The sequence below is a fragment of the Pseudomonas sp. S3_E10 genome, from assembly GCF_054667615.1.
Genome location: NZ_CP162743.1, coordinates 173,015 through 230,685, shown reverse-complemented (window position 1 = coordinate 230,685; position 57,671 = coordinate 173,015). Strand labels below are relative to the sequence as shown.

At 61.3% G+C, this 57,671-nt stretch carries 46 protein-coding genes (2 of these 46 running past the window's edge); 30 read left to right on the top strand and 16 right to left on the bottom strand.

Annotated elements, in window-relative coordinates; all coding sequences use genetic code 11:
• The 10 genes from AB4N98_RS00935 to AB4N98_RS00890 all read right to left on the bottom strand — a co-directional run.
• Positions 1–1,169, bottom strand: partial view of an acetoacetate--CoA ligase gene (locus tag AB4N98_RS00935; protein WP_267864463.1) — the 5' portion only. Its footprint begins 784 nt before the window's first position; 1,169 of the gene's 1,953 nt are visible here — the first part of the coding sequence; it begins with the start codon at positions 1,167–1,169; its stop codon lies beyond the left edge, outside the window.
• Between the two features lie 72 nt (positions 1,170–1,241).
• Positions 1,242–2,015 carry a 3-hydroxybutyrate dehydrogenase gene (locus AB4N98_RS00930; protein ID WP_068934770.1) on the bottom strand — a complete coding sequence of 258 codons (774 nt, stop codon included), beginning with the start codon at positions 2,013–2,015 and terminating at the stop codon, positions 1,242–1,244.
• A gap of 7 nt (positions 2,016–2,022) precedes the next feature.
• Complete coding sequence (locus AB4N98_RS00925; RefSeq protein ID WP_017527984.1) at positions 2,023–3,414, bottom strand: GntP family permease; 1,392 nt, start codon at positions 3,412–3,414, stop codon at positions 2,023–2,025.
• A gap of 287 nt (positions 3,415–3,701) precedes the next feature.
• On the bottom strand, positions 3,702–5,105 hold the full coding sequence (locus tag AB4N98_RS00920; RefSeq protein WP_065878360.1) for a sigma-54 interaction domain-containing protein: 1,404 nt from the start codon (positions 5,103–5,105) through the stop codon (positions 3,702–3,704).
• Positions 5,102–6,676 carry an ABC transporter ATP-binding protein gene (locus AB4N98_RS00915; protein WP_065878363.1) on the bottom strand — a complete coding sequence of 525 codons (1,575 nt, stop codon included), beginning with the start codon at positions 6,674–6,676 and terminating at the stop codon, positions 5,102–5,104. Before AB4N98_RS00915 ends, AB4N98_RS00920 begins: the two co-directional genes overlap by 4 nt.
• A 10-nt stretch (positions 6,677–6,686) precedes the next feature.
• Positions 6,687–7,709 carry an ABC transporter permease gene (locus tag AB4N98_RS00910; protein ID WP_017527981.1) on the bottom strand — a complete coding sequence of 341 codons (1,023 nt, stop codon included), beginning with the start codon at positions 7,707–7,709 and terminating at the stop codon, positions 6,687–6,689.
• Positions 7,709–8,770, bottom strand: coding sequence for a microcin C ABC transporter permease YejB (locus AB4N98_RS00905; RefSeq protein WP_017527980.1), 1,062 nt, complete (start codon positions 8,768–8,770; stop codon positions 7,709–7,711). Before AB4N98_RS00905 ends, AB4N98_RS00910 begins: the two co-directional genes overlap by 1 nt.
• A complete protein-coding gene (locus AB4N98_RS00900; protein WP_017527979.1) occupies positions 8,770–10,629 on the bottom strand; it encodes an extracellular solute-binding protein in 1,860 nt (619 codons plus the stop codon). The genes AB4N98_RS00905 and AB4N98_RS00900 overlap by 1 nt, the downstream gene beginning before the upstream one ends.
• Positions 10,630–10,755: 126 nt before the next feature.
• Positions 10,756–11,037, bottom strand: coding sequence for a peptidylprolyl isomerase (locus AB4N98_RS00895; RefSeq protein WP_010210937.1), 282 nt, complete (start codon positions 11,035–11,037; stop codon positions 10,756–10,758).
• Between the two features lie 100 nt (positions 11,038–11,137).
• Positions 11,138–11,632, bottom strand: coding sequence for a DUF1543 domain-containing protein (locus AB4N98_RS00890; protein WP_017527978.1), 495 nt, complete (start codon positions 11,630–11,632; stop codon positions 11,138–11,140).
• Positions 11,633–11,738: 106 nt separating this feature from the next.
• Between AB4N98_RS00890 and AB4N98_RS00885 the strand changes: the two genes are divergently transcribed.
• A complete protein-coding gene (locus AB4N98_RS00885) occupies positions 11,739–12,560 on the top strand; it encodes an aldo/keto reductase (RefSeq protein ID WP_017527977.1) in 822 nt (273 codons plus the stop codon).
• A 53-nt stretch (positions 12,561–12,613) separates the two neighbouring features.
• Here the strand turns inward: AB4N98_RS00885 and AB4N98_RS00880 are convergent, their stop codons facing one another.
• Positions 12,614–13,129: an Hcp family type VI secretion system effector gene (locus tag AB4N98_RS00880; RefSeq protein WP_017527976.1), complete on the bottom strand. Its 516-nt coding sequence runs from the start codon at positions 13,127–13,129 to the stop codon at positions 12,614–12,616.
• A gap of 480 nt (positions 13,130–13,609) precedes the next feature.
• Between AB4N98_RS00880 and tssA the strand changes: the two genes are divergently transcribed.
• The 16 genes from tssA (at position 13,610) to AB4N98_RS00800 (ending at position 33,373) form a co-directional block, all read left to right on the top strand.
• The gene (tssA, locus tag AB4N98_RS00875; protein WP_017527975.1) at positions 13,610–15,157 is read left to right on the top strand and encodes a type VI secretion system protein TssA; all 1,548 of its coding nucleotides are present in this window, start codon (positions 13,610–13,612) and stop codon (positions 15,155–15,157) included.
• A gap of 30 nt (positions 15,158–15,187) precedes the next feature.
• Complete coding sequence (tssB, locus tag AB4N98_RS00870; RefSeq protein ID WP_017527974.1) at positions 15,188–15,685, top strand: type VI secretion system contractile sheath small subunit; 498 nt, start codon at positions 15,188–15,190, stop codon at positions 15,683–15,685.
• 28 nt (positions 15,686–15,713) lie between these two features.
• Positions 15,714–17,189, top strand: a complete 1,476-nt coding sequence (gene tssC / locus AB4N98_RS00865; protein ID WP_017527973.1) for a type VI secretion system contractile sheath large subunit — start codon at positions 15,714–15,716, stop codon at positions 17,187–17,189.
• Complete coding sequence (gene tssE, locus AB4N98_RS00860; protein WP_065878371.1) at positions 17,186–17,605, top strand: type VI secretion system baseplate subunit TssE; 420 nt, start codon at positions 17,186–17,188, stop codon at positions 17,603–17,605. Before tssC ends, tssE begins: the two co-directional genes overlap by 4 nt.
• On the top strand, positions 17,595–19,382 hold the full coding sequence (tssF, locus tag AB4N98_RS00855) for a type VI secretion system baseplate subunit TssF (RefSeq protein ID WP_068934775.1): 1,788 nt from the start codon (positions 17,595–17,597) through the stop codon (positions 19,380–19,382). The genes tssE and tssF overlap by 11 nt, the downstream gene beginning before the upstream one ends.
• On the top strand, positions 19,346–20,353 hold the full coding sequence (tssG, locus tag AB4N98_RS00850) for a type VI secretion system baseplate subunit TssG (protein WP_068934777.1): 1,008 nt from the start codon (positions 19,346–19,348) through the stop codon (positions 20,351–20,353). Before tssF ends, tssG begins: the two co-directional genes overlap by 37 nt.
• A gap of 12 nt (positions 20,354–20,365) precedes the next feature.
• A complete protein-coding gene (locus AB4N98_RS00845) occupies positions 20,366–22,801 on the top strand; it encodes an AAA family ATPase (protein ID WP_267864462.1) in 2,436 nt (811 codons plus the stop codon).
• Positions 22,798–24,330 (top strand): sigma-54 interaction domain-containing protein, encoded by a 1,533-nt coding sequence (locus tag AB4N98_RS00840; RefSeq protein WP_068934781.1) that lies wholly within the window; start codon positions 22,798–22,800, stop codon positions 24,328–24,330. Before AB4N98_RS00845 ends, AB4N98_RS00840 begins: the two co-directional genes overlap by 4 nt.
• Before the next feature lie 135 nt (positions 24,331–24,465).
• Positions 24,466–24,807, top strand: a complete 342-nt coding sequence (locus AB4N98_RS00835) for an FHA domain-containing protein (RefSeq protein WP_460149165.1) — start codon at positions 24,466–24,468, stop codon at positions 24,805–24,807.
• A complete protein-coding gene (tagH, locus tag AB4N98_RS00830; RefSeq protein WP_460149164.1) occupies positions 24,737–25,723 on the top strand; it encodes a type VI secretion system-associated FHA domain protein TagH in 987 nt (328 codons plus the stop codon). Before AB4N98_RS00835 ends, tagH begins: the two co-directional genes overlap by 71 nt.
• Before the next feature lie 5 nt (positions 25,724–25,728).
• The gene (gene tssJ / locus AB4N98_RS00825; RefSeq protein WP_083221651.1) at positions 25,729–26,214 is read left to right on the top strand and encodes a type VI secretion system lipoprotein TssJ; all 486 of its coding nucleotides are present in this window, start codon (positions 25,729–25,731) and stop codon (positions 26,212–26,214) included.
• 1 nt (position 26,215) lies between these two features.
• On the top strand, positions 26,216–27,544 hold the full coding sequence (gene tssK, locus AB4N98_RS00820) for a type VI secretion system baseplate subunit TssK (protein ID WP_068934783.1): 1,329 nt from the start codon (positions 26,216–26,218) through the stop codon (positions 27,542–27,544).
• 5 nt (positions 27,545–27,549) lie between these two features.
• On the top strand, positions 27,550–28,413 hold the full coding sequence (gene icmH, locus AB4N98_RS00815; RefSeq protein ID WP_068934785.1) for a type IVB secretion system protein IcmH/DotU: 864 nt from the start codon (positions 27,550–27,552) through the stop codon (positions 28,411–28,413).
• Positions 28,414–28,428: 15 nt separating this feature from the next.
• Positions 28,429–31,812 carry a type VI secretion system membrane subunit TssM gene (gene tssM / locus AB4N98_RS00810; protein ID WP_135196541.1) on the top strand — a complete coding sequence of 1,128 codons (3,384 nt, stop codon included), beginning with the start codon at positions 28,429–28,431 and terminating at the stop codon, positions 31,810–31,812.
• Positions 31,813–31,817: 5 nt separating this feature from the next.
• On the top strand, positions 31,818–32,531 hold the full coding sequence (locus AB4N98_RS00805; protein ID WP_065878511.1) for a PP2C family protein-serine/threonine phosphatase: 714 nt from the start codon (positions 31,818–31,820) through the stop codon (positions 32,529–32,531).
• On the top strand, positions 32,528–33,373 hold the full coding sequence (locus AB4N98_RS00800; protein ID WP_017527961.1) for a serine/threonine-protein kinase: 846 nt from the start codon (positions 32,528–32,530) through the stop codon (positions 33,371–33,373). Before AB4N98_RS00805 ends, AB4N98_RS00800 begins: the two co-directional genes overlap by 4 nt.
• On the opposite strand, the gene AB4N98_RS00795 is transcribed toward AB4N98_RS00800, so the two are convergent.
• Entirely contained in the window at positions 33,370–33,699 is a 330-nt protein-coding gene (locus tag AB4N98_RS00795; protein WP_017527960.1) for a DUF6388 family protein, read from the bottom strand. The genes AB4N98_RS00800 and AB4N98_RS00795 overlap by 4 nt on opposite strands.
• Positions 33,700–34,003: 304 nt before the next feature.
• On the opposite strand from AB4N98_RS00795, the gene AB4N98_RS00790 reads away from it, so the two are divergent.
• A complete protein-coding gene (locus AB4N98_RS00790; RefSeq protein WP_460149163.1) occupies positions 34,004–36,079 on the top strand; it encodes a PTS sugar transporter subunit IIC/EAL domain-containing protein in 2,076 nt (691 codons plus the stop codon).
• Here the strand turns inward: AB4N98_RS00790 and AB4N98_RS00785 are convergent.
• The 3 genes from AB4N98_RS00785 to AB4N98_RS00775 are packed head-to-tail and all read right to left on the bottom strand — an operon-like array spanning position 36,076 to position 39,359.
• Entirely contained in the window at positions 36,076–36,918 is an 843-nt protein-coding gene (locus AB4N98_RS00785) for a metal-dependent hydrolase (RefSeq protein WP_017527958.1), read from the bottom strand. The genes AB4N98_RS00790 and AB4N98_RS00785 overlap by 4 nt on opposite strands.
• A 15-nt stretch (positions 36,919–36,933) precedes the next feature.
• On the bottom strand, positions 36,934–37,824 hold the full coding sequence (locus tag AB4N98_RS00780; protein ID WP_017527957.1) for an SDR family NAD(P)-dependent oxidoreductase: 891 nt from the start codon (positions 37,822–37,824) through the stop codon (positions 36,934–36,936).
• Complete coding sequence (locus AB4N98_RS00775) at positions 37,821–39,359, bottom strand: flavin-containing monooxygenase (RefSeq protein ID WP_068934789.1); 1,539 nt, start codon at positions 39,357–39,359, stop codon at positions 37,821–37,823. The genes AB4N98_RS00780 and AB4N98_RS00775 overlap by 4 nt, the downstream gene beginning before the upstream one ends.
• A 276-nt stretch (positions 39,360–39,635) precedes the next feature.
• Here AB4N98_RS00775 and AB4N98_RS00770 point away from each other — a divergent pair, with 276 nt between their 5' ends.
• From AB4N98_RS00770 to AB4N98_RS00725, 10 genes are all read left to right on the top strand, one after another.
• Positions 39,636–40,625: an alpha/beta fold hydrolase gene (locus AB4N98_RS00770; protein ID WP_225913334.1), complete on the top strand. Its 990-nt coding sequence runs from the start codon at positions 39,636–39,638 to the stop codon at positions 40,623–40,625.
• Between the two features lie 300 nt (positions 40,626–40,925).
• On the top strand, positions 40,926–42,206 hold the full coding sequence (locus AB4N98_RS00765) for an alkane 1-monooxygenase (RefSeq protein WP_065878386.1): 1,281 nt from the start codon (positions 40,926–40,928) through the stop codon (positions 42,204–42,206).
• Positions 42,207–42,317: 111 nt separating this feature from the next.
• Entirely contained in the window at positions 42,318–42,812 is a 495-nt protein-coding gene (gene praA, locus AB4N98_RS00760; RefSeq protein ID WP_017527953.1) for an alkane oxidation protein activator PraA, read from the top strand.
• A 133-nt stretch (positions 42,813–42,945) separates the two neighbouring features.
• Positions 42,946–43,473 carry an alkane oxidation protein activator PraB gene (gene praB / locus AB4N98_RS00755; RefSeq protein ID WP_017527952.1) on the top strand — a complete coding sequence of 176 codons (528 nt, stop codon included), beginning with the start codon at positions 42,946–42,948 and terminating at the stop codon, positions 43,471–43,473.
• A 126-nt stretch (positions 43,474–43,599) separates the two neighbouring features.
• Positions 43,600–45,039, top strand: a complete 1,440-nt coding sequence (locus tag AB4N98_RS00750; RefSeq protein WP_017527951.1) for an outer membrane protein transport protein — start codon at positions 43,600–43,602, stop codon at positions 45,037–45,039.
• Positions 45,040–45,320: 281 nt separating this feature from the next.
• On the top strand, positions 45,321–47,846 hold the full coding sequence (locus AB4N98_RS00745) for an acyl-CoA dehydrogenase (RefSeq protein WP_065878391.1): 2,526 nt from the start codon (positions 45,321–45,323) through the stop codon (positions 47,844–47,846).
• A gap of 139 nt (positions 47,847–47,985) precedes the next feature.
• Positions 47,986–49,329 (top strand): 3-oxoacyl-ACP reductase, encoded by a 1,344-nt coding sequence (locus AB4N98_RS00740; RefSeq protein ID WP_116079568.1) that lies wholly within the window; start codon positions 47,986–47,988, stop codon positions 49,327–49,329.
• 4 nt (positions 49,330–49,333) lie between these two features.
• The gene (locus tag AB4N98_RS00735) at positions 49,334–50,224 is read left to right on the top strand and encodes a MaoC/PaaZ C-terminal domain-containing protein (RefSeq protein WP_460149162.1); all 891 of its coding nucleotides are present in this window, start codon (positions 49,334–49,336) and stop codon (positions 50,222–50,224) included.
• Positions 50,221–51,519, top strand: a complete 1,299-nt coding sequence (locus AB4N98_RS00730; protein WP_460149161.1) for an acetyl-CoA C-acetyltransferase — start codon at positions 50,221–50,223, stop codon at positions 51,517–51,519. Before AB4N98_RS00735 ends, AB4N98_RS00730 begins: the two co-directional genes overlap by 4 nt.
• Positions 51,520–51,552: 33 nt before the next feature.
• Positions 51,553–53,256 carry an AMP-binding protein gene (locus tag AB4N98_RS00725; RefSeq protein WP_065878398.1) on the top strand — a complete coding sequence of 568 codons (1,704 nt, stop codon included), beginning with the start codon at positions 51,553–51,555 and terminating at the stop codon, positions 53,254–53,256.
• A 133-nt stretch (positions 53,257–53,389) separates the two neighbouring features.
• On the opposite strand, the gene AB4N98_RS00720 is transcribed toward AB4N98_RS00725, so the two are convergent.
• Positions 53,390–54,505, bottom strand: a complete 1,116-nt coding sequence (locus tag AB4N98_RS00720; RefSeq protein ID WP_065878400.1) for a Gfo/Idh/MocA family protein — start codon at positions 54,503–54,505, stop codon at positions 53,390–53,392.
• A gap of 317 nt (positions 54,506–54,822) precedes the next feature.
• Here AB4N98_RS00720 and AB4N98_RS00715 point away from each other — a divergent pair, with 317 nt between their 5' ends.
• A complete protein-coding gene (locus AB4N98_RS00715) occupies positions 54,823–55,863 on the top strand; it encodes a WD40/YVTN/BNR-like repeat-containing protein (RefSeq protein ID WP_017527944.1) in 1,041 nt (346 codons plus the stop codon).
• Between the two features lie 15 nt (positions 55,864–55,878).
• A protein-coding gene (locus AB4N98_RS00710; RefSeq protein ID WP_017527943.1) for an efflux RND transporter permease subunit crosses the window boundary here: on the top strand, positions 55,879–57,671 show its 5' portion. Its footprint extends 583 nt past the window's final position; 1,793 of the gene's 2,376 nt are visible here — the first part of the coding sequence; the start codon lies at positions 55,879–55,881; its stop codon lies beyond the right edge, outside the window.

The following is a 57,671-nucleotide window of genomic DNA, read 5'->3' as shown; positions in this document are numbered from 1 at the left end:
ATCAGCGTCTTCAGGCTGCTCAAGTCATGGCTGCGGCGCGGTTGCAGCCCGGCTTTTTCCAGGGTGGCGAGGAACTTGGGGCTGGTGCCGAACACGCTGATCCTTTCGGCATCGATCAGGTCGATCAAGCGCTCGGGGCCTGGGTGAAACGGCGAGCCGTCATACAGCACCGCCGTGGCGCCGATCGCCAGCACCGACACCAGCCAGTTCCACATCATCCAGCCGCAGGTGGTGTAGTAGAACAGGCAGTCCTCCCTCGACAAATCGGCATGCAGGCCGTGTTCCTTCAGGTGCGTGAGCAGCACGCCGCCGGTGCCGTGGATGATGCATTTGGGCACGCCGGTGGTGCCGCTGGAGTAGAGGATGTACAGCGGATGGTCGAACGGTACCGCGACGAATTCGGGCTCGCCGCCGGCTTGGTAAAAATCAGCCCACAGCGCCACGTTCGCCTGGGTGTGGTAGTCCTCGACCCGCGCCTGGGGCCGCGCATACGGCAGCACAATCAATTGCTCCAGGGACGGCAGCCGGTCGAGGATCTCATTGAGTTTGCGGCTTTGGTCGATGGTTTTACCGGCATAGCGGTAACCGGCACAGGTGATCAGCACCTTGGGCTCGATTTGACCGAAACGGTCGATGACACCCTGGGTGCCGAAGTCCGGCGAGGAACACGACCAGATCGCGCCCAAACCGGTGGTGGCGAGCATGCCGACCAGGGTTTGCCAAGTGTTGGGCATGCACGCCGCCACGCGGTCGCCCAGGGTGACACCGGCTGCGCGCAGGCTGCGCTGTAAACCGGCGACGTGCTGGGCCAGTTCGGCGTAGGTGAGTTGTTCGCGCTGGCCGTCTTCGCTGATCGCAACCACGGCCGCATGCTCATCGCGCCGACGCAGCAGGTGTTCGGCAAAGTTCAGGGTCGCGCCGGGAAACCACTGCGCGCTGGGCATCTCAAGGTCTTCGACCAGCACTGCGCTGGGCGGGCTGCGAAACTGTACGTCGAAGAACGCTACGATGGCGCGCCAGAAGTCGGGACGCTGGTCGATGCTCCACTGGTGCAGGGCGGGGTAGTCATTGAGCTGCACGTTGTGGCGGTTGTTGATGAAGCGCCGGAACTGGTCCATTCGGCTGTTGGCAATGCGTTCCTGGGAGGGTTGCCAGAGGATGTCGGACATAAGCGAAGTCTCTTTTCTTGTGCAGGTCTTCCAAGCACTGGAATTCTTATGTGGGAGGGGTGGTGTTTGGTCTTATTGGGCCAGCCAACCACCATCGATATTCCACGCGGCCCCACGCACCTGGGCGCCGGCCTCACTGCACAAAAACAACACCAACTCACCCAATTGCGGCGGCGTCACGAACTCCAGCGACGGCTGCTTTTCGGCCAGCAAATCATGCTGCGCCTGTTGCGGGGCCACGCCCGTGGCGATGCGGTCATCGATCTGCTTCTGCACCAGCGGCGTCAGCACCCAGCCCGGGCAAATAGCATTACAGGTCACATTGCTGGTGGCCGTCTCCAGGCCTACCACTTTGGTCAGGCCGATCACGCCATGCTTGGCCGCCACATAGGCGGCCTTGCCCACGGAGCCGACCTGGCCGTGCACCGAGGCAATATTGACGATACGCCCCCAGCCCTTGGCCTTCATGCCCGGCAGGCTCAAGCGTGTGCTGTGGAACACCGAAGAAAGGTTGATGGCAATGATCGAGTCCCAACGTTCGGCCGGGAAGTCTTCCACGGCGGCCACGTGCTGGATCCCCGCATTGTTGACCAGGATGTCCACGCCGCCGAATTCGCGCTCGGCGTAGGCGAGCATGTCGGCGATTTGCGCCGGGTCACTGACATCCGCCGGGTGATGCCCGACCTTGCCGCCAAACGCCTGCACTTGGGCGATCACCGCACTGGCATCGCCGAAGCCGTTGAGAATCAGGTTGGCGCCGGCCTTGGCCAGGCTGAGGGCGATCCCCAGGCCGATGCCGCTGGTGGAACCGGTGACCAGCGCGGTCTTGCCGTTCAATGTCGTCATACAAACCTCACACAATGCCGGTGGCATAGAAAGTAGCGATCACCACGAACACCGCAAGCGTCTTGATGATCGTGATGCCAAAAATATCCTTGTAGGCTTCGCGGTGGGTCAGCCCGGTGACCGCGAGCAAGGTGATCACCGCGCCGTTGTGGGGCAGGGTGTCCATGCCGCCGCTGGCCATGGCCGCGACCCGGTGCAGCACTTCAAGAGGAATATTGGCCGCGTGGGCCGCCGAAATAAAACTCTCGGACATGGCCGCCAAGGCGATGCTCATGCCGCCCGAGGCGGAACCGGTGATGCCCGCCAACAGGGTCACGGTAATCGCTTCGTTGACCAGCGGGTTGGGGATGCCCTTGAGCCAGTCCGCCAGCACCAGAAAGCCCGGCAGCGAGGCAATCACCGCGCCAAAGCCGTACTCCGAAGCGGTGTTCATCGCCGCCAGCAGCGCACCGCTGACCGCACTTTTACTGCCCTCGGCCAGCTTGCTCTTGATCGCCGAAAAGCCGAACACCAGCACCACGATAATCCCCACCAGCAACGCCGCCTGCACCGCCCAGATCGCGGTGAGCTTGGCGATATCTGTGGTCACCGGGGTGCTCATGCCCGGCAGGCTGAGGCTATGGGTCTTGCCGTACCACAGCGGGATCCAGCGGGTGAACAACAGGTTCATCACGCCGACCAGGATCAGTGGCGACAGCGCGACCCATGGGTTGGGCAGGCTCAGGTTTTCGGCGGTTTCCGGTTCGTTGCGCAGTTCGGTGCCATAGCCCTCGCCGGCGCGCTGCGCCTTGTTGCGTTGGCGTGCCAGGTAGAGCATGCCGGCGCAGAACACGAAAACCGTACCGATCAAGCCCAGCCAAGGCGCAGCCCAGGCGGTGGTGTTGAAGAAGGTGCTGGGGATGATGTTCTGGATCTGCGGCGTGCCGGGCAGGGCGTCCATGGTGAACGAAAACGCACCGAGGGCGATGGTCGCCGGGATCAGGCGCTTGGGGATATTGCTCTGGCGGAACATCTCCGCCGCGAACGGGTACACCGCAAACACCACCACAAACAGCGACACGCCGCCGTAGGTGAGCAGGGCGCAGACCAGCACGATCACCAGCATCGCCTGGCGCGTGCCGAGCAAGCGGATCGCGGCCGCGACAATCGAGCGCGAAAAGCCCGACAGCTCGATCAGCTTGCCGAACACCGCACCGAGCAGGAACACCGGGAAATACAGTTTGATGAACCCGACCATTTTCTCCATGAATACCCCCGTAAAGGCCGGGGCAACGGCGGACGGGTCGGTGAGCAGCACGGCGCCGAGGGCGGCGATGGGGGCGAACAGGATAACGCTATAGCCACGGTAGGCAGCCAGCATCAGCAGCGCCAGGGCTGCCAGGGCAATGATCACACTCATGGTGTGTCTCCAGATTGGATTGTTATTTTTGTGGGATGGTGCTTTGGGGAGGGCTATAGCGAGATTTGTGCCAGTTAGTTAACGTATTGATATTAAAAGGTATTTTTCGGTACTTCGAAGCGATCTCGAAAGAATATCTCATTTTAGAGACATGCATGAATCAACTGTGGGAGGGGGCTTGCTCCCAATTGCGGTGGGTCAGCTAGCTAATACAGTGACTTTCATACCGCTATCGGGAGCAAGCGTCCTCCCACAGGGTTTGTCTTTATATGGAGAATTTAGTCTCTTTACTGAGAATCGTTGATGCCCAGTGCGACCATTTTCTTGTACAGGGTCGACCGCCCCAGCCCCAACCGGTTGGCAGCCTCCACCACATTCCCCTCACAAGCCTTGAGCGCCGCCGCGATCACTTGCCGGTCGAAGCGCTCCCGCGCCGCCATAAACGTTTCGCCCTCAACCGGCGCCACGCCAGTGCCGCGTTCCACCGGGCTGAACGTGCCAATCGCCGCGCGAATCTCTCCCGCATTCAACACCAGGTCATCACTTAACAATGCGGCACGCTCCAACACGTTGCGCAACTCGCGGATATTCCCCGGCCACGCATGTTGCGCGAGCAGGGCCAGCGCTTCGCGATCCAGTTCATGCTGGCTGCGCAACTCTTCCAGGATCGCCTCGCTCAACGCAGGAATATCCTCCAAGCGCTCACGCAACGGCGGCACCTGGATCGGCAGCACATTCAGGCGGTAATACAAGTCCGCGCGGAACTCGCCACGTTTGATCGCCGCTTCCAGGTCCATCGACGTGGCAGCAATCACCCGCACATCGCTGTGCAGCATTTCGTTGGAGCCGACCGGCTCGAACTCCTTCTCCTGCAATACCCGCAGCAGCTTGCTTTGCAGCGGCAAGGGCATGTCGCCGATTTCATCGAGAAACAGCGTGCCGCCCTGGGCGATCTGAAACTTGCCGGGACGCCCTTTGCGGTCGGCGCCGGTAAACGCACCGGGCGCAGTGCCGAAAAATTCGGCCTCCAACAGATCATGGGGAATGGCGGCACTGTTGATGCTGACGAAAGCTTTGTGGGCGCGGGGCGATGCACCATGAATGGCCTGGGCGAGCAGTTCTTTACCGGTGCCGGTTTCCCCCAGCAGCAGCACCGGCGACTCGGCGCTCGCGCTGCGCCGGGCGCGGCGCTTGACTTCGAGGCTGGCGGCGCTGGTGCCGATAAAGTGCGCGAAATTGTATTTGCTCTGGCGTGCGCGCAGCAGCGAGCGGGTAGAGGCCAGCTCCTGCTGCATGCTCAGGTAGCGCTCGATCAATGGCGACAGGTTGCGCAGTTCGTCGAACAGCGCAAAACCAATCGCCCCGATCACCTCGCCGGCATCGTCGTGGATCGGCAGGCGCATTACCACCAGCGGGCCTTTGGGCGTGTCCTGGATATCCAGCAAAATCGGCCGGTCGGTGCGCACGACCTGGCGCAACAGGCTGTTGGAGATCACCTGTTCGCACGCTTGGCCGATGGCTTCTTCGGCGCTTTTGAGGCCGAAGCGCTTGGCGTAGCGCTCGTTCATCCAGACGATATTCGCGTCACGGTCGACAATCACCGTGCCTTCGCTGGACTGCTCGATGATCTCGAACAGCGACTGGATGGCCAGCCCGCGAACGTGTTGGTAGTCCGTCAGGCGGCTGTTCATGTCGACAGCCCACACGCGGCGGCCAGCAGCTCCTGGGTGTAGGGATGCTGTGGCGATTCAAATACGGCATGGCTCGCGCCGTGCTCCACCACCTTGCCATCCTTGATCACGATCATGTCATGGGCCATGGCGCGCACCACCGCCAGGTCATGGCTGATGAACAAGTAGGTCAGGCCGTATTTTTCCTGAAGCTCACGCAACAGCGCGACCACCTGTTTTTGTACCGTGCGGTCCAGCGCGGAGGTCGGCTCATCCAACAGCATCAGCGCCGGCTTGAGTACCAAAGCGCGGGCGATGGCGATGCGCTGGCGCTGGCCTCCGGAAAACTCATGGGGGTAGCGGTGGCGGCTGGCCGGGTCGAGGCCCACATCCTTGAGCACCTGGATCACTTGGGCGTCGCGCTCGGCCAGGCTGCACGGCGCATGCACTTGCAGGCCTTCGCTGATGATCTGCTGCACCGACATGCGCGGGCTGAGGCTGCCGTAAGGGTCCTGGAACACCACCTGCATCTGCTTGCGCCACGGGCGCATCTGTTGGTGGTTGAGCGGGTCAAGGGCATGGCCCTGGAAGCGGATGCTGCCGGTGGAGTCGAGTAAACGCAGGATCGCCTGGCCCAGGGTGGACTTGCCCGAGCCGGACTCGCCGACAATCCCCAGGGTCTTGCCGCGCTGCACGCTGAGGCTGATGCCATTCACCGCGTGCAAATAGGTCTTGCGCCGAAACAGCCCGCCGCCGAGGGGGAAGTGCACGTTCAGGTCGTTGACTTCCAGCACGGTTTCGCGCGGGTCGGCACACAACACGTCGCCGGAAGGCTCGGCGTCCAGCAACAGACGGCTGTAGGGGTGTTGCGGTGCGGTGAACAAGGTCTCGCATGCGGCCTGCTCGACGATTTCGCCGGCGCGCATCACGCACACGCGTTGGGCAATGCTGCGCACCAGGTTGAGGTCATGGCTGATCAGCAACAGCGACATGCCCAGGCGTTGTTGCAGCGACTTGAGCAGCAACAGGATCTTGCGTTGCACGGTCACGTCCAGCGCGGTGGTGGGCTCGTCGGCGATCAGCAGTTCCGGCTCGCAGGCCAGGGCCATGGCGATCATCACCCGCTGGCGTTGGCCGCCGGACAACTGGTGCGGGTAGGCCTTGAGGCGTTCCTGGGGTTTCTGGATACCCACCAGTTCAAGCAGTTCGAGGATGCGCGCCTGCGCCGCCTTACCGCCCAGGCCCTTGTGCAGCAGCAGGGTTTCGCCGATTTGCTTTTCGATGCTGTGCAGCGGGTTTAGCGACGTCATCGGCTCCTGGAAAATCATTGCAATGCGGTTGCCGCGCAGTTTTTGCAGCGTGGCGGTGGATGCGCCGATCAACTCCTGTTCGCGATACTTGATGGAACCGGTGGTGTGGGTGCCGGCCTCGGGCAGCAGTTGCAGGATCGAATGGGCGGTGACTGACTTGCCCGAGCCGGACTCGCCCACCAGCGCCAAGCATTCGCCGGGGCGCACGTCCAGGCACAGGTTGCGCACCACGGTCTGGCCGCTGAAGGCGACGTTGAGGTCGCGTATTTCGATCAGGTTCATAGGGGCTCACTCATGAACGTGGGTCGAAGGCGTCACGCAACGCCTCGCCGATAAAGACCAGCAGCGACAGGATCAGCGCCAGGGTGAAAAACGCCGTCAAACCCAGCCAGGGCGCTTGCAGGTTCTGCTTGCCCTGGGCGATCAGCTCGCCCAGCGAGGCGCTGCCGGCGGGCATGCCGAACCCGAGGAAATCCAAGGCACTGAGGGTGGAAATCGCCCCGGTCAGGATAAACGGCAGGTAGCTCAACGTGGCGGTCATCGCATTGGGCAGGATGTGCCGACGGATGATCTTGCCATCGCCCAGGCCCAACGCGCGTGCCGCCTTGACGTACTCCAGGTTGCGCCCGCGCAGGAATTCGGCGCGCACCACGTCCACCAGCGCCAGCCAGGAAAACAGCGCCATGATCCCCAGTAACCACCAGAAGTTCGGCTCGACGAACCCTGACAGGATAATCAGCAGGTACAGCACCGGCAGGCCCGACCACACCTCCAGAACGCGCTGGCCGAGCAAGTCGACCCAGCCGCCGTAGTAGCCCTGCAAGGCCCCGGCGGCAATGCCGATGGCCGCGCTGATCGCGGTGAGCGCCAAGGCGAACAGGATCGATACGCGCGCGCCGAAGATCACCCGTGCGAGCACATCGCGGGACTGATCATCGGTGCCCAGCCAGTTTACCGCCGAGGGCGGGCTGGGGGCAGGGCGGGTCAGTTCGTAGTTGGGCGTGTCGTCGCTGAACGGGATGGGTGGGAACAGCATCCAGCCACCGTCCTGCTTGATCAGCTTTTGCACGTAATCGCTGCGGTAATCCGCCTGAAAGGGCAACTGGCCGCCAAACTGCTGCTCGGTGTAGCGCTTGAATGCCGGGAAATACAGCGCGTTCTGGTAGCTGAGCACCAACGGTTTGTCGTTGGCGATCAACTCGCCGCCGAGGGTCAGGATAAACAGGCCGATAAACAGCCACAGCGACCACCAGCCCCGGCGGTTCTTCTTGAAACGCTCAAAACGCCGACGGGCCACGGGAGATAAATTGAGCATCAGGCGTTCCTCGCGGCGAAGTCGATACGCGGGTCCACCAGGGTGTAGCACAGATCACCGATCAGTTTTATCAAGAGGCCGAACAGGGTGAAGATAAACAGCGAACCAAACACCACCGGGTAATCCCGCGAAACGGCGGCTTCATAGCTCATGCGGCCCAGGCCATCGAGGGAGAAGATCACTTCAATCAACAGCGAGCCGGCGAAGAACACGCTGATGAACGCCTGGGGAATTCCGGAGATCACCAACAGCATGGCGTTACGGAACACATGACCGTACAGCACGCGCCGCTCGCTCAAGCCCTTGGCCCGCGCGGTGACCACGTACTGGCGGGTGATCTCATTGAGAAACGAGTTCTTGGTAAGGATGGTCAGCGTGGCGAACCCGCCGATCACCAGGGACGTCACCGGCAGCACCAGGTGCCAGAAGTAGTCGGCAATCTTGCCCACGGTGCTCAGCTCTTCGAAATTTTCCGAGACCAGGCCACGCACCGGGAACCAGTTCAGCGAGGTGCCACCGGCGAACACCACGATCAGGAACATCGCGAACAGGAACGCGGGCATCGCATAGCCGATCACGATCGCGGTGCTGCTCCACACGTCAAAGCTGCTGCCATGGCGCACCGCTTTGCGAATGCCCAGGGGGATCGACACCAGATAGGTGATCAGCGTGGCCCACAGGCCCAGGGAGATAGTGACGGGCATTTTTTCCAGGATCAGATCGATCACCGTCTTGCCACGGAAAAAACTGTTGCCGAAGTCCAGTTGAGCGTAGCTCTTGAGCATCAGCCACAGGCGTTCCGGCGCGGGCTTGTCGAAACCGTACTGTTTTTCGATGTCCTTGATCAGCTTTGGGTCCAGGCCACGGCTGGCGCGTGAACCACTGCTCACACCTTCGCCGGAAGAGCCGCCGACACCACCGCCGCCAATCCCTTGCAGGTGGGCGATGGCCTGTTCCACCGGGCCACCGGGGGCGGCCTGCACGATCACGAAATTCACCAGCAGGATGATCACCAGGGTCGGGATGATCAGCAGCAGGCGGCGCACGATATACGCAAACATCAGCGTGCCCCTCCGCGTTTTTTCAGCTCGGCGTTCATTTGCTCATGGGTCAGTGGCGTGGGGCTGATTTCCCACCAGGTTTCCAGGGCTTCGTCGTTCTTGGCCTCGATGGCCGGGCGACCGAAGCGGTTCCACCACGCGGCGGAGGTGCCGGGCGGGTAGTAATTGGGGATCCACAGGTAATTCCATTGCAGCACCCGGTCCAGGGCATGGGCGTAGGTGAGCATCTGCGCCTGGGTGTCCGCTTTGACCAGGCCCTTGATCAACGTGTCGACGGCGGGGTCCTTGAGCACCATGTAGTTGTTGGCGCCCGGATCGAAGGCTGCGCTTGAACCGAAATAGTTGTACAGCTCCATGCCTGGCGAGGTGGTGACCGGAAAACCGGTGACGATCATGTCGTAGTCCCGCGCCATCAAACGGTTGACGTACTGGGAGGAATCGATGCGACGGATGTTCAGGGTAATGCCGATCTGCGCCAGGTTGCGCTTGTAGGGCAGCAACAGGCGCTCAAGGCCCGCCTGGGCGTTGAGAAAGGTAAATTCCAACGGCTCACCTTCGGCATTTACCAACCGGTCACCGTCCGGTTTCCAGCCGGCCTCTTCCAGCAGCGCCAGTGCTTGCAATTGCTTGTCGCGGATCATGCCGCTGCCATCGGTGACCGGCGCCTTGAACACCTGGGTAAAGACTTCCTCGGGCACTTGCCCGCGCAACGGCTCGAGAATCGCCAGTTCTTCCTTCGTGGGCAACTGGCTGGCGGCCAACGGACTGTTGGAGAAAAAGCTCTGCTGGCGGATGTACATATTGCGCATCATCTGCCGGTTGGCCCATTCGAAGTCCCACAACATTGCCAGTGCCTGGCGTACGCGGCGGTCCTTGAACATCGGCTTCTGCACGTTGAACACATAGCCCTGGGCCGGTTGTGGCATTTCCTTGGCCAAATGCGCGCGTTGCAAGCGGCCATCGTCAAGGGCCGGCCCGTTGTAGCCGATGGAATAGCCGGTGGCGGAGAACTCACGGTTGAAATCGTAGGCGCCGCCGCGCAGTACCTGGCGAGCCACCTCGGTATCGCCGAAATACTCCAGGCTCAGGTGATCGAAGTTGTAAAGGCCGCGACTCACCGGCAGGTCCTTGCCCCACCAGTCCGGGTCGCGGGTAAACGTGATGGTGTTGCCGGCGTCGACTTTACTGACCTTGTACGGGCCGCTGCCCAGCGGCGCTTCGTAGCCGCCGCCATTGGCAAAATCGCGGGTTTTCCACCAGTGCTCGGGGAACACCGGCAGCGTGGCGATATCCAGGGGCAGGGTGCGGTTTTCATTGCTGGAAAAGTCGAAGCGCACTTGGCGCTCGCTTTCCACTTCAACGTGCTTTACGTCGGCGAACAACGTGCGAAAGCGCAGGCTGCCTTGGGTCATCAACACATCAAAGCTGTAGCGCACGTCTTCGGCGGTGATGGGCTTGCCGTCGGCAAAGCGCGCCTTGGGGTTCAGGTAGAAGCGCAGCGACAGGCCGTCATCGGCGCGATCCATCTTTTCGGCGACCAGGCCGTAGACCGTATAGGGTTCGTCCAGGGAGCGCAGGGCCAGGGGCGCATACAGCCAGCCATCGACCTGCGACACGCCGATACCTTTGTCTATATAGGGCAGCACATGGTCAAAACGCCCGATCTCAATCGCCGAGCGCCGCAGGCTGCCGCCCTTGGGGGCATTGGGGTTGGCATAGTCGAAATGGGTGAAACCGGCAGGGTACTTGGCCGCTTCGCCATACACCGTAAGGTACGGTTGTGGCGCCGCGATCACGGCGGCACTGGCCAGCAGCAGGGCGAGGGTGGAGCTCAATAGGGTCGAAAAGGCCAATCGCATTATCAGTCTTGAACGCCGGGTGAAGAAGAATAAGGATTTGTACGCTAACGGCATCAGCGTCGCCAGTCATCACATGCACAACGGCCCACCAAAAGGCGGGCCGTTGTTTCAAGCATCATCCAGGCATCAGTCCTGACGGCTGGTGACTTCCAACAGGTGGTAGCCGAACTGGGTCTTGACCGGGCCTTGCACGGTATTGACCGGAGCGCTGAATACCACGGTGTCGAATTCTTTAACCATCTGGCCTGGACCGAACGAACCCAGGTTGCCGCCGTCGCGGCTTGATGGGCAGCTGGAGTTGGCTTTGGCGATCTCTGCGAAATCAGCGCCGCCTTCGATTTGGGCCTTGAGTTCGTTGCACTTGTCTTCAGTGGAAACGAGGATGTGACGGGCGGTGGCTTTGGCCATGGTGGGTAACTCCTTGAATGAAAAGGGTGAGCGTACCGGATTCAGGCGGTTATTTCCCGGCAAAGTTCCCATGGATTGCCTGGGCGGCGCAGTTGGGCGCTCAACCCAGGACGATATAGTCGTTCTGCCGGATGATGGGATGGTGCGGGTCTTGCACCAGATGCAGGTAACGACCGTCCACCAGGTCGATCGGCAGGCAGTCATCAATGTCCATCACCGCATCCGTATGCGCCTGAGACCAATGCCGCAGCATCTGTTGCTTGCCCTTGCTCTTGGCTTCCTGTTTGTTACGGGCGACCACCAGTAAATAGTGGTGCGCCTCACCGAAACTGTCGGCTTCATAACCGCCCAGGTTGATGAAGTACAGATGATGCGCACCCGCTTGTGGCGCCAGATGGCTGAGTTCGATTTTCCACCCGTCGACGCCATCCACGGCCATCCACGAATCAATGTGCATGCCCTTGGGGCTGCCGAACCACGCATCACGCAGTTGTGGGTAGGTGGCTTGCAGCGTGTCCGCGACGGCAAACACCACATCATGCACTTCGATCCTGGCCCGTGGGTGCTTGCCCCCGAGCATAACGACAAACAGCATTGCAGGTCCTTCCTGGCGACTTGGCAGACGCCAACCATACTTCGGTTGAACCCTTTTGTCCGGTCAATGCCACACTGTTAACCCGCGAACTCATCAGGAGGTTGTTATGCGTACCATCGATCTGGCGGGTGTGCCCGTCCCTGTCATTGGCCAGGGCACCTGGCGCATGGGCGAAGACCCGAGCCGGCGCCGGGAGGAAGTCGCTGCGTTGCAACTGGGAATCGACGAAGGCATGACCCTGATCGATACCGCTGAAATGTACGGCGAGGGTGGCGCTGAAGAGGTCGTCGGTGAAGCCATTCGTGGCAAGCGTGACCAGGTGTTCCTGGTGAGCAAGGTGTACCCGCACAATGCCAGCCACAAGGGCGTTCCGCGCGCCTGCGACGCCAGCCTGCGGCGCCTGGGTAGCGACCATATCGATTTGTACCTGCTGCATTGGCGGGGCCAATACCCCCTTGAAGAAACCGTCGAAGCCTTCGAACGCCTGCGCGAGGCCGGCAAGATCGGCCGCTGGGGCGTCTCCAACTTTGACGTGGCCGACCTGCAGGAGCTCGCATCCCCGGCCTGCGCCACCAATCAGGTGCTCTACAACATCCAAGAGCGCGGTATCGAATTTGACCTGTTGCCCTGGTGGCAACAGCACCATTTGCCGTTGATGGCGTACTGCCCGATCGCGCAGGGCGGCGAACTGTTGTCCAGCCCGACCCTCAAGCAGATTGCCCAGCGCCACGACGTCACACCCGCCCAGGTTTCCCTGGCCTGGGTTTTGCGCCAGGACGGCGTAATCGCCATTCCCAAGGCGGTAACGCCGGAGCATGTGCGGCTTAACGCGGCCGCCGCCAACCTGGTGCTCGACGAGCACGACCTGGACGCGATCGACCGTGTGTTTGGCGCGCCCAAGCGCAAGCACCCTTTGGCGATGGTGTAGCGGCTGGGCAGAAACGGCGCCGTCCTTGGCGACCGTTTCTGCCCGCAACCGACTTAACCCGCTACCGGGCTGCGCCAGTCATCCGAACCCGAGGTACCGGACACTTCATGGGTCCAAACAATTTTGCGGTAGGTGAAGTACACATCTTCCAGGTGCGTAAAGTGCGCGTTGTCCGGGTCCTGACAGTTGGGCATGCGCGACTGGATGTCCACGAGGGTCGCGCCTTCCAGTTCAATGGTGAAGTAATGTTCCTGGGTGCCGGCCGAAGAGGTCCGGAACCATTCCAGCCTGCACTTGACCTCTTCGCCGCTGGTCAATGCGCTGAACAGCAACGGTGAGGACTTATCGAAGACCTTGCTGATCATCAACGGCTTGTGAACTCTCTGGCCCGTTGGCTGGCCCGACTGCGGGTCCCGCGGAATGATCACCTGATGGGAAAAAGCCTGGACCAGAATCTGGTCCTCGTGGCCCTCCTGATAGATGTTGCCTACCGAGTCCTGGGTAAATGTGCCTGCCGTAATCAAACCTTGCTTGACACCGGTGATAGAAAGATACGCGGGTGTTGGCATGACGGGTTTCCTTGCCTTATTTGAGAGGTAGTTCCAGCCGGCAACTGTGCTGGTTGGAACTATGCCTCTAACAAGAAGTGTGCCAGAAAGTGCTAGCGCCAATAACGGCGCGGGGTTGATGGGCAATAAGATATTAATTTAAATAAGTTTGCTGATTTTCAAGTTCTTATAGTGCAGTGTTGTTTGCACATTACTGCGCATTTAGTTGCTCATTGAGATGGCGAGCCCGTGAGTGCTGTTTGCAGCTTAATCCTGCGCTGTTCAAGGTTTTACCTGCGCAAAATGCTGCGCACATGCGGGTTTTACTGGGCTGTAGGATGTTTCTTAAGTGTCGTCCCAATACTTGCCGAATGGTATTTGCATGGCTAAGGTTTGCGAACTTCGCGGCAGAAGGTGCGAAGTTTAATTGATGCGCTGGCGCACTATTTAAACAGTGTGTTGGTTCGTCGCTCGGATCTTGATGTTCATCTGCGGTTCACCATGGCTTATTTGAATAAACTCTGCGCCTATTACCTTGATCTCGGTCAGTTGCCCTGTTCGCAAACAAGTTTTGCCGGCAGCGATATGCGCTATTCGAATGAATACGAAGCCTTGGAAGTCGAGCTGGCAAAGGTGCAGTCCATTCACGGTGCCGGCCAGCCGGATTGGCAAAAAGTCGTGGAAACCAGCGAGCTGCTGTTGCGTGAGCGGTCCAAGGATCTACGGGTGGCTGTCTGGCTGGCCTGGGCGCTGTACCAGCGCGAATCGTTCCCTGGCCTGCTGGCGGGGCTCGGGTTGCTGCGCCACCTGTGTGACCACCATTGGGCTGCCGTGTACCCGCAAAAGCTGCGTACCCGCAGCGCAGCATTCGGCTGGTTGACCTTGAGGCTTGACTCGCTGTTTGCGCAAAACCTGGCGCTTCAAGACCAGCAACCCTTGTTCCGATCGATGCTGGAGCTTCTGACGCACCTTGATGAACGCTGGAGTCTGCATTTGGGCGATGACGCGCCACTGTTGCTGCCCATTCGCCGGCAATTGGACCAACGCCTTGAGCGCGCCGCGCAAGGCCAGGCGCCCGCAGCCGCTGTGAGTGGGGTCATTGCCCAGGTCAAGCAGGCGACTACCCAACTGCTCAAGCCCGAGCCGGTGCTCAACAACGAAAAAGACGCACATAAATTGTTGCGTGCCCTTCAGGAACAGGCTCGTCCGTTATGTGCCTGGTGGCTGCGCCAGCAGGCTACCGACCTGCGTGCGCTGAGCCTCAATCGCACACTGGCATGGCTGGTCATCGTCAGTTATCCGAACGCCGACAATCAGCGGGTCACCGCATTGCGTGGGCCGGCACCGGACAAACTCAAGCGTTACCGGGAGCGTTTCGCCCAGGGCGAGCATGCCGATCTGCTGCTTGAACTCGAGGCCAGCCTGGCGGGTGCGATGTTCTGGTTCGATGGGGTACGCATGGCCTGGCAGTGTCTTGAAGCCTTGCAGGCGGACCTGGCCATGACTGAACTCGAGGTCAGCTTCGCCCTGTTGCTACAGCGCTTTCCGGATCTGCCGGAGTTTCGCTTTCACGATGGCGCCCCGTTTGCCGACACGGTCACTCGCGACTGGATTGCGTTGCATGTTTCCCGTCACCTGAAAAAAACCGAGGCTCCCGTTGGGGTGGCGGATGCGCAACCCTGGGAGGTCGCGTTGCAGGAAGTGCTGCCCAGGCTGCGAAAGGACGGGCTCAAGGCGGCCGTGCAGGCACTCAAGCAAGGCGCGTGCGCCGCCCGGAGTGACCGCGCCCGCTTCCATTGGCAGTTGGTCCAGGCCCGACTGTGTATACACGCGGGTAAACATGAGCTGGCGAAGATCCAGCTTGAGCACCTGGATATCGAATTGCAGCGCACGGGCCTGGAGCGCTGGGAGCCTGAACTGGCCTTGCAGGTCGCTCAGCTTTTGTACCGCTGCTGCGACCTGATGCCACACAACCATACCGCTCGCGAGCGCAAGGAAGACACCCACCGCAGGCTGTGCCTCTTCGATCTTGAAGCGGTACTTGAATAGGCTTTCGAGCCATGAAAAAGGAGAAATACCGTGGCCAAAGAAGGTTCGGTAGCACCCAAGGAACGCATCAATATCACCTTCAAACCTGCCATCGGCGGGGCGCAAGAGGAAGTCGAGCTGCCGTTGAAACTGTTGGTATTGGGGGATTTCACCCAGCGTGAAGACGTGCGCAAGCTCGAAGATCGCAAACCCATCGCCATAGACAAGAACACGCTCGATGAAGTGTTGGCCAAGCAGGCATTAAGCCTGACCCTGAGCGTACCCAATCGCCTTCAGGAGGGCGCCGACGTCGAAGAGTTACCGATTCGGGTGCAGATCAATTCAATGAAGGATTTCACCCCGGCGAACCTTGTGGAACAGATTCCTGAGTTGCACAAACTGATGGCCTTGCGTGAAGCATTGATGGCCCTCAAGGGGCCGCTGGGCAATACGCCGGGCTTTCGCAAGGCCATTGAGCATGCCCTGGCCGACGACGACAGCCGCGCCCGGGTACTCGCGGAGTTGGGGCTCAATAGCCCTTGCGCCTGACACTTTTCAGTAAAAGGACACTGACGCCATGAGCATTCAACAGAACCCGATCACTGCCCACACCGCTGATGATTGCAGCATCCTCGATAACATCATTGCGCAAACGCTGCTCAGCGCCGACGACGAGGCCTATGGTATTGCCAAGCGTGGCGTCTCGGCATTTATCGAAGAATTGATCAAACCGCAAAACAGCGGTGAACCGGTCAAGAAACGCTTGGTTGACCGGATGATCGCCGAGATTGACGAAAAGCTCAGCCGGCAGATGGATGAGATTTTGCACTGCCCCCAATTCCAGGCTTTGGAAGCGGCCTGGAAAGGGCTTCAGCTGTTGGTCGAGCGCACCAACTTTCGCGAGAACATTAAGATCGAGCTGCTGAACGTCTCACGGCAAGACCTGCTCGATGACTTTGAAGACTCGCCGGAAGTTACCCAGGCGGGGCTCTACAAGCATGTCTACAGCGCCGAATATGGTCAGTTTGGCGGCCAGCCGGTGGGCGCGATCATTGCCAACTATTTTCTCTCTCCCAGCGCCCCGGATGTGAAACTGATGCAGTACGTTTCCAGCGTGGCATGTATGGCTCACGCGCCTTTTATCGCCGCCGCCGGGCCGGCTTTTTTCGGGTTGGAAAGCTTCACTGGCCTACCTGACCTGAAGGACCTCAGGGACCATTTTGAAGGCCCGCAATTCGCTAAATGGCAGAGCTTTCGCCAGAGCGAAGATGCCCGGTACATAGGGCTGACCGTGCCACGCTTCCTGCTGCGCACGCCATACGACCCCCTTGAATGCCCCGTCAAGACCTTTGCCTATAGGGAAAACGTGGTCAACAGCCATGAGCACTACCTATGGGGCAATACCGCCTACGCATTTGCCACGCGTTTAACCGATAGTTTCGCGCGGTTCCGCTGGTGCCCGAACATCATTGGCCCGCAAAGCGGCGGCGCGGTGGAAGACTTGCCGTTGCATCACTTCCACAGCATGGGCGAAATCGAAACCAAGATTCCCACTGAAGTGCTGGTCTCCGATCGTCGCGAATACGAACTGGCGCAAGAAGGCTTCATTGCCTTGACGATGCGCAAGGGCAGTGACAATGCGGCGTTCTTCTCCGCCAGCTCGGTGCAGAAGCCCAAGAATTTCGGCATCAGTGCCGAGGGCAAGGAAGCCGAGTTGAACTACCGCTTGGGTACCCAACTGCCCTACATGATGGTGGTCAACCGCCTGGCCCATTACTTGAAGGTGCTGCAACGCGAGCAACTGGGCTCGTGGAAGGAGCGTACCGACCTGGAACTGGAGCTGAACAAGTGGATTCGCCAATACGTTGCGGACCAGGAAAACCCCAGCGCCGAAGTGCGCGGGCGGCGACCGCTGCGCGCGGCACGCATCGTTGTCAGTGACGTCGAGGGCGAGCCTGGCTGGTACCGCGTCAATTTGAGCGTACGTCCGCACTTCAAGTACATGGGGGCCGACTTTACGCTGTCGCTGGTTGGCAAGCTCGACAAAGAATGAGCAGGCGTCAGGGGAGGGGCCCCAACCAAAGCCTTTTCGAGCGGCTTGATTGCCCGGCAGCGACTTCGCCATGCGGCATGACCTCGGTGGCGGTTCACCTGGGGAAAATGCTCAGCATCCGCGCGGGAAGTGTGCAGGCGCTGCCGGATTACGGCTTGCCGGACTTCAATGACATGAACCGCAGCCTGCATGAATCCTTGAGCCAGTCGCGCTTGCTCATCGAGCGTTTTATCCGGGCCTACGAACCTCGCCTGAAGCATGTGCGAGTGCGGGCATTGCCTCGGGATCACGACGTGCTGGTCCTGGCGTTTGCCATTGAAGCGACGCTGAGCATCGACGGGGTGGCGCAGCCCGTGGTGTTCACCGCCCGACTGCGTGACGCCGGACAGGTCGAGGTGTCGCCGGATGTCTTTTAACCGTTATTACCAAAGCGAGCTCAGTGCATTGCGTCAACTCGGGCGACGTTTCTCCGAGCGCAATCCGGCGCTTGCGCCTTTTCTTGCGGAACCTGGGCAAGACCCGGATGTAGAACGTCTGCTGGAGGGGTTTGCGTTCCTCACCGGTCGCCTGCGCCAGAAGCTGGATGACGAACTGCCTGAGCTGACCCACTCATTGATGCACCTGTTATGGCCCAACTACATGCGGCCCATGCCGGCGTTCAGCATCTTGCAGTTCGACCCGTTGAAGCACGCAGGTCCAGGTGTGCTGGTGGCGCGAGGCACGCCTGTCGAAAGCGCATGTGTCGAGGGCGAGCGCTGCCGCTTTCAGACCTGTTACGCCACTGAGGTCCTGCCGCTGCAACTGAGCGCGCTCGACTACAACGTTCAAGGGGAGCAGGGCGTGTTGAGCCTGCGCCTGGACATGAGTGCCGAGGGCAACTTCAGTGGGGTGCGGTTCGAACGGTTGCGCCTGCATCTGGCGGGGGATCGCTATATAAGCCAAGGGTTGTACCTGAGCCTGTTGCGTCACCTGGAGGGTATCGAATTGCTGCCGTTGGGGCGCGATGGAGAGGTACTCACAGGCGTTGACGGCGAGGCCCTGTCGCTGCGATTGGACGCCGACCAGGTACAGCCGGTGGGGTTTGCCGAGGAGCAGGCGCTTATTCCCTATCCACAAAATACCTTTCGAGGGTACCGCCATCTGCAGGAGTACTTCGCTTTCCCTGACAAGTACTTGTTTGTCGAGGTGGCCGGGCTTGATGCAGTGCAACGTTTGCCCGATGAGCTTCTCAAGCAGGCCTGCGGCATAAGGCTGTGCTTCGCGTTGCGCGCGCAGCCCCAGGAACTCCAGCGACCCACACTGGATAACGTAAAGCTGTATTGCACGCCCATCGTCAACCTGTTCAAACACGATGCGGTGCCGATTCGCCTGGACGGTAAACAGGATGAGTACCTGCTGGTTCCCGGGGAGTATGCGCGAGGGAGCGCCTGTGTATTTTCCGTGGATAAGGTCACGGGGTGGCGCCCTGGTGGGTTGGGGTATCACACCTACGTACCGTTTGAGTCTTTCGAGCATGACGGCGATACCGATGTGTCGGCCGCGCCCCCGAGCTACAGCATCCGCCAGCGCGCCTCGGCGCAACACACCGGCCTCGATACATGGCTGGGGTTCAGCGGTGGCCAGGCACATGTCCAGGAAACACTCTCGGTCGAACTGACATGCACCAATCACAACCTGCCCCGGCAATTGCAGGCTGGGCAGATCAACCAACCTTGCGAACAGACCCCGGAGGGGTTGTCGTTTCGCAATATCAGCGTCCCCACCGCCAGTTTTGCGCCGCCTCTGGACCAGGATTTTCTCTGGCGGCTAATCAGCAACATGTCGCTCAACTACTTGTCACTGAGCGATATCAACGCGTTGAAGGTCATCCTCGAAACCTACGACCTGCCGCGTTATCACGACCGGCAAGCATTGAAGATCAGCCAACGGCGGCTGGGGGCATTGCGGTCCATCAGTCATGTGGCCGTCGACCGCCTGCACCGTGGAATACCGTTTCGGGGATTGCGGGTCGACCTCAACATCGACGCCCAGGGCTTTCTGGGCCAGGGAGAAGCATTTGTATTCGCCTCGGTGCTCAACGAATTTTTTGCGCTCTACGCCAGCCTCAATGCTTACCACGAACTCAGAGTCATCAGCACACAAGGAGACGTGTACCTATGGCCACCCCGGATGGGCCAGCAGCCTCTGCTTTGACGGAACTCACTCGCGTCATCCGCGAGTATTCGTTGTTCCAGGCGGTCGTGCAGGTGCTCAAGCGCCTGCGCGACGCGCATCCTGCGTTGGATGACGACGCCTTGTATGACCGGTTGGAATTCCAGGCGAATCCAAGTCTTGGTTTTCCTGGCCACGATATCGAGCGGGTGGAATTTTTTGTTGAGCGCGGGCAGTTGCGCGCGCGTCTTCGCCTCAATGTGCTGGGCCTTTGCGGTGCGGGTTCGCCGCTGCCGGCTTTTTATGGCGAGCAGGCGTTCGCCGACGGGTTGGGCGGTCACGTAACTCGAGACTTCCTGGATGTGTTTCACCATCGTTTGCAGCGGCTGATGCTGCCGATCTGGCGCAAGTACCGCTACCGCGCGAGTTTCCAGAAAGGCGCAGTTGATGCTTTTTCCGAGCAGATGTTTGCGCTGATCGGGCTGAGGGGGCGACAAATCCGCACGGCGGCGCAAGTGGATTGCAAGCGACTGCTGCCGTACCTGGGCTTGCTTGGGTTGAGAGTGCATTCGGCTGCCTTGATCGAGACGGTGCTGCGTTACTACTTCAAGCACAACCGTTTGTTTATCGAGCAATGGGTTGAACGCACAGTGGTGATTGCTCACTTGCAGCGAAACCGCTTAGGCGTCACCCACAGCGCGTTGGGTTCGGACCAGGTGCTGGGAAGCCGGGTCGCGGATCGCAGCGGTAAGTTCAGGGTGCACATACAAAACCTGGACTGGGAGCGTTTTCATGGGTTTTTACCCACGGGGGCGGACTATCCGCAGTTGTGCTCGCTGGTTCGACTGACCGCACGGGCGCCCCTGGAATATGACCTGTGCCTGGTGTTGACCAGGGAGGAAATAAGGCCGTTGCGCATCGGCGAGCACAACGTCTGTCGATTGGGCTGGGCCAGTTGGCTGGCGCACGAGTGCGCCGATGGTGTGGTCATCGTGGCCGGCAATGCTCATTAGGGACGAGTGATTATGATGAATGTAGACCTGCAACAACTTATCAACACATTGACGCCCCTGGCCCGTCGAGATTTGGAGCGTTCGGCCGAACGTTGCGTGATGCGCGGTGGCAGCGACGTCCTGGTTGAAGACCTGCTGCTGGCCATGCTTGAACAACGGGATGGCCTGCTGGTGCGGGCCTTGGCCGATGCGCAGGTCGAGGCTGGCGAACTGGAAGCCGCACTGCAGCCCAAGGGGCAGGCGAGCGCGTCGCGCAATCCGGTGTTCGCCCCGGCCCTTGTGCAATGGTTGCAACAAGCGTTGATGGTGGCGCATCTGGAACTGCGCCAGACCGAAGTGGACCACGGTGCCTTGTTACTGGCGATCTTGCGTCACCCCCAGCACGCGGGCAGCGCCTATCAAAGGGTCTTGAGCCGTTTGGATACGCAGCGTGTGCTTGAGTTTACGTTGAGTCAGGTTGCCGCTATCCCCTCGTCAGCCAGGGGTGAGTCGTTGTTGGCGCGCTTTACCCATGACCTGACGAGCCAGGCCCATGAAGGGCGTATCGACCCGGTGTTGTGCCGTGACGTAGAGATTGCTCAGTTGATCGACATACTGATGCGCCGGCGCAAGAACAATCCGATTCTCGTCGGCGAGGCCGGGGTGGGCAAGACCGCCGTTGTCGAGGGTCTGGCCCTGCGCATCGTCAACTCACAGGTGCCGGAGCCCCTCAAGGCGGTACGGGTGCTCACGCTGGACATGGGCTTGCTGCAAGCCGGCGCCAGCATTCGGGGCGAGTTTGAACGCCGTCTCAAAGGCGTGATCGATGTGGTCAACGCCTCGCCGCAGCCTGTGATTCTGTTTATCGACGAGGCGCATACGCTGGTGGGCGCGGGCGCCCAGGCGGGTGGCGGTGACGCCGCCAACCTGCTCAAGCCGGCTCTGGCGCGCGGTGAACTACGCACCATCGCGGCCACCACCTGGTCTGAATACAAAAAATACTTCGAAAAAGACCCTGCCTTGGCGCGACGTTTCCAGCCGGTGCTGGTCGGCGAGCCCAGCGTGGAGCAGGCAATTTCGATCCTGCGCGGGCTGGCGCCGGTGTATGAAGCCAGCCATGGCGTGTATGTCCGTGACGATGCCGTTGTCGCGGCGGCTCACATGAGCGCCCGTTACCTGGCCGGGCGGCAGTTGCCCGACAAGGCCGTCGATGTACTGGATACTGCCTGCGCCCGCGCACGAATCAGCCAGGCAACCGCACCTGAGGCGCTCCAGCGCCTGAACGCCGAGCATGCTGAAGGCTTGCAGCAGCGCGAGGCAATGAGTCGAGACAAGGACACCGGGCTACCGGTGGACGAGCAATCCTTGTGCGCATTGAACGTGCGATTGGCGGCTGTCGAGATCGAACGTCGGGTTTTGGAGCAAGCCTGGCTTGAGTCGCAAGCGCGGGTCGAACCGGCGCGTGTCTGCCCGCGATTGGTGGCACAGGTCATCAGTGCCTGGACCGGTATTCCGGTTGAGCAGTTGGCACTTGAACACAGTGAAACAGTGTCTGGTTTTGCCGACGCGTTGCGCTCACGCATCCTCGGTCAGGAGCACGCGGTGCTGGCGCTCGACCGTAACCAACGCGCGGTCGCCACCGGTCTGAACAAGGCCGACGCTCCGGTTGGGGTGTTTCTGTTGGTGGGCCCAAGTGGCGTGGGCAAGACCGAAACGGCCCTGGCCCTGGCGGATTTGCTGTACGGCGGTGAGCGGTTTGTCACTACCCTCAATATGTCTGAGTTTCAGGAGAAGCACGCGCTGTCTCGGCTCATCGGTGCCCCGCCGGGTTATGTGGGGTATGGCGAGGGCGGGGTACTGACGGAAGCCGTGCGCCAACGACCTTACTCGGTGGTGCTGCTCGACGAGGTCGAAAAGGCCGATCCGGACGTACTGAACCTGTTCTATCAGATCTTCGACAAAGGGTTGGCCAATGATGGCGAAGGCCGAGAGATCGACTTTCGTAACACGCTGATCCTGATGACCTCCAACCTGGGCAGCGAATGCATCGTCGATCTATGCGCAGGGGGCCGGCGGCCAGATCCGCAGGTGTTGCAAGACGCGATACATCCGCTGCTACGCGATTACTTCAAGCCGGCGCTGCTGGCGCGCATGCGTGTCGTGCCCTATTACCCGGTTGTAGGTGAAGTGCTGCATGACCTGGCAAGGCTCAAGCTGGACCGCCTGGGGCAACGGCTGAAACTGCGCAACCTGGCGTTCGGTTACACGCGCGAACTGATCACCTATATGGCCGAGCGTTGCAACCACTGGGACAGCGGTGCGCGGTATATCGACCAATGGATCGAGATCCACCTGTTGCCCCAGATGGTTGATCGCCTGTTGGAGGCAATGGCCTGCGGCGAAACCCTGTCGCGGGTCCATGCATGCCTGGATGCCGGCGGGCAACCGACCTGTGAGTTCAGCCAATGAGCGACAATCTGTTTGCCCAATTGCCCCATCCCTTGGACTACGCCGATGTGCTGCTCACCTGGTTCGCTCGCTTGGGTATCGACGCTGACGAGACCACATTAGCGCAGCTCTGTGTGACGGCTGCGGCACAACTAAGCCAGTGCGAACTTGCCCAATTGTATTGGCGCGACGAGGTGACAGGGCGCCTCGACCTGATTGCCCAGCATTTGCCCGGCGCACTGGCGCTTGGCGAGCCGGCAAGTAGCCATGACTTCCAGCATGAGCAATTGCTGCACTATGTCCTCAGCCAGGGCCACTCTTTGAGCCTGGAGGACCTGGCCAACAGCGTCTACGAAAGTGCCTTTCTGCCGGCCGCGAGGTTGCCCTGGCAGGCGTTGTCATGCGTGCCATTGTCGGGGCGGCGCGCGAGCGTGACGGGCCTGTTGTTATGCGCCAGCCAGCGTCCCCGATCCTTGCAGGGCCATGGCCCGTCATTGCGGTTGCTGGGGAGTTTCGCCTTGAACCAGCTGGGCGTTTTGAAGGGGCTGTGCCTTGTGCAAAGCGCTTCCCCGACAAAACCTGGCACGCCGGTCGCCCGGACGGCGTATGGGCTGATCGGCAACAGCACAGCCATGGACGAAACCTACCGTTTGATTGGCAAGGTGCTGAACACCTCGTACACAGTTTTGCTGCGCGGCGAGACCGGGACCGGAAAAGAGGTGGTGGCGCGGGCCATTCACGCCAGCGGGCCGCGTAGCGGCAAAGCCTTTGTGGTGCAGAACTGCGCCGCCTTTCCCGAAGGGTTGCTGGAAAGTGAACTGTTTGGCTATCGCAAGGGTGCGTTCACCGGCGCCGAGCGTAACCATGCAGGGCTGTTCGACGCCGCGCATGGCGGAACATTGCTGCTGGACGAAATCGGCGATATGCCGCTGTCATTACAGGCCAAGTTGCTGCGGGTGTTGCAGGAGGGCGAAATCCGTCCGTTGGGAGCCAGTGCAGCCCACAAGGTCGATGTGCGCATCATCGCCGCGACCCATCGCGACCTCGCTGCAATGGTGGCCGAAGGCAGCTTCCGTGAGGATCTCTACTACCGATTGGCGCAATTTCCCATCGAACTGCCGGCCTTGCGTCAGCGGGGCGGTGATGTGTTGCTGTTGGCGCGAGAGTTCGCGCAAACAGCGTGTACGGCACTCGGCTGTACGTCGGTGCAGTGGTCCAGTGCGGCCTTGGATCAACTGTCGAGCCATGCTTTCCCCGGCAATGTGCGCGAACTCAAATGCCTGGTGGAACGTGCCGTACTGCTCTGCGATGACGGTGTGATCTTGCCCGCGCATTTGTGCCTGTCGCCAGCGCCGACTGCCATGGCCCTCGATGCAACGTTGCGCCAACGCCTGGAGCGGGTTGAGCGGGTATTTTTGATCGACTGCCTGCACAAGAACCGTGGCAACCGAACCCGCACCGCCCGTGAGTTGGGGGTTGCGCGCCGCACGCTGCTGTACCGCCTGGCACGTCTGAATATTCCCTGCAGCGATGCCCGAGGGGAAGGCTGAATGGTGCGCGCATGGACCTGGTGCTTCGACGCCAGCCTCATTTTCCTGGGAGATACCTGATGCTTCTTCGCCCCTGGCACGCCTTGGTGCTTGTGTTGTGTTTGCTGAGCGGTTGTAACGGCAATTACGTTTTTGATGATGCTGATTACCGTGCGCTGGGTGACTCCCAGGCGCCCCGTCGAGGCCATTGAGTTGGGAAAACCTGCCATGCAGTTAGTGTTTGAGGTGTGTGATAGCGGGAGCGGCGAACCGCCGGCCCGCAAGCTTTTCGACGGCGTCGGCGGCGTGATCGGGCGTGGGGCTGGGTGTGACTGGGTGATTGCCGATCCCGATCGCTTGCTTTCCAGTCTCCATGGTTTGGTCGGTTACCGAGACGGCCAATACTTTCTCACCGATATCAGCAGCAATGGTATCGGCGTGTCTGGCAGCACTGGAGCGGTTGTGCAAAGGCCAGGCGCGTCTGATCAGCGAAGGTGATGTGTACCAGTTGGGGGCGGTGAGCATTCGCGCTCAACTGATAGGGCAGGGGGCGCATTATGACCGGCCGGCCTTTGCCGGCAACGAGACGATTCCCGACGATGCGTTTCTGATACTGGACCCCTTGCACGGCCTGGAGCGTGAGCAACCGGGCAGCGAGTTACCCGAGCATCTGGATGCATCGGAGCCCCGTGCAGAAGTGCCCGGAGGCCTGCTTTCCCACGGTGCCGTAGAACAAGACCACTTGATCGTGCCGAGTTGGGCCGAACCCGCCAGCCCTGGGCCTTCCAGTGCGGCGCAGACCGTTACGACGCCTGCAGGTGAAGGGTTCTGGTCACAGTTCGGCGCTGTGCTGGGCGTGGAGATGGATGCACTCGATACCCTGGGGCGCGAAGCCCTGGCGATCAAGGTGGCGAGACTGTTCAGGCAAACCATCGAAGGGTTGCAGCAGAGCCTGCGGACCCGCGATGAGCTCAACAGTGAGTTGAACCTGGACGGCACAGCGCTGGCGCGCACGCGCCGCAACCCCTTGCAAGATTGCGGCGACACACAGGCAGCCTTGGCGTCGCTGTTGGGCGCAGGCGATTCGGGCCAACTGCCTGCCGAATTGGCGATCGCCCAGGCGTGCCGGGAGATGCAAATTCACCAATTGGCCTTGGTCGTGGCCTGCCGTGCAGCGGTGCGCAGCGCGCTCGCGACGTTTGCCCCCGGCCATCTGCTGCTCTGCTTCGAACGTGAGGGCAACCCGCCCCGGTTCGCTACCGACGGCGCTCGTTGGCGGGCATACCAACGCCATTACATGCGCCTGAGCGAGGAGCACCCCTTGGGCGAGCAGCTGTTACGCAACGACTTTTCCAAAGCGTATGAGGAGCAGGTGCGTCTCGTCGGCGCCCTGCATGCGGCTTATCCGGGATGACAATCATGTATCGAGCCACCTTTATATCAATGCTGCTTGCCCTGGGCCTATTGACCGGTTGTGGCAGCCTTTCACCGTTTTCAACCTTGACCAAGCTCGACCTGAGCTTGACGGCCAGCGACACAGTCAACCCCGATCTTCACGGCCGGCCCTCTCCGGTGGTCGTGCGCCTGCTTGAGTTGCGGCACCCGGCGGCGTTCGAAAATGCTGACTTCTTCAGCCTCTATAGCCACGCCGAGCAGGCACTGCCCAAAGACTGGGTCAACAGCGAAGAGCTGGAGTTGCGCCCCGGTGAACAGCAGGTGCTCAAGCTCAGCATCGAACCGCAGAGTCGTTATATCGGCGTGTTGGCAGCCTATCGCGACCTGCCGCATGTGCAATGGCGCCTGGTACTGCCCGTTACCCGGCAGCAACTGACGCGCGCGCAGTTGTTACTTGACGAGTCGGGGGTTCGCGCTGTCGGCCCTCAAGCCGGCCGGTCGGAGAACTGAAATGCAGATTGATAAAGTCATCTGGCGGGAGGGCATGCTGCTGCGTCCGCAGCACTTGCAGCACAACGACCGTTATTACCATCAACAGCTCAACCGTAGCCGCTTGCTGAGCAGGGATGGCTGGGGGTTCCTGACGCTGGACATCGATGTGCAGTACCTGAATCTGGGCAAGCTGGTCGTCAACCAGGCCAGCGGGGTATTTCCCGATGGAAGCCTGTTCGAATTGAACAACACCATGCCGCCGCTGGTGTTGCAGGTACCCGCCGACACCGCTGGGCAAGCCGTGTTCCTGGCGTTGCCCCTGGCCATCGGCAATCAACTGGACGTGCGCCAGCCAGAGCAAAGCGATGTGCTGGCGCGTTATGTGAGTTACGAAACACAGATCGCAGACTCGAATGTCGGTATGAACGCTCACTGCCAGATCCACTGCGCCCGCCCGGATCTACACCTGCAATTGGGGGAACAACCCAGTGATTCGCTGCATGTGAAGCTCCAGGTAGCCCAGGTGCTCGATTCCACGCGAGAGGCCGGCGTACAGCTGGACGCGGACTTCGTACCGACGTTTATTTATGTGCAGAGCGCCGGCTATGTGTCGTCATGCGTCAAGGAGGTGGTCAGCCTGCTGGCTGCCCGAGGCGATGCGATTGCCGCCCGCGTCCAGGGCAATGGAGGTTCGGCCGGTGCCCAGCTCGGCGACTTTCTGATGCTGCAACTGATCAATCGTACCGAGGTGCTATTGCGTCACTACCTGAGCCAAAACCAGGTGCGTCCGGAGGCGGTGTACCGGGTATTGCTGTCGATTCTCGGTGAGCTGTCTACCTTCGCCGTCGACGACAAACGCGCGCAGGTGGAAGGGTGTTATCGGCATGGAGATCAGGGGGCGAGCTTTCGTGGGCTAATGGACGGTATTCGCAAGGTGCTGTCAGCGGTGCTGGAACAGCACGCCATCGAACTCCCGCTGGAAGCACGGCAATACGGGGTGCTGGTGTGCCCCGTAAGCGATCTGAAATTGTTGGGCGCGGCAACCTTCATTCTGGCGGCAACCGCCCACTGCGATTCGGAAGAACTGCGCCACCGTTTGCCCGCGCATCTCAAGGTCGGACCGGTTGAGCGCATACGTGAGCTGGTCAATCTGCACCTGGCCGGTATCAAGGTAAAACCGCTGCCGGTGGCGCCACGCCAGATTCCGTTCCATGCCGGCAAGACCTATTTCATGCTCGAACTCAGTGCCCGGGATATCACGCAACTGGAACAGTCCGGCGGTTTTGCCTTCCACGCCAGCGGCGAGTTTGCGGCGCTTGAACTCAACTTCTGGGCCATCAGGAACTGAACGCCATGACCATGGACAGCGAATACCCGCAGGACGAAAAAACCGTTCTGCTCGACCGCCAGGGTCGTGCCCCGGCGCAGGCGGCGGTGACGGATTACCCCTCGCCACCACGCTTTGAGCAATTGGAAGACCGGATGATCTACACCGCCAGCCTGCAAGGCGCCCAGGGTTTCAAGATGGGGCCCAATGCTCTGGTGGCAGCCGCCTGGGACCTGCTGTCACAGGTTGTTGAACTCAGAAGCAGCACCGCTCGGGAGAGCTTGCAGAGCCTCAATGACCGACTGTCGTCGGCCATCACCGCGTTTGAAGCACATGCCCTGCACCAGGGCGTAGCGAACAGCCAGGTGATGTCCGCGCGTTACGTGCTGTGCAGCGTAATTGACGAAGCGGTCGTCACCACTGCATGGGGTAGTCGTAGCCACTGGTCGAAGACGAGCCTGCTGAGCCGCTTTCATAACGAAACCTTCGGTGGCGAAAAGTTTTTCCAACTGCTGGAGCGGCTGAGCCGCGATCCGGTCAAGCACGTGGCCATGCTCGAGTTGATGTACCTGTGCCTGTCGATGGGGTTTGAAGGTAAGTATCGGGTTATGGAGCGGGGAGGGGCGCAGCTCGAGGACATCCGAGATGCCTTGTATCGACAGATCCGGCATGTACGCGGCGAGCGCCTGCCGATATTTACCCCCGCGAACGCAGGGCGCGTGCCAGGCGCGCGGCTGCGCATTGTGTCGGCCACCTGGGTCGCTGTTTTGGCGTGTGCCGGTTTGCTGGCGATGTACTCGGGGTTTGCCTGGGTCTTGGGTAATGAGCGCGTGACGGTGCTGCAACTTTTTCAACCTTTGGCGCCGGATCAGACGCGGACGCCCTTGTAACGCTGGGAGCAATGAATGAACGCATTCTTCAAGGGCGCGGGCACCGTGCTGCGCAAAAGTTGGGTCTGGAGCCTGTTGCTGGTGCTGTCCAGCGCACTGCTGGTGTGGTTTTTTGGGCCGTTGCTGGCAGTGGCTGACCACCGGTTCTGGCAGGGCTCGACGGCTCGCCTGGTGACCATCAGTGGGTTGTTTCTGCTGTGGGGGCTGGCGATGGTCGTGGTGGGCGCGCGCCGTACTGCACGACTGAAGCAGCCTGAGTACCAGGAGCGGTATCAACGCACGGGGCTGATCGACGACGAACAAAGGCAGGTGCGCGGGCGTTTCAAGGAGGCCCTGCACACGCTGAAGACTACCCGTCGCTATGCGCAGCGCAGCGACCGTTGGCGTAACGCCTTGCCCTGGTACCTATTGATTGGCCAGCAGGGCAGTGGCAAGACCGGTGTCCTGGCCGCCGGAGGGCTGCACTTGCCATTGGATCGGGGCGAGTCGGTGCCCCCAGGTACAACCGCGTATTTTGACTGGTACTTGGCCGACGAAGCGGTGATGGTCGAGAGCGCAGGGCGATACCTGGATCAACCTGAAGGTGCGGTGGACGGCGCGGGCTGGTCGACGTTTCTGGGGTTGCTCAAGTCGCGGCGTCGGGCGCGCCCGCTCAATGGCGTGGTGGTGACGTTGGCGGTAGAGACGCTGCTTGGCAGCAATGAGCATGACCTGGATTTGCATGCACGCCACGTGCGCACCCGCTTACAGGATATCCAACAGAGATTGCACCTGGACGTGCCGATCTATCTGGTGCTGACCCAGGCGGATCGACTGCCCGGCTTCACTGAGTTCTTCGACGCGCCCCAGGGTGACAGCGCAGATGCGGTATTGGGCGTGTATGTCGGCGCAGGCAACACGGGGACCGCAATGGCCGAGGTCCGCCAGGCGTTCGAGGGGTTGCTGCAACGCCTTGTGGCAGAGCTGACTGCGCGCTTGCAGCACGAGCGTAACCTTGAGCGTCGTGGCCAGATGCTTGATTTTCCTCGGCACGTTGCGCAAATCGGCGAACGCCTGTGCCAGTTCGTGGAGTCTGCGTTTTCCGCTCATCGTTTCCAGCACATCAATGGGTTGCGTGGCGTTTACCTGACCTGTGCGCAGGCGGGTGAGCGACGTGCCTACTTCATTCAGGGGTTATTCAACCGGGTGATCTTTGCCGAGGCCGATCTTGCCGGGCTGCATGCGTCGGAGCGCCAACGCATCCGGCGACACCAGGGGCTGTTGGCGCTGGCGGCGTCCCTGGTGCTCGCCGGGGCGGGCGGGCTATGGGCTCACAGCTACGGGCTCAACCACCAGCGCCTGATGCGGTTGGCGGAACTGACTCAACCACTGTCGCCCGCCGATGCCGGTTTGGACGCTACCCTGGCGTTGCTGCCGTTGCTGGACAGTCGTTTGGCTGCAATGCGGTTGTTCCCGGCGGCGCAGGACAGTCAGTGGCACGAGCGGGCCGGCTTGTATCAAGGTGAACCAAGCCGCCCACTGCTGACCCGGGCCTATGCAGAGGCGCTGCATCAGCAGTTGCTACCCTTGCTGACCGCGCTGCTCGAAGAACAGGTGCGCGCCGACCTGGGGGATCGCGAGGCGCTGCCGGACAGCTTGCGCGCCTACCTGATGCTCAGCCTGCGCGAGCGTCGCGACAACGCATGGCTGGCGCGGCGCATGGCCGGTTATTGGTCGCAGCGTTATGCCGGGAATGCCTCGGCGCAGAACCGCTTGAATGAACACCTCGCGCAGCTATTAGAGCAACCCTTCGTGGCGTCCTTGAACACTGCGCTGGTGGCAGACGCTCGCCAGGACCTGCGTGGAGAGTCATTGGCGCAAGGGGTCTATCGGGTGCTGCGCGAACAAGCCCGCGACCTGGAACCTTATCGTCTGGTAGAAGGCCCCGGATTTGCCGCTGCGGAGCAACCTATCCCCGGTTTCTACACCAAACGGTATGTGCAGTATTTTGAAAAGCAGGGCCCCAGGCTGGTCAATGCCATTGCCCAGGATAATTGGCTGCTGGGAGAAAACGGCGACCTCAGCGCCATGGACCTGCGCCAATTGATGCTGGTGCTGGAACAGCGCTATTTCAGCGAGTACGCCGACGCCTGGAGCCAGGCCATCAGCCAAGTCCGCCTGCAGCCGAGCGACGGCCTCAAGCAGCATGCCGATGAGCTGGCCAGCCTGGCGTCAGCCCAGTCGCCGTTGGTGCAACTGTTGCAACGGGTGAGGGAAAACACCCGATTGCTGCCGGGTGATCGCGCTGAAGCCATCAGCCAGCAGGTAGGCGAGTTGGCCGCACAGGTTCCGTTCGAGGGGGCCAGCGTGCTGGCCGGCCGCGTGCCAGGGCAGGCGACGCCTGATACGGCGCGACGCGCATTGCAACGGCGCTTCGAACCGTTGCACCGCTTGCTCGACACCGAGCAGAACCCAGGCGTCGAACTGACACAGGCGTTGCGGCTACTCGATGAATGGCAGCAGCAACTGGCGGCCCTTCACCGCGAGGGCGCACCCGAACAGGCGGCATTCAACCTGGTCAAGCATCGTATGGAGGGGCAGTTGCCATTGTTGGGCAAGGTGCGTGATACCGCGGTGCGTCTGCCGTCGCCGCTCAAGGGGTGGTTCGAAGGCATTGCCGACGACAGTTGGCGGTTGCTGCTGGAGGATGCCTATGTGTTTATGAATCAGCGTTATCAAAGTGAGGTGTATGGTTTTTATGCTAAGGCGATTCAACGCCGCTACCCGTTCAATGCCCATGCCGGCAGCGATGTCGCCCTCGGTGACTTCCAGGAGTTTTTCAAGCCTCGGGGAGGCATGGCACGCTTTTATGACCATTACCTGCGGCCCTTCGTAAGTGCCGAGGGCGGCCGCTATCGCTTGCGCGGCCTGGATGGCCGCAGCCTGCCGGTGTCACGTTCGTTGTTGGAACAACTGGTGAAAGTACACATGATTCGCCAGGGTTTTTTCAGTGAAGAGCAGGGGGAGTGGGCCGTTCGATTCACGTTGGCACCCTATAGCCTGGATCAGGCGGTCAGCCGTGCGGTGCTGCGCATTGGCGATAAACAGCTTGAGTACCGGCATGGTCCGATCGTGCCCATGGCATTCCATTGGCCAAGCGACGCGGACAACGGCCGCAGCAGCCTGGTGCTGGAGCGGGGTATGGAGCGGCCGCTGGGGATCGAAAAGAACAGTGGGCCGTGGTCGTTGTTCCGGTTTTTGGACTTGATGCACAGCGAGCCCGCCAGCGGTCGCGATGCACAAGTGCTCAAGGCCGATCTCGGAGGGCTGCGCGCTAACTTCCTGCTCACCAGCCAGCGCAATCCCGGCCCGTTTCAGATGGCCGCATGGCGCACCTTTCGCCTGCCGGAGCAGCTGTGAGCCAGATGCCTGCCCGCTGGCGCAGCATTGGGCGTACGTCACGCGGCAAGATGCGTGCTCGCAACGAGGACGCGTTCTTTGACGGCCCACAGCGTGGTTGTTGGGCGGTCGCCGACGGCATGGGCGGCCACCGTGCCGGGGATGTGGCCAGTCAGTGGGTCATCAGCAGCCTGGCGGCGTTGCCAGGCCAGGGCAGCCTCGATGAGCGGGTCGAGGCGGTGCGGCGATGCTTGCGATGGCTGGACTGCCGGCTTGGGCAGCCGGCGCAGCAAGCCGGCGAGGGCATCATGGGCAGCACGGTGGTCGTGCTGTTGTTGGACGGTCAGCGCGCGGCCTGCGTCTGGGCGGGGGACAGTCGCTGCTACCTATGGCGTGGGCGGCGCCTGTACCAGCTGTCGCGGGATCATTCTCTGCGCCAACACCTGATGGACACCCAGCAACTGAGCCCGGAACAGGCTCGGGCCCATCCGGATGCCAGGGCGCTGACCCGTGCCCTCGGCGGTCGACAGCCTCTGAGCCTGGAGGTACTGGAGCTCAGTACGCATCCTGGGGATGTATTTTTGTTGTGCAGCGACGGGTTGTATCAGGGGCTCAGCCATGGCGAGTTGGGCCGTGCGTTGAATGCGGGCACTCCCCGGCAGGTGGTGGACCGGTTGTTTGCCGACGCGTTGCGTGGGCCGGCCCGCGACGACCTGACGGCCGTGGTGGTTCAACCATGAGCGCGCGCATCGGCCCGTCGACCCTGCTTGCGGGCCGTTACCAGCTTGAGCGGGTATTGGGTTCTGGCGGTATGGGGGTGGTCTATCGTGCCCGTGACCTGCTGCACGAGGCGTTCGGCGAGCCCGATGCGCGGGTGGCGCTGAAACTGTTGGGCGAAACGCTGACTGAGTCGTGCGATGGCCATGTGTTGCTGTACAGCGAGTTCGCACTGACCCGAAGCCTGCGACATGAGCACGTGGTGCGCCTGTTTACCTTCGAGGTCGACACCGCTTGCCAGGCGGCGTTTTTCACCATGGAGTTACTGCAAGGCCTGACCCTGGACCGCTTGCTGCTGGAATGCCCGGATGGGTTGCCCTGGCACGAGCTGCAACCCTTGGCCTTGCAGCTGCTGGATGCGCTGGCGTCCGTCCACCAGCAAGGCGTTGTGCACGGGGACGTAAAGCCGACCAACATTATGGTGGGCGAGCAGGGCGTGCGTTTGTTCGATTTTGGCCTGGGCCATGCCCAGGCGCAGCAGGCCGCCGGGCTGCCCGGTTTGAACCGCAGCCGTTTGAACGCCTGGACCCCTGCCTATGCGGCACCGGAACTGATAGCCGGCGCGTACCCGTGCGCGAGTACCGACCTGTATGGCGCGGCCTGCGTACTCTTTGCGTTGGCCCGTGGGCGTGTGCGGCAGCTCAATGAACCCCTGCACCGGCCTCGTCAATTGCCAAGACACTGCTGGCCGGCACTGCGTTCGGCGTTGGCCACGGACCCGGCGTATCGAACCCTGAGCGCCGCCGAATTACGCGAAGCGCTGGGCGGGCAGCGGCACCGCGGGTGGCTGTGGTTTGAGCGTTAACCGGCCAAGTCATGCAACTTGCAGTATTCGTCCCATCCCAGGCCGGCCATCTGGGCCACTTCCTTGTGCACTTCCAGGCGCTGGGTCTCGAAGGCTTCGGGGGAGTCCGCCGTGAGCTTGAGGGTTAATTCCCAGGCAAATAGCCCTTGGCGTTCCGCCTCGGCTTCGAAGGCTTCATGCAGCCGTTCGGCGCGATACTGCGCCTGGGTTTCACCCTTGGCCTGGGCGGCGAGCGGGTTCAGGGTGTCCAGCTCCGCTGCGACGTCGGGGTGCTCGTTGAGGAATCGGTCCAGCGCGCGCTGGTGGTTATCGCCAGGTGGTGACAAGCGTGTGCTCCAAATCAGGTGGAACAAGGCCCGCGTGCCGGGCCGCATGACAGCGGACGCGGCTGCGTAAGGGTGGATTTACCCAGGCATGTATCGGGCGGTGCGCGAACAATACCAGATAGGCGCTCAGTACCCGAGCGGGGCCCGCGAGGCGCTGCCCGTCGAGGCGGTCACTCATTGCGCAAAAATGACCCGTATACCGGGCAAAAGGCTTTCGCTTCCAGTGCCATGACGTGTAGCGTTAGCCCCGGAGTTTCCGGCCCTGCCTTGCAAGGGCAGTGGGCGATGGGCAGAGGGATGTGTCATGGCGCAAACGCTATTCAAACTTTTCTTTACCCAGCGTCTGGCTGCTTTGGCCGGTACCGAGTCGTTACGCGCGATCCGCGAAGGGCTGTTGTGGATCCTGCCGTGCCTGTTGGTCTCGGCTTTTTTTCTGATCCTGTCCGAATGTGCGCGGGTGTTGGGTGTTGATCGACAGGTCGTGGCTTTTCTTGCGGGGCTGCACAACCAGATCAGCTCGGTGATCCCGCTGCTGGTGGCCGCGTCCATTGGTTATATGCTGGCGATCCAGTATCGCCTGCCGCAGTTGCCGGTGGCGTTCCTGTGCCTGGCCCATGTCGTGGTGGCCACGTATATCCTGCGCGAATACCCGCGTGCTTCGGCGACCTTCGTGCTGTTTATCGCCATCGCTTCGCCGCTGTTGAATGTGCCGGCCATTGCCTGGCTGCACCGCTACCGCTGGACGCGCCTGGTCAATGAGGACCTGGTGGGGCACAACCTTAGAGGTACGATCAATATGGTGGTGCCTGGCGCCATCACCGCGCTGGCGCTGGTGGTGGTGCTGTCCTTGCTCCTGCAGGTGCCCTATGTGGGGCAGTTGCAGGGGCCGCAGGTGCTGGATGCCCTGGAGTCGCCTTACGGCAGTGGTTTGTTTACCACCCTGATGAACTCGCTGTTGTGGTTTTTTGGCATTCACGGCGTGTACGCCCTGCAGCCGTTGTTCGATGTGCTGGACCAGGCAGTGGTGCTCAACGGTGCCGCATTGGCGGCGGGCGAGCCGATCAAGTATGTGCTCAACAGCGGCCTGCTCGGCAGTTTTGCCTTTATCGGCGGCTCGGGCGGCGCGTTGTGCCTGTTGCTGGCGATCCTGCTGTTTTCCAAAAGCCAGTCGATGCGCCTGGTGGCGATAGCGAGCTTGCCGCTGTCGTTGTTCAACGTCAGTGAGGTGTTGCTGTTCGGCTTGCCAATCATCCTCAACCCACGCTTGTTCATCCCTTTTCTGGTGGTGCCCGCCTTGAACGCCATGGTGGCGCTGAGCGTGGTGCAACTGGGGTGGGTGTCCCCGGCGGTGGCCAGTGTGCCGTTCACCGCACCGGTGCTGCTCAATGCCTACCTCAGCACTCATGGCGACCTGGCGGCGGTGGCGTTGCAAGTGACGCTCCTGGGGCTGGGAACCCTGGTATATGCGCCCTACGTGCGGGCGATTCATCGCCAGCCCGCCGAGGGTGGCACGGTGTATCTCAAGTCGCTGGACATGACCTTTCGTGGCCTGGAAGAAAAAGGCCGCTTGCGCGAGCTGGACCCGGTGCTGGCATCCCACAAAGTCCTGGCGCGCCAAGCCAACGAGCTGAGCCGTATCCAACAGATCAGCGACTATGAGTTCTATCTCGAATTCCAGCCGCAAGTCTCGACCCGCACCGGCCTGTGCACCGGTTGCGAAGCGTTGATGCGTGCGCGGGACGCCCAGGGCACCGTGCATTCGCCGTGGGAGTTCCTGCAGTGGCTGGCGCAGGCGCGGTTGATGCCGGATGTGGATGTGTGGGTGGCGTCCCAGGCGGTTCGCCAGTACCAGAAATGGCAAAAGCTGGGCTTTGCCTTGCCGATGACCATCAATATTTCCAGCGCCACCCTGACCGACGCCGGCTACGGCGAACGCCTGGTGGAGATCCTGGCCCAGGCCCACGGGCAGGTGTCGGTGGAAATTACCGAAGACGCGCTGGTCAGTGATATCCAGGCCACGCGCCACACCATCCAGAAGTTGCAGGCCATCGGCGCCAAGGTCTATATCGACGATTTCGGCACCGGTTTTTCGGCTTTGAGTTACCTGCACCAGTTTCCCGTGGATTTCATCAAAATCGATCGCAGTTTCGTGGTGGCCCAGCACGACCCCAAGGGCGCCCAGGTGCTGACCGGCATGCTGCGTTTTTGCGAGGCGCTGAACCTGGGGGTGGTGGTCGAAGGGGTCGAGACCGCCGAGCAGCTGGCCTTCTTGAATACCGGCACCGAGTTGTTTATCCAGGGCTGGTATTTCAGTAAGGCACTGCCGGGCGATCAGGTGGAGGGTTTTGTGCGCGAGCGCGTGGCCCTGGCCGACACCTAGGCTGATTCGTAGCCGCGTCGCGTCTGTTCGATTTCCTCGATCAAGCCCTCGATGCCCGTGAGGCGCGCTCGGTTGTCGTGATCCCAAGGGTGGAAACCCGGTTTGAAGTAGTGCAGCCACGGCCGCAGCATCCGTGGGAAAACCCCCTTGGGGCCATACAGAAACTTCAGCATGCGCCAGAAGCCCTTGAGCAGCCCACCTGCCTTGCGGTCGGCGATCAACAGGCGCAGGTGGAAGTCCAGCACCACCAGCCAGAAGAACACCGTGGTGGTCAGCATTGTGCCGGTGCGCAGCAGGTAGCGCTTGGGGCCGGGCTTGATCACCGTGTTCCACACATCAAACGCTACGGCCTTGTGCTCGGTTTCTTCGAGCGCGTGCCAGTACCACATCTGTTGGTAGCCCTTGAGCGAATCGCCGAAGCGCGTCGGGTCGCTGAGCAGGATCTCGGCAAGCATCGCGGTGTAATGCTCAAGGGCGATGGTGATGGCCAGGTTGAAGGCCGGCGGGCAGTGTTTTTTTTGCAGGTCGAGGATAAATTTCAGGCGCCGGTCGAGGGTGTGTGCCGGCAGGCCGGCGGCCTGCATCAGGTCGTTGTAGGCCACATGTTCGCGGCTGTGCATGGCCTCTTGGCCGATGAAACCCTGGATCTGCTGTTTCAATTCAGGATCATCGATGCGCTGGCGGTAGTGGCGCACGCTGTCCATGAAAAACAGTTCGCCTTGGGGAAACAGCAGCGATAACGCGTTGAAGAAATGCGTGATGAACGGGCCTTGTTCATGCCAGTCCTTGATGCGCTCGGCAGGCAGGGCAAAACGGAGGTCGCGGCGGATGGGCAGCATAGTGCGTGCTCCTGTTCAGAGACGGGTCTCGTCGTTGGTTTCAAACACCGGTCGGCGTTGCTTGGGTGCCATGCGCTTGCTGGCGAACACCACCAGCGCTTGGTAGGCCGCCGGCAGGCAACGGGCGAGCAGGTCGAGGAAATACGCATCGCGGCCGATCAGTACGCGGCGTTTGTTCTTACGCACGCCGTGCAGGATGACCCTGGCGGCCTGATCGGCGTCGGTGATGAAGAGTTTTTCGAAGTCGGCGCGGGCCTGTTGTTCGCTGTGGATCAGGAAACCGGTCATGTTCGCGTCGATGCGGCTGCTGCGGCAGATATCGGTACGGATGCCGCCGGGGTGTACGCAGGTGGCCGATACGCCGCAGCGTTGCAGGTCCAGTTCCTGGCGCAAGGCTTCGGTAAACCCGCGCACGGCGAACTTGCTGGCGTTGTAACCGCTCATGCCGGGTTGGGCAAACAGGCCGAACACGCTGGAGGTGTTGATCACATGGCCGTCGCCGCTGGCCTTCAAGTAAGGCAGGAAGGCCTTGGTGCCATGGACCACGCCCCAGAAGTTGATGCCGATAATCCATTCCAGGTCGGCATAGTCCACGCCTTCCACGGTACTGGACAGCGCCACCCCGGCATTGTTGAACACCAGGTTGACCTGGCCGTGCTCTGCCACGCAGCGCGCGGCCCAGTCCTCCATGGCCTGGCGATCGGACACATCCAGCACTTGGAGGGTGATGATGACTGGCGCCAGGGTCGAGGACTTGATCAGGGCCAGGGTTTGTTCCAGCCCCTGAGCGTTTTTGTCCGCCAGCGCCAGGTGGCAACCTTCCCGCGCCAATGCCAGGGCCAAGGCGCGCCCCATGCCGGATGCCGCGCCGGTGATGGCCGCCACGCGACCGTTGAATGTTTTCATGACAACCTGCCTTCTGCGCTGGGATAGGGCGCCGTGGCAGGGCGCGCGGGTGGGCTGACCGGCAACTGCTCGGTCACATAGTCCTTGAGCGCAAACTGGCGGGTGACCTGCTTGAAGCGCCATGTCGAGCCGGGCCACAGGGTGGTGTTCTTGCCGGTGCGAGGGTCGAGGTACCAACTCTGGCAGCCGCCGGTGTTCCAGATGGTGCGCTTGAGTTTGTCTTGCAGTTGGCGGTTGTAGGCCTGTTCCACGGCAGGTTTGACGTCCACCGTGGCGATGCGCTGACGCTGCATGTGTTTGAGCGCGTCAAGGATGTAGGTCACCTGAGCCTCGATCATCAGGATCATCGAGTTATGCCCCAGGCCGGTGTTGGGCCCGATAATCAGGAACAAATTGGGATAACCCGGCACCGTGGTGCCTTTATAGGCATGGGCACCCTCGCGCCAGGTGTCCATCAGGTCCACGCCGTCACGCCCGATGATGCAATCGCGGGGCAGCGGGTCGCTGGCCTGGAAACCGGTGCCGAAGATCAGGCAGTCGGCCGGGTGCTTGATGCCGTCGGCGGTGATCACGCCATCGGCTTCGATGCGTAATACGTGGTCGGTGATCACCTCGACGTTGCTGCGCGACAACGCCGGGTAGTAGTCATTGGAGATCAGTACGCGTTTGCAGCCGATGGTGTAGTCCGGCGTCAGGGTTTTGCGCAGGGAAGGGCGTGCCACTTGCTTGTACAGGTGGCGCAGGGCGATCTTCTGCACCATTTTCATCAGCCGCGGGTGCAAGGTAAAGCCCACCACGCGACCTTCCAGAGCCCAGTAAAAAGCCCCGCGTACCAGGCGTTGCGTGAAGGGCAAGTGCTTGAACAACCAACGTTCGAGCGGGGCAATGGCGCGGTCGGGCTTGGGCATGATCCACGGCGGGGTGCGCTGGAACAGATCGAGGTGGGCCACCTGCGGCGCAATCTGCGGCACGAATTGAATGGCGCTGGCGCCGGTGCCGATCACCGCCACGCGCTTGCCTTTCAAGGAGTAGTCGTGGTCCCACTGCTGCGAGTGGAAGCGTTTACCCTTGAAGCTGTCGAGCCCCGGAATATCCGGCAACGCCGGGCGCGACAAGCCGCCCATCCCCGACACCAGCACCCGCGCACTCACCTGGCGGCCATCGCTGAAGCTCAATTGCCAGCGTTGCTGCTGCTCATCGAACACCGCCCGTTGCAGGGCCATGCCAAACCGCAGGTAGGGCGCCAGTTCGAAGCGCTTGGCGCACTGCTCAAGGTAGGCGCGGATTTCGGCCTGAGGCGCGAACTGCCGCGTCCAGTCAGGGTTGGGCGCAAACGAAAACGAATACACATGGGACTGCACATCGCAGGCGCAACCGGGGTAGTGGTTGTCCCGCCAGGTGCCGCCGAGGGTGTCGGCCTGCTCGGCGATAAAAAAATCGTTGAAGCCGGCTTCTTTTAACCGGATCGCCATGCACAGGCCGGCAAAGCCCGAGCCGATGATGGCAACGTCGATTGAATCACTGTGGGCATTCATAGGCGGTCCTTGGTGGGCATCGGATGTGCTCCTGTTTTTGTTGTGTCTTTTAGATAGAACACCATTGCAAAGGAAAATTGAATTAATTATTTTAAAAAAGATTTTAAATAATCTACCTGAAAATACCGCCTGCGCCAGGTTCTTGTTTCGAATGTGCGACTTGTCCGACGGACGCGCTCAGCTGGAACGAGATCCGAATCCAGGGCGCGCGCGGTGGCTGCGGTCTCGATCAATTCCGGTCAGGTCGCCAGCGGCAGGGATGCAGAGGACCGAGCTATGGCTGTGGAATGGGTTGCCGCTGCGGCGGGTGCAAGTGCGGTGTTGTGGGCGTTGAGTGCCTGGATGACACGGCGCATTGAAGCGGCCGTTCCAAGCGACGGGCGCTACGTGGAGGTCGATGGCGAGCGCTTTCATTATGTTGAAGAGGGCAAGGGCCCGCCGCTGGTGATGATCCATGGGTTGATGGGCAGCAGTCGCAACCTGACCTATGCCTTGTCCGGCCAGTTGCGTGAGCATTTTCGGGTGATCACTCTCGACCGTCCGGGCTCGGGTTATTCAACTCGCCATAAAGGCACGGCGGCAGACCTGCCGGCCCAGGCACGGCAGGTGGCGGCGTTTATCGACAGGTTGGGCCTGGATAAACCGCTGGTGCTGGGGCATTCACTCGGTGGCGCGATTTCCCTGGCGCTGGCCCTTGACCATCGCGAGTCGGTGTCGGGCCTGGTGCTGGTGGCGCCGCTGACCCATCCCCAACCGACCTTGCCACCGGTGTTCTGGTCGCTGGCGGTGCGCCCGGCCTGGCTGCGGCGCTGGGTGGCCCACACCCTCACGGTGCCCATCGGGCTGTTGACCCGAGGCGCGGTGGTCAAGGGCGTATTCGCGCCCGACCCGGCCCCTGCTGATTTCGCCACTCGCGGCGGCGGGCTGCTGGGCATGCGCCCAGGCAACTTTTACGCAGCCTCCAGCGAAATCGCCCTGGTCAACGATCACCTGCCGGACATGGTCAAGCGCTATGCGCAACTGAGCTTGCCCATCGGCCTGATCTATGGCGCACGCGACAAGGTATTGGACTTTCGCAAGCACGGGCAGGCGCTCGCCGATAAGGTGCCGGGCCTCAAGCTGCAGCTGGTGGAAGGGCGCGGCCATATGTTGCCGATCACCGCCACGGCGCGTGTGGTCGAGACGGTGCTGCAGGTGGCCAAACGCGCGAAGCCGCCGCAAAACGCCAAGCTGCTGCACGCGCCTTTTGCGTTGGTGAACAAATAATCTCGGCCTTCATGGCGGGTTGTACGGTCCGAAATGCTTGCCCTAGAGACCTGACCAAAGCGCTGAAAAAGAGACTGGTCGGTCATCGTAAAAAGGCCTTGAAAAAGTAGTTGACGACCTAACGATTCCGCGTTATTTATTTAAAAAAATATTTCAATATTTATTTTGAAATGATTTTTGCAGTGCCTAAGAGCGAATAAAAATGAAAAAAACGTCTTTTATCGCATGGTTGATTTCCCGGAGTACCCAGTACTCCCTGAACCTGTTTTTCCTGCCTGTTGCCAGCGTGCGGAGGCTGCCATGAACCAGACTCTGGCAGCGCCAAGCGTATGGGCCGATGGCAAGCGCCATCTGTGGTGGCTGGGTATCATGCCTCTGGCCACGCCATTACTCTCCGGGGCCCTGGCCATCTCCACCGGTATCCAGCAGCTGTGGTGGGTCGGCGTATTGGTGATCTTCGGCCTCATCCCGCTGATCGACGGCCTGCTCGGTGAAGACGTGAGCAACCCGCCCGAATCCGCCGTCAGCCACCTTGAATCCCAACGTTACTACCGCTGGATCGTCTACACCGGCGTGCTGTTGGTGATCAGTTCGGTGATCATCACCGGTTGGCTGGCCGCCGGCGGCATAGAGTGGATCATGCAGGGTGGCCTGGTGCAGGCTACCGCCAGCCTCGACCCGTCCAGTTGGCTCTCCCACGTGGCGAGCTACATTACCGCCCGCACCCAGCTACATGGCACGCCCAGTGGGTTTACCTACCTGGGCATGGCCATGTCGACCGGTGCGGCCACCGGTATTGCCATCAACACCGCCCATGAGCTGGGGCACAAGCCCAACGCACTGGAAGTGTTCCTGGCCAAGGTCACGCTGGCGCCGACGTTCTATGGGCACTTCTACACCGAACATAACCGCGGTCATCACGTGCGTGTTGCCACCCCGGAAGACCCTGCCAGCTCGCGCCTTGGCGAAAGTTTCTGGGCATTCCTGCCGCGTTCGGTGTGGTTCAGCGCCCACTCGGCGTGGAACCTGGAGCGCGAACGCCTGCGCAAACTCGGCCTGCCGGCCTGGCACTGGAAGAACGGTGTGCTCAGTGCCTGGATGTACAGCGTAGTGCTGTGGGGCGCGATGATTGCCTGGCTGGGGGCGGCGGTGATTCCGTTTTTGCTTATCCAGGGCATCTACGGGTTCTCGCTGTTGGAAGTGGTGAACTACGTCGAACACTACGGCCTTAAACGCCAGAAGTTGCCCAATGGTCGTTACGAGCGTTGTTCGCCTCGGCATTCCTGGAACAGTAACCGGATTGTCACCAATATCTTTCTGTTCCAATTGCAACGGCACTCCGACCACCATGCCAACCCGACCCGTAGTTACCAGTCGTTGCGCCACTTCGATGAATCGCCGCAACTTCCGTACGGTTACGCGAGCATGATTGTCTGGGCTTATGTGCCGTACTTGTGGCGCAGGCGCATGGACCATCGGGTGCTTAATCATTACGCCGGGGATATCAGGTTGACCAATCTTCAGCCGTCCCAGCGTTTGAAGTATCTGGAGAAATACAGCGGCAACGCCAAGCCGTTCTAAACACGTTGCACGTTATATGTGTACTCGGGGCTTAATCGCCGCGCGGGTAGTTATCGCCCCGAGAAAGTGGTTTGACCCGAACAACAATAATTAAAGGGAAGGACGTACACCATGCAAGCACCTGCCAAGTTCACCGCCCATGTGCTGTTGGCCGCACTGGGCCTTATTGCCTATCACCAGGCCCAGGCCGCACGCATCGAACCGGCCGGCAGCGCCTTCACGGCCCAGGGCCCCATCAGTTTTTCAAAGGGCAAGCTGATCAGCGCCGATTGCACCATCAAGGTGGCCGGCAACGTTGCGGCTGATGGCTCCTCGGTCAATGTCGACAAAGTCGAGTTCGACGGCGGCCTCAAGTGCAGCCGGGTCGAGGCCATCAACTTACCGTGGGTACTGGTTGCCAAAGACACAAAAAGCGGCTCGATGTCGAAGATCAGCGTGGATGTGCACGCCTTCGGCCTGGGGGGCAAATGCGGTCCTTCGACCGCCGAGGGTACGTGGGATAACGCCACCGGCAAGTTGGAAGCCAGCAATGTCCCGATCGGCGAAGACTGCAAGATCAAGACGGTGTCGATCAAGATGCCACCGAACTTCAAAGTTGTTGAATAACGCGCTTCAGGTGTACAGCGCTCATTGAATTGAAATTTGGCTGGAAAGGGAAGTTCTGCAGTTTCAACGTGACCTCTCGTTCATGGCCATTACCCCCTGGCGAATGACTCGCCATTACATGTGAGGAACAACAATGAAAAGTTTGAAAACTCTCGTGTCGTTGACTGCTTTGACTGTTTGCATGGGTGCGGCTTCCATGGCGAACGCCGTCAGTATCGCTCCCGTCAGCAGTAATTTCTCCGCCTCCGGATCGCTAACGGTGAAGTCGCCATCCTCTTTTCAACTGCCCATCACGTGTGACGTGAAGTTTGATGGTTCTGTGAATACGGTGGGGGTTGCGAGTATCACCAATGTCACCGTCTCCGGCTCTAACAGCTTGTGCAAACTGCCTAAGATCACCGGTGTGCCGTGGACACTGACTGCCACCAGCCTGAGTGGTACTGCGGGCGCCGGGAATGTGACCAACGTTGGCTACACCATTCCGGCCTCTGTGTTGTACCCCGCTTCTAACTGCGGTCCATCGACCGTCACGGTGGCCTACAACAATAGCACTGGCGCGCTGACCAGCAGCCCGACCAGTCAGCCGCTGGGTTCGTCCTGCACTCTGCAAAGTCTGAGTGTCACTGTGACCACCACGCCGCTGCTGCAGATCGTTCCTTAAGCGTTCTACCGCGCTCGTTGGGCTGATCACCCATGTAAAGACAGGTGTCTCGCAAGAGGCACCTGTTGAGACAAACCATCGGGGTCGACCTGTTGGTGCTGCATAAAAACAACAAAGGAGTGGAGCATGAATAATAAAAAACCACAGGCGCAAACCTTCCTGGGGCTGGCATTGCTCGGTGGGTTGATGGTTGCTGCCGGCTCTGCCCAGGCGGGGGCATACATGACGCCTACTACCAACGCCGCCGGTTGGGGCCGTGCCTTTGGCGGGGGGTCGTTGTTTAAAAACGACCCGTCAGCGGCCTATAACAATCCGGCAGCAATGGCATTTATCGACAAGAACATCTCTCAGTTCACGCTCAACTACGCAAATATCGACATCAAGTACAAGGGCAGCGCGTACGACTATTCGGGGCGACCCACTTCGTCCACGGTCTTGGATCCTGACTTTAACGCGATCTATAACACACGCACGGGGGACGGCGGACAGGCGGGTTTTGAGGCATGGGTGCCTACCGGCTTCATGGTCATGCCTATTAACGATCGCTTGGCCTTCGGCCTCAGCCAAGTGGTGCCGATGGGGGCGAGGACAAGCTATGACAGTGACTGGAAAGGCAGGGACTTCGCGGTCGATACCAAGATCGAAACGGTCGGAGTGACCGGTTCGCTGTCGTTTAAAGTGACAGACGAATTTTCCATTGGGGGCGGTGCAATTCTTCAGCATACGTCCGGCTTTGTAAGCCAGAACGTCGATTTGTTTGCCGCAGCGGCACAATCCGCAGACTTCGGTTTTACCCCCTTCGCAGCGGGTCAAGGCTTCTCGTTGATGCGTGTCAAAGTCGACAATACATCCTTGGGCTGGTTCGCCGGGATTGCCTGGAAGCCGACGGCTCAAGACACCCTGGGCCTGAACTACCACGCGAAAATAAAGAACAAGTTAGAGGGTAAATACAACATCTACGCCGACGAACAATCTCGGTTACTGATGACCACGCCTGTGGTCGACGGAAAAACCCTCGTAGAGATGGCTTACCCGGGCCTTCATCTTTACCCCGATGGCGCGAATGCTTCCACGCAACTGGATATTCCGGCCAACGCATCGTTCGATTGGGTGCACCAAATCAATGATCGCTGGGGTATCGGCTTTAGTGCCACCTGGACAGACTGGTCAACGTTCAAGGCGCTGACCCTTAAATCCGAGGGAAGCACCATTGTGTCGATACCTTATCGCTACAAAGATGCCTGGCAGTTCTCGTACGGTACTGACTACAAACTGACCGATGACTTCACAGTGCGTGGCGGTGTTTCTTTCGACCAGACGCCTACGCCGGACTCCACCCGTGATCCGCGTATTCCTGATGGCGACCGCACCTTCGTGTCCCTTGGCTTTGGTTACAAAGTCAGCGCAATTCCAGGCTTGAGTGTCGACGGCGCTTATTCCCACCAGTTTGTGGAGACCGTCAAGTTGAGGACCAAAAACGTCGATCGCCTTGGTGGCGCCAGCCTGGACGGCAAGTCAGAGGCGCGTGGTGATGTGGTTAGCGTATCGGCCACTTACGAGTTTTGATCCGGCGACATCCGTGAGACGCCAACAGTTAGCGCATCTCGCTGTTGGCGTGCATCTGGGTGAAGCATCGACGGGTTGCCCACGCGACCCGTTTCGATTTTCTTGTTCAATCAACCTATTGAGCTGACCCGATCAGCCGCTGTTTTTTCGCCCACGTATTAAATAAAAATTTCAAAACAAAATTTGAATTTGCTTTCTCAAGTTTGTAGTGTGGTTTTACGCCGCAGCTCATCCGACCTGCCGCACTTAAGCCATACCCTGAATCAAGTAGAGGTATCCCCATGGTTATCTGGTTATTGGTGGGTTTCGCGGCTGCGATTGCCCTGGCGTATCGACAAGCTGCCGCGACCTTGTGGTTGGGCGCTGGCGTAATCTGGCTGGCGCTGGGTTACGTGTTTAACGTGGTGGCAGGTGTTGGTGCTGGCGTCGCGGCATTGCTGGTGATCGCGCCCGCGTTGCTGATGACAATCAAACCCCTGCGCCGCGCCTTGTTAACCAGCAAGGCCCTGGGCCTGTTTCGTACGATCATGCCGGCAATGTCCGACACTGAGCGTGCGGCTATCGAGTCCGGCACCGTGTGGTGGGACGCCGAGTTATTCAGCGGCAAACCCGACTGGCAGCGCTTGCTGCACGCCGCGCCGGCTAAGCTCAGCGCCGAGGAGCAAGCCTTCCTCGACAACGAAGTGGAAACCCTGTGCGACATCGCCAACGATTGGGAAACCACGCAGATTTGGCAGGACATGTCTCCTGAGTGCTGGCAGTACACCAAGGACGCGGGCTTCCTGGGCATGATCATTCCCAAGCAATACGGGGGCAAAGGCTTCTCTCACTATGCGCACTCGCAGGTGGTGATGAAGCTGTCGACCCGCTGCTCGGCGGCGGCGATTTCGGTGATGGTCCCCAACTCCCTGGGCCCGGCCGAGCTGCTGTTGCACTACGGCACCGACGCCCAGCGCAATTACTACCTGCCGCGCCTGGCCCGTGGCGAAGACATCCCCTGCTTTGCCCTGACCAGCCCATATGCCGGTTCGGACGCCGGGGCGATTCCCGATTTGGGCATCGTGTGTAAAGGCACCCACGAGGGTGAGCAAGTACTGGGTTTCCGTGTGACCTGGGACAAGCGCTACATCACCCTCGGCCCCATTGCTACCGTGCTTGGCCTGGCATTTCGCGCCGAAGACCCGGACGGTTTGCTCGGCGCGCCGGGCTCCCTCGGTATTACCTGCGCCCTGATCCCGACCTCCCACCCCGGCGTGAACAGCGGCCGTCGCCACTGGCCACTCAACGCGGTGTTCCAGAACGGCCCGACCACCGGCAAGGACGTGTTTATCCCGCTGGAATGGGTGATCGGCGGCCGCGAACAGGTCGGCAATGGCTGGCGCATGCTGATGGAGTGCCTGGCCGCCGGTCGCGCGATTTCCTTGCCGTCGGCCAACGTCGGCCTGGGCAAGGTCGCCGTGCGCGGTACCACGGCCTATGCGGCGATGCGTAAACAGTTCGGCCTGCCCATCGGCAAGTTCGAAGGCGTACAAGCGCCACTGGCGCGCATGGCCGGGCATCTGTATGCCTGCGATGCGGTGCGCAAGGTCTCGGTGGCATCCCTGGATGCCGGTGAAAAACCGTCGGTGATTTCGGCCATCGCCAAGTACCACGTCACCGAGCGCGCGCGGATCATCGTCAATGACGGCATGGACATCGTGGCCGGCAAAGGCATCTGCATGGGGCCCAACAACTTCCTGGCCCGGGCCTACCAGCAAAGCCCCATCGCTATCACGGTGGAAGGCGCGAATATCATGACGCGCTGCCTGATCATCTTTGGCCAGGGCCTGATTCGCTGCCATCCGTATGTGTTCCGCGAGATGGAAGCGGCGCGCAACCTCGACCGGCGCAAGGCGCTGGAGGATTTCGACAGCGCGATGTTCGGCCATGTGAGCTTCGTACTGGCCAACACCGTGCGCGCGGCGGTACATGCGCTGACCGGCGGGCGGCTGATTTCCGCCCCGGCCAAGACCGACCCGGCGCTGGCGTCCTACTACCGCCAGGCCAATCGGCTGTCGGTGGTGCTGGCGTTGATCTCGGATATTTCCATGGGCGTGCTGGGCGGTGCGCTCAAGCGCAAGGAAAGTATCACCGGGCGCCTGGGCGACATGCTGTCGCAGCTGTACATCCTGTCCTGCGTGCTCAAGCGCTTTGAGGATGATGGCCGACCCCAGGCCGACCTGCCGCTGGTGCATTGGTCGGCGCAGGATGCCTTGCTGCGCGCCCACGAAGCCCTCGCCGAAGTGCTCGAGAACTACCCCTCCAACATTGCCGCCGGCGTGGTGCGCGGCCTGACATTCCCGTTCGGCATCCCGTTGCGCAAACCCTCGGATCGGTTGCTGGCGCAGGTGGCCGATGTGGTGCAGACACCGGGCGAAACCCGCGACCGGTTGCTGGCCGATTCCTACATCCCACGCCCGGAAATCGACAAATTGGCTTACGGCGAGCTGGGCTTGCGTTTGTTGCCGCAAGTCGAGCTGATCGACGCCCGGCTCAAGCCCGCCATCAAGCAGGGCCTGATCGAACCGTTGCCGATCTCCACCACGGCGTTTACCGCCTGGCGCGTCAAGGCGCGGGCGCTGGACCTGATCAGCGATGACGAGGAAGCGTTACTGGCGCGCTACGTGGAATACGCCGACCACGCGATCCAGGTGGACGACTTTGCGCAGGACTTCGGGTTGCTGGAAGCCTTGCAGCAACGCAAACAAGCGCTCGAACCGGCGGCCAAGCGGCGTACCAGCCAGGGCGAAAACGCCTCGGTAAATTAGATCGGTAACGCGGCCAGTGTGGGAGGGGGCTTGCTCCCGATGGCGGTGCTTCAGCCAACTGATGGGTAGCTGACCCACCGCCATCGGGAGCAAGCCCCCTCCCACATTTGACTGGGTTTACAAGGCAGGATTTGTGTTTATGAGTGACAACTACCTTTCATTCGTCAATTCCCCCTGGGGCCATCGCCTGGCCCAGGCTATCGGCTTGCCGCAACCCTTGCCGTTGCAGCGTTATCGCAGCGGCCAGCCAGCCTTGGCCAACCCGGTGATCATCGCCGGGGCAGGGCGCCTGGTTGATCAGGTGCAGCGTGTCTTCAGCGCCACCGACACAGTGGCCGCCACCCCGGCGACGCTGCAGGCGCCGTCCACGGTCAAGGTGCAGGGCGCCGTGTTTGATGCCACGGGCATCCGCGACGTGCAACAGCTGGACGAGCTCTATGGGTTCTTCCACGCCAACGCCAAACGCCTCGGCCAGCACGCCCGCGTGGTGGTACTCGGCACCGCGCCGGAACACTGCCAGGACCTGGCCCAGGCCATCGCCCAACGCGCCCTTGAAGGCTTGGTGCGCTCGCTGGCCAAGGAACTGCGCCGGGCGATCACCGTGCAGTTGCTTTATGTAGCGCCAGGTGGCGAAGACGCGTTGCAGAGCAGCCTGCGTTTCTTCCTGTCGCGCCGCTCGGCCTACGTGTCGGGGCAAGTGGTGCGCGTGGATAAAACCGTGGACGACCACTACGCCGTCAACTGGGACGCCCCCTTCGCGGGTCGGCGTGCGTTGGTCACCGGTGCGTCCCGTGGCATCGGCCTGGCCATCGCCCAGGTATTGGCGCGCGACGGTGCCCATGTGGTGTGTGTGGATGTGCCCCAGGCCCAGGACGCCCTGCAACAGGCTGCCGCCAGCGTCGGCGGTTCGGCGCTGCCGCTGGATATCACCGCAGCGGATGCCGCTGAACGGTTGCTGGCCCATGTCAGCCAATACGGTGCGTTCGATGTGGTGGTGCACAACGCTGGCATCACCCGCGACAAGACCATCGCCAAAATGCCCGAAGCGGCCTGGCGCAGTGTGCTGGCGGTCAACCTGGAGGCGCCATTGCAACTGAGCCATGCACTGCTGCAAAACCAGGGCGTGAACCCCGGCGGGCGCATCGTGTGCGTGTCGTCGATTTCCGCTATTGCCGGCAACCTCGGGCAAAGCAATTACGCCACCTCCAAGGCCGGTGTGATCGGCCTGGTGCAGGGCCTGGCGCCGCGCGCAGCGGTGCAACAGGTCACGGTCAACGCCGTGGCGCCGGGGTTTATCGAGACCCAGATGACCGCGAAGATCCCGCTGATGATCCGCGAAGCGGGGCGGCGCATGAACTCGATGAGCCAGGGCGGCCAGCCGATCGATGTGGCCGAAACCATCGCCTGGCTCGCGCACCCGGCCTCGGGCGGGGTCAATGGCCAGGTGGTGCGGGTGTGCGGCCAAAGCCTGTTGGGAGCCTGACCTCATGGACTACGTAACGCAGATTATTGACCCGCCACCCTCACGCACGCGCCTGCTGCTGGACGGCGCGCGCGCGCTGCGCAAGCCCAAGCCCGACGGCATGCCGGCGCTGCCCAAGGAGCGCCTGGTGCGCCCGGCGGTGGAGCTGCACGCGGCCGACATCGCCGCCTATGGGCGTGCCTGCGGTTTCCGGCCCGAGCAGGGCGTGCCGCTGTCGTATCCGCATGTGCTGGCGTTCGCGCTGCACCTGATGTTGCTCACGCGCCCGAGCTTTCCGTACCCGGCCAGCGGCATGGTGCACCTGGCCAACCGTATTCGTCAGCACCAGCGCTTGCACGCGGGCCAGGTGCTGCGCCTGGAGGTGTATTGCGCACGCTGGGTCGCCCATCCCAAGGGCCAGGCGTTAAGCATTGCCACCCGGGCCTATGGCGCGGGCGCCCTGGTGTGGGAGAGCGACAGCCTGTACCTGCGCCGCGACGTCAAAGACCCCATCGGCGAGCCCTGGGACGATGGGTTGGCGTTGCAGGAAGACGGCCTGCTACGCACCCAGCGTTGGGTGTTGCCGGCCGATCTGGGCCGGCGTTTTGCCCACGTCTGCGGGGATTTCAACCCGATTCACACTTCAGTGATCGGCGCGAAGATCTTTGGCTTTCGCCGTGCCATCGCCCACGGCATGTGGACCCTGGGCCGCGCCCTTGCCGCCCAGCAACCGCCGGGTGGGCTGGACCAGGCCGAGGCCCATTGCGACTTCAAGCTGCCGATCTTCCTGCCCGGCCAGGTCGCCCTGTGGAACCACCCCTCGTGCGGCCCGCGCCGTGAGTTCGAGGTGCGTAATTTTGCCGGCGACAAACCCCATATGCGTGGGCTGTTCATTTGGAAAGAGAGCGTTAAATGAGTGACTACAGCTTCAATCCGGCCGCGACCCGCCGCGTGGCGATTATCGGCGGCAACCGCATCCCCTTTGCGCGCTCCAATACCGTCTATGCCCACGACAGCAACCAGGATCTGCTGGTGGCCGCGCTGCAAGGCCTGGTGGATCGCTACAACCTGCACGGCCAGCGCCTGGGTGAGTTTGCCGCCGGCGCGGTGATCAAGCATTCACGGGACTTCAACCTGGCACGCGAATCGCTGCTGTCGACCACGCTGTCGCCTGATACCCCGGCCTACGATGTGCAACAGGCCTGTGGCACCGGCCTTGAAGCGGCGTTGCTGGTGGCGAATAAAATCGCCCTGGGCCAGATCGACGTGGGCATCGCCGGGGGCGCCGACACCACCTCGGATGCGCCGATCGGCATCAACGAATCCCTGCGCCACACCTTGCTCGCGGCCAATCGCGCCAAGGGCATGGGCGACAAACTGAAGGCGTTGCTCAAGGTGCGTCCGTCGATGTTGTTCAAGCCACTGTTACCGCGCAACGGTGAGCCGCGCACCGGCTTGTCCATGGGCGAGCACTGCGAAGCCATGGCCCAGCGCTGGCAGATCAAGCGCCTGGCTCAGGATGAACTGACCCTCACCAGCCATCAGCGCCTGGACGCCGCCTACAAACGCGGGTTTTTCGACGACTTGATCAGCCCCCATCGTGGCCTGGCTCGCGACAACAACCTGCGCGCCGATGCCAGCCTGGAAAAACTCGCCGGGTTGGCAACCGCCTACGACCGGCAGAACGGCACCCTGACGGCGGGCAATTCCACGCCGCTCACCGACGGCGCCTCGGTGGTGCTGCTGGCCAGTGAGGAATGGGCGGCCGCCAATGGTTGGCCGGTGCTGGCCTACCTGCGTACCGGCGAGACGGCGGCGGTGAATTTCGTCGATGGCAGCGAAGGCCTGCTGATGGCCCCGGCCTACGCCGTGCCGCGCATGCTCAAGCGCGAGGGCCTGAGCTTTGCCGACTTTGATTTCTTCGAGATACATGAGGCCTTCGCCGCCCAGGTGCTGTGTACCCTCAAGGCCTGGGAAGACGCCGATTACTGCCGCGAGCGCCTGGGCCTGGATGCACCGCTGGGCAGCATTGACCGCGCCAAAATGAACGTCAACGGTGGCTCGCTCGGCTGCGGCCATCCGTTCGCCGCCACCGGTGGCCGGCAATTGGCGGCGCTGGCCAAGATCATCCATGAAAACGGTGGGGGGCGCGGGTTGATCTCGATCTGCGCGGCGGGCGGGCTGGGCATTACCGCCATCGTCGAAAAATAGCGCCAACCCAAAAACAACAACAAGGAGACTGCCATGAACGCTATCAGCCTGGAACACACCGAACGGGTGTGGTTGAACGCTTACCTGCCCGGCGTCCCGGCAGACATCGATGCGGCTATCGAGGATTACCCCTCGTTGCGCGAAGTGTTCCTGGAACACCTGGAGAAATTCCGCGAGCGCGTGGCCTACGTCAGTATCGGCACCGAAATGACCTACGCCGATTGGCAGGTCCATGGCATCGCGTTCGCCGCCTGGCTGCAGGGCCAGGGCGTCAAGCCGGGTGACCGCGTGGCGCTGATGATGCCCAACTGCCTGCAATACCCGATCTGCCTGTTGGGCACGATCCTGGCCGGGGCCGTGGTGGTCAACGTCAACCCGCTGTACACCGCCCATGAGCTCAAGCACCTGCTCAAGGACAGCGGCGCCGAAACCGTCGTGATCTTCGAAAACTTCGCCCATACCCTGGGAAAAGTCATCGTCGGCAGCAGCGTCAAGCGCGTGGTGGTGGCGGCCATCGGCGATTTGCTCGGCGCCTTCAAGGGCGCGGCGATGAACTTCATCCTGCGCCGGGTGCAAAAGCAGGTGCCGGCGTTCAATCTGCCGGGTTCAGTGCGCTTCAACCACACCTTGAAGCAGGGGCGGGCGCTCAATCACCTGCCGGTGAGCCTGGCTCTTGATGACCTGGCCTTCCTGCAGTACACCGGCGGCACCACGGGCGACGCCAAGGGCGTGATGCTCAGCCACCGCAATATCATCGCCAACCTGCTGCAAGCCAAGGCCTGGGTCGGCGATCAACTGGACCAGGGCAAGCAGGAAACCAACGTCACTTTGCTGCCGCTGTACCACATCTTTTCGCTGACAGTGAATTGCCTGATGTTCATGTGCCTGGGCGGGCGCAACATCCTGATCGCCAACCCCCGGGACGTGAAACGGGTGCAGATGATCCTGCGCAAGGAGCGCTTCAACGGCATTGCCGGGGTCAATACCTTGTTCAACGGTTTGCTTGAGAACAAAGCGTTCTGTGCGCGGGATTTTTCCGACCTGCGCATGGTGATCGCCGGCGGCATGGCCACCCACACAGCGGTGGCCAAGCGCTGGAAGGAGGTCACCGGGCTGCCGATCATCGAAGGCTATGGCCTCACTGAGTGCTCGCCGGTGGTGAGCATCAGCCCTATCGATATCTCACGCATGCGCGAGATGGACTTCACCGGCAGCATCGGCGTGCCGCTGCCGTCGACCTGGGTGCGGTTTATGCGTGAAGACGGCGAGCTGGCCGACATTGGCGAGCAGGGCGAACTGCAAGTGCGCGGCCCGCAGGTGATGCAAGGCTACTGGCAACGCCCGGAGGCCACCGCCGAAGTGTTGGATGCCGAGGGGTGGTTGTCGACCGGCGACATTGGCGTGATGGACGCGCGTGGGTACATCCGCCTGGTGGACCGCAAGAAAGACATGATCCTGGTCTCGGGCTTCAACGTGTACCCCAATGAAATCGAAGACGTGGTGGCGTTGCACCCCGGTGTAGGCGAAGTGGCGGCGATTGGGGTAGAGGATGGCGTGACGGGGGAGAAGGTGAAGATCATCGTGGTGCGCAAAGACCCGAACCTGACCCAGGAGCAGATCCTCGCCCACTGCCGGGAATACCTCACCGGCTACAAGGTGCCCAAGTATGTGGAGTTTCGCACCACAGAATTGCCCAAGACCACCGTGGGCAAAGTACTGCGCCGAGCCTTGCGCTGATGTAACCGCATGCAGGTGATCCAAATGTGGGAGGGGGCTTGCTCCCGATGGCAGTGGGTCAGCAACAGATTCATCAACTGACACTCCCCCATCGGGAGCAAGCCCCCCTCTCACAGGGGGGTTGCGCTGTGTTTCAGACCGAGTTCACCTTGACCCAGCGTTCTTCCTGGGCCGCCACGCGAATGGCCGTCGCCAGCCGCTCCACTTCCCATGCCGCCTCAAAGTCAGTGCCATCCGCGCCTTGGCCCGCCAGCGCCATGATCAGTTCCTGCACCTCCAGTGTCTTGAGTTCGTTGTAGCCCAACTGATGCCCCGCCGCTGGGCTGAACGCGGCGTAACCGGGCAGGGCGGGGCCGGCCAGCACGCGCTGGAAACCGTCCTGGCCGAGACGGTACAGGCGCAGTTCATTCAAGCATTCCTGATCGAAGGCCAACGTGCCTTTGGTCCCGCTGATCTCAAAACTCAGGTGGTTTTTGTAGCCGTGCTTGAGCCAACTGCTGCTCACGGTGCCGCGCGCGCCGTTGGCGAAACGCAGCAGCGCATGCACTTGGTCGTCCACGGCAATGGCCTTGAGGTCGTGGCTGCCTTTTGTGGCCGGGCGCTGGGCGTGCACGGTGTGGGTATCGGCGCACACGCTGACCACGTCGCCCACCAGATAACGCGCCATCGACAGCAAGTGGCTGCCCAGGTCCGCCAACGCACCGCCGGCGTGCGCCACTTCACAGCGCCATGACCAGGGTGAGGCCGGGTCGGCCATAAAGTCTTCGCTGAACTCGCCCTGGAAGCTGATGATGTCGCCCAGCTCGCCATCGGCAATCAGCTGCCGCGCCAACGTGATCATGGGGTTGTGCTGGTAGTTGTAACCCACCCGTGTCACCACGCCGGCGGCGGTCGCGGCGCGGCGCATGGCGTCGGCCTGTTCGAGGCTCACGGCCAGGGGTTTTTCGCAATACACCGCTTTGCCGGCAGCTATCGCGGCCATGGCCATGGGGTAGTGCAGGTGATTGGGCGTGGTGATGGCCACCACATCGACCTTGGGGTCGTCGATCAGCGCTTGCCAGTCGCCATGGGCCCGGGCAAAGCCCCAGGCGGTGGCGCAGCGTTGGGCGCGTTCGGTGTCGGCATCGGCAAGCGCGGCCAGTTTGAGGTGTACCGGCAGTTCAAAGACCGCCCGCGCGTTGTTGAATGCCAAGGCATGGGCTCGGCCCATGAAGCCTGTGCCGATCAAGCCGATTCCGAGTTCACGCATTGCCGTGGTCCTTTGGATTATTGTTTTCAGATCGTGCATTAATGGAATAAAAATTCCCTGAATTCAATAGATGGAATAAAAATTCATTCCCCCGCCGACAATCAGCCTGGCGAATGCAGCTATATTCACCACATGGCCAAAAGCCGCCAGTTAACAAAAGATAACGTAGCGCTGATTGTCAGACGATTCCAAAGCCCGATAGGATGGCCCCTGCTTCGTTCAGGCGCTCTAGATTGCAGGTTTCAGCGCCCGGCAAGGCAAGCAAAGACAAGACCTAACAATAATAAATGGGAGAAAGGTCTATGAGTGAGCCTGTCATGGGTTGGGTTGTTTGCCGCCCACGCGCCGCACGCAAGGTCGCGTTGCTGGTCACAGCGCTCTCGCTGTTTGGAGCCGTCGCGTTGCCGACCGCCGTCCACGCCGCCGGCGATACCCCGGCCGGCGCAGTGTTTGCGATTGAATCCCCCAAGGCCGCCAAAGGCCTGATGATCGACGTGGTGCAGGCCGGCAAGCGCCTGGTGGCGGTCGGTGATCGCGGGCATATCCTCTATTCCGATGACCAGGGCGCCACGTGGGCCCAGGCCAAAGTGCCGACCCGGCAGTTGCTCACCGCTGTGTTTTTTGTCGATGACCAACACGGCTGGGCCGTGGGCCACGATGCGCAAGTCCTCGCCAGCACTGACGGCGGCGCCACCTGGACCCAGCAATACCAGGACCTCAAGCGCGAAGCGCCGTTGCTCGATGTGTGGTTCAACGACGCCAATCACGGCCTGGCCGTAGGCGCCTACGGTGCGCTGATCGAAACCACCGACGGCGGCAAGACCTGGGCCGACGTCAGCGACCGCCTCGACAACGAAGACCAATATCACCTCAACGCCATCGCCTCCATCAAGGACGCCGGCCTGTTTATCGTCGGCGAGCAGGGCAGCATGTTCCGCTCCAGCGACGACGGCCAGACCTGGGAAAAGCTCGAAGGCCCCTACGAGGGCTCGTTGTTTGGCGTCATCGGCACCGCGCAAGCGCAGACACTGTTGGCCTATGGCCTGCGTGGCAACCTGTACCGGTCCACCGATTTCGGCGGCACCTGGGAGCAGGTCCCATTGAACGCCGCGCGCGGTGCCCTGGAGTTCGGCCTGTCGGGCGCGACCTTGCTGGACGATGGCTCCATCGTGGTGGTCGGCAACGGCGGCAGCGTGGTGGTCAGCCACGATGACGGCCAAACGTTCAGCGTGTTCAATCGCCCGGACCGTATTTCACTGTCGGCGGTCACGGCAGCCGGCAACGGCAACTTGATTCTGGTCGGGCAGGGTGGCGTTCGTGTGGCCACGCCAGCCGGCGCTGAACCGACAAAACAATAAGAAGGCGGGCAAAGAATGAGCAGTCATCACAACGATAAAGCGACCTTTCTTGAGCGCCTGATCTTCAACAACCGCCCGGCAGTCATCGCGATCTGCGTGCTGGTGAGCGTGTTCCTGTTCTGGCAGGCAACCCTGATTCGCCCCTCCACCAGCTTTGAAAAGATGATCCCCCTCAAGCACCCCTTCATCGAAAAGATGATGGAACACCGCAACGACCTGGCCAACCTGGGCAACACGGTGCGCATTTCGGTGGAGGCCAAGGACGGCGACATCTTTACCAAGGACTACATGGAGACCCTGCGCCAGATCAACGACGAGGTGTTCTACATCTCCGGCGTCGACCGCTCGGGCCTCAAGTCGCTGTGGAGCCCCAGCGTACGCTGGACCGAAGTGACCGAAGAAGGTTTTGCCGGCGGCGAAGTCATCCCGCAAAGCTACAACGGCTCGCCGCAAAGCCTCGACCAACTGCGCAACAACGTACTCAAGTCCGGCCAGGTCGGGCGCCTGGTGGCCAACGATTTCAAGTCGAGCATCGTCGACATTCCGCTGCTGGAGGCCTACCCGGACCCGCAGGACCAGGGCAAGTTGCTGGCCCTGGACTACCGCAAGTTCTCCCATGAGCTCGAAGACAAGATCCGCGACAAGTTCGAAGCGCAGAACCCCAACGTCAAGATCCACATCGTCGGCTTCGCCAAGAAGGTCGGCGACCTGATCGACGGCCTGGTGATGGTGGTGTTGTTCTTCGGCATCGCGTTTGTCATCACCCTGGTGCTGTTGCTGTGGTTTACCAACTGCCTGCGCAGCACCGTCGCGGTGTTGAGCACAACGCTGGTGGCGGTGGTCTGGCAACTCGGGCTGATGCATTTCTTCGGCTTCGGGCTCGACCCGTACTCGATGCTGGTGCCGTTTTTGATCTTCGCCATTGGTATTTCCCACGGCGTGCAGAAGATCAACGGCATCGCCCTGCAATCGAGCGAGGCAGACAACGCACTCACCGCCGCACGGCGCACCTTCCGGCAACTGTTCCTGCCGGGGATGATCGCGATCCTGGCGGATGCGGTGGGCTTCATTACCCTGCTGATCATCGACATCGGCGTGATCCGCGAACTGGCCATCGGCGCGTCCATCGGCGTGGCGGTGATCGTGTTTACCAACCTGATCCTGCTGCCGGTGGCGATTTCCTATGCCGGCATCAGCCACCGCGCCATTGCCAGGAGCAAAAAGGACGCGCACCGTGACCATCCGTTCTGGCGCCTGCTGTCCAGGTTCGCCAGCGCCAAAGTGGCACCGGTTTCGATCCTGCTGGCGCTGGTCGCCTTTGGCGGCGGCCTCTGGTACAGCCAGAACCTGAAGATCGGCGACCTCGACCAAGGCGCACCGGAACTGCGCCCGGACTCGCGTTACAACAAAGACAACAACTTCATCATCAGCAACTACTCCACCAGCTCCGACGTGCTGGTGGTGATGGTCAAGACCAAGGCCGAAGGCTGCTCGCGCTATGAAGCCATGGCGCCCATCGACCAGTTGATGTGGAAGATGCAGAACACCGAGGGCGTGCAGTCGGCGATCTCGCTGGTGACGGTGTCCAAGCAGATGATCAAGGGCATGAACGAAGGCAACCTGAAATGGGAAACCCTGTCGCGCAACCCGGATGTGTTGAACAACTCCATCGCGCGTGCCGATGGCCTGTACAACAACAATTGCTCGCTGGCGCCGGTGCTGGTGTTCCTCAACGACCACAAGGCCGAAACCCTCGACCGCGCGGTGCATGCGGTGCAGGCGTTCGCCAGGGAGAACAACAAGGACGG

Coding starts and splice junctions, on each gene's coding strand:
- AB4N98_RS00735 (WP_460149162.1), top strand. CDS start 49,334: ATGGACTACGTAACGCAGATTATTGACCCGCCACCCTCACGCACGCGC.
- AB4N98_RS00900 (WP_017527979.1), bottom strand. CDS start 10,629: ATGCGATTGGCCTTTTCGACCCTATTGAGCTCCACCCTCGCCCTGCTG.
- AB4N98_RS00745 (WP_065878391.1), top strand. CDS start 45,321: ATGGTTATCTGGTTATTGGTGGGTTTCGCGGCTGCGATTGCCCTGGCG.
- AB4N98_RS00905 (WP_017527980.1), bottom strand. CDS start 8,770: ATGTTTGCGTATATCGTGCGCCGCCTGCTGCTGATCATCCCGACCCTG.
- praB (WP_017527952.1), top strand. CDS start 42,946: ATGAAAAGTTTGAAAACTCTCGTGTCGTTGACTGCTTTGACTGTTTGC.
- AB4N98_RS00770 (WP_225913334.1), top strand. CDS start 39,636: ATGGCTGTGGAATGGGTTGCCGCTGCGGCGGGTGCAAGTGCGGTGTTG.
- AB4N98_RS00880 (WP_017527976.1), bottom strand. CDS start 13,129: ATGCCAACACCCGCGTATCTTTCTATCACCGGTGTCAAGCAAGGTTTG.
- AB4N98_RS00925 (WP_017527984.1), bottom strand. CDS start 3,414: ATGAGTGTGATCATTGCCCTGGCAGCCCTGGCGCTGCTGATGCTGGCT.
- AB4N98_RS00740 (WP_116079568.1), top strand. CDS start 47,986: ATGAGTGACAACTACCTTTCATTCGTCAATTCCCCCTGGGGCCATCGC.
- AB4N98_RS00780 (WP_017527957.1), bottom strand. CDS start 37,824: ATGAAAACATTCAACGGTCGCGTGGCGGCCATCACCGGCGCGGCATCC.
- AB4N98_RS00790 (WP_460149163.1), top strand. CDS start 34,004: ATGGCGCAAACGCTATTCAAACTTTTCTTTACCCAGCGTCTGGCTGCT.
- AB4N98_RS00930 (WP_068934770.1), bottom strand. CDS start 2,015: ATGACGACATTGAACGGCAAGACCGCGCTGGTCACCGGTTCCACCAGC.
- AB4N98_RS00785 (WP_017527958.1), bottom strand. CDS start 36,918: ATGCTGCCCATCCGCCGCGACCTCCGTTTTGCCCTGCCTGCCGAGCGC.
- tssE (WP_065878371.1), top strand. CDS start 17,186: ATGAGCAGGCGTCAGGGGAGGGGCCCCAACCAAAGCCTTTTCGAGCGG.
- tssK (WP_068934783.1), top strand. CDS start 26,216: ATGCAGATTGATAAAGTCATCTGGCGGGAGGGCATGCTGCTGCGTCCG.
- AB4N98_RS00775 (WP_068934789.1), bottom strand. CDS start 39,359: ATGAATGCCCACAGTGATTCAATCGACGTTGCCATCATCGGCTCGGGC.
- AB4N98_RS00715 (WP_017527944.1), top strand. CDS start 54,823: ATGGGTTGGGTTGTTTGCCGCCCACGCGCCGCACGCAAGGTCGCGTTG.
- tssF (WP_068934775.1), top strand. CDS start 17,595: ATGTCTTTTAACCGTTATTACCAAAGCGAGCTCAGTGCATTGCGTCAA.
- AB4N98_RS00805 (WP_065878511.1), top strand. CDS start 31,818: ATGCCTGCCCGCTGGCGCAGCATTGGGCGTACGTCACGCGGCAAGATG.
- AB4N98_RS00885 (WP_017527977.1), top strand. CDS start 11,739: ATGCGTACCATCGATCTGGCGGGTGTGCCCGTCCCTGTCATTGGCCAG.
- AB4N98_RS00750 (WP_017527951.1), top strand. CDS start 43,600: ATGAATAATAAAAAACCACAGGCGCAAACCTTCCTGGGGCTGGCATTG.
- AB4N98_RS00910 (WP_017527981.1), bottom strand. CDS start 7,709: ATGCTCAATTTATCTCCCGTGGCCCGTCGGCGTTTTGAGCGTTTCAAG.
- tssG (WP_068934777.1), top strand. CDS start 19,346: ATGGCCACCCCGGATGGGCCAGCAGCCTCTGCTTTGACGGAACTCACT.
- praA (WP_017527953.1), top strand. CDS start 42,318: ATGCAAGCACCTGCCAAGTTCACCGCCCATGTGCTGTTGGCCGCACTG.
- AB4N98_RS00835 (WP_460149165.1), top strand. CDS start 24,466: ATGATGCTGATTACCGTGCGCTGGGTGACTCCCAGGCGCCCCGTCGAG.
- tssJ (WP_083221651.1), top strand. CDS start 25,729: ATGTATCGAGCCACCTTTATATCAATGCTGCTTGCCCTGGGCCTATTG.
- AB4N98_RS00895 (WP_010210937.1), bottom strand. CDS start 11,037: ATGGCCAAAGCCACCGCCCGTCACATCCTCGTTTCCACTGAAGACAAG.
- AB4N98_RS00725 (WP_065878398.1), top strand. CDS start 51,553: ATGAACGCTATCAGCCTGGAACACACCGAACGGGTGTGGTTGAACGCT.
- AB4N98_RS00840 (WP_068934781.1), top strand. CDS start 22,798: ATGAGCGACAATCTGTTTGCCCAATTGCCCCATCCCTTGGACTACGCC.
- AB4N98_RS00765 (WP_065878386.1), top strand. CDS start 40,926: ATGAACCAGACTCTGGCAGCGCCAAGCGTATGGGCCGATGGCAAGCGC.
- AB4N98_RS00845 (WP_267864462.1), top strand. CDS start 20,366: ATGATGAATGTAGACCTGCAACAACTTATCAACACATTGACGCCCCTG.
- AB4N98_RS00800 (WP_017527961.1), top strand. CDS start 32,528: ATGAGCGCGCGCATCGGCCCGTCGACCCTGCTTGCGGGCCGTTACCAG.
- tagH (WP_460149164.1), top strand. CDS start 24,737: ATGGTATCGGCGTGTCTGGCAGCACTGGAGCGGTTGTGCAAAGGCCAG.
- AB4N98_RS00920 (WP_065878360.1), bottom strand. CDS start 5,105: ATGAACAGCCGCCTGACGGACTACCAACACGTTCGCGGGCTGGCCATC.
- AB4N98_RS00730 (WP_460149161.1), top strand. CDS start 50,221: ATGAGTGACTACAGCTTCAATCCGGCCGCGACCCGCCGCGTGGCGATT.
- tssA (WP_017527975.1), top strand. CDS start 13,610: ATGGCTTATTTGAATAAACTCTGCGCCTATTACCTTGATCTCGGTCAG.
- AB4N98_RS00915 (WP_065878363.1), bottom strand. CDS start 6,676: ATGAACCTGATCGAAATACGCGACCTCAACGTCGCCTTCAGCGGCCAG.
- tssC (WP_017527973.1), top strand. CDS start 15,714: ATGAGCATTCAACAGAACCCGATCACTGCCCACACCGCTGATGATTGC.
- AB4N98_RS00890 (WP_017527978.1), bottom strand. CDS start 11,632: ATGCTGTTTGTCGTTATGCTCGGGGGCAAGCACCCACGGGCCAGGATC.
- icmH (WP_068934785.1), top strand. CDS start 27,550: ATGACCATGGACAGCGAATACCCGCAGGACGAAAAAACCGTTCTGCTC.
- tssM (WP_135196541.1), top strand. CDS start 28,429: ATGAACGCATTCTTCAAGGGCGCGGGCACCGTGCTGCGCAAAAGTTGG.
- AB4N98_RS00720 (WP_065878400.1), bottom strand. CDS start 54,505: ATGCGTGAACTCGGAATCGGCTTGATCGGCACAGGCTTCATGGGCCGA.